Origin of the sequence: Saccharothrix lopnurensis, assembly GCF_042658445.1 — a bacterium.
Classification (GTDB): domain Bacteria; phylum Actinomycetota; class Actinomycetes; order Mycobacteriales; family Pseudonocardiaceae; genus Actinosynnema; species Actinosynnema lopnurensis.
In genome coordinates, this window is record NZ_JBHSQO010000005.1 from 115,344 (window position 1) to 171,377 (window position 56,034).

Here is a 56,034-nt window from a genome sequence, read left to right on the forward strand (position 1 = left end):
GGCCAGGGTGATCGGCTTGACCGAGTGCAGCGAACCGCGCTTCCCCCGGCCACGCGGTGTGCGCACCGCGTCGAAGATCAAGGCTTCGCTCATGCTCCCCACGGTAGGGTCCGAGCCGGGGCGGGCCCATGACCGCGGCAGGTGACTTATTAGCTCACCTCGTACTCCATGACCTCGCTGTCGCCGTTCCCGACGAACCCGAGCCGCTCGTACAGCCGGCGCGCCACCCGGTTGCCCCGGAACACGCGCAGCCGCACGCGCGCCCACCCGTGCTCCCGCGCCCACGCCAGCACCTCGCCGACCAGCACCGCGCCCACGCCCCGCCCCCGGAACTCCGGCTTCACCCACATCGAGTACAGGTACAACACGTCCGAGAGGTCTTCGTGGGGCACGCCGGCGACCAGCGCGACCGGCTCCGGTGCCTCCGCGATCACCTTCACCCCGCGCGCCGGGTCCAGGAACGCGCGCCACCACGCCTCGTCCACGCCCTGCTCGTGGGCCAGCGCCGCGCCGAAGGCCGCGGGGTCGCTGCGCAGCGCGGTGAGCCGGATGTCCCGCCACGTGGCCCAGTCCTCCGGCGTCAGCCGCCTCACCTTCACACCGTCCAGTCTGGCGCACCGGTCTGACAATCGCGCTCACGATTTCCGAAGGGAGTGGTCGGTCCCGGTCATGGCGGACCCGACCGGTCGGTGGCACCGTCGACACCATGCCGACTCGCCGTTCACCGTGGATGACCGAGGACCTGGACCAGCTGCGCGAGCTGGCCCGCGCGTTCTTCGCCAGGGAGGCCGTCCCGCACCAGGAGCGCTGGGCCGCGCAGAAGCAGGTCGACCGGGAGTTCTGGCACAAGGCCGGCGAGCTGGGCCTGATGTGCGCGTCGATCCCCGAGGAGTACGGCGGCGGTGGCGGCACCTTCGCGCACGAGGCGGTGCTGCTGGAGGAGCAGGCGCGGGCCGGCGACAGCTCGTGGGGCAACAGCGTGCACAGCGGGATCGTCGCGCACTACCTCCTCGCCTACGGCACCGAGGAGCAGAAGCACCGGTGGCTGCCGAAGCTCGCCTCCGGCGAGTACGTGGGCGCGATCGCCATGTCCGAGCCCGGCGGCGGGTCCGACCTCCAGAACATCCGGACGCGGGCGCTGCGGCGCGGCGACGAGTACGTGCTCACCGGCTCCAAGACGTTCATCACCAACGGCGCGCAGGCCGACCTGGTGGTGGTGGTCGCCAAGACCGACCCCTCCCAGGGCGCCACGGGCATCTCGCTGCTGGTCGTGGAGACCGCGTCCGCGCCCGGCTTCCGCCGGGGCCGCGTGCTCGACAAGGTGGGGCTCAAGGGGCAGGACACCGCCGAGCTGTTCTTCGACGACGTCCGGGTGCCCGCCGGGAACCTGCTGGGCACCGGCGAGGGCCAGGGGTTCATCCAGCTCATGCGGCAGCTGCCGCAGGAGCGGCTGATCATCGCGGTGGCCTCCGTCGCGGGCATCGAGGCGGCGGTGGACCTGACCCTGGCCTACGTCAAGGAGCGGACGGCGTTCGGGCGGGAGCTGATCAAGTTCCAGAACACCCGGTTCACGCTGGCCGAGTGCGCCACCGAGGCGCGCGTGACCAGGGCGTTCGTCGACGAGTGCGTGGTCGAGCACCTGGCCGGTCGGCTGGACGTGCCCACGGCGGCGATGGCCAAGTGGTGGTCGACCGAGCGCCTGTGCCGGGTGGTCGACGAGTGCGTCCAGCTCTTCGGCGGCTACGGCTACATGACGGAGTACCCCATCGCGCGCGCGTGGGCGGACGCGCGCGTGCAGAAGATCTACGGCGGGACGAACGAGATCATGAAGGAAATCATCGCGAGGTCCCTCTAGGTGGCCGGGCCGCTGGAGGGGCTGGAGGTCGTCGAGCTGGCCGGGCTGGCGCCCGCGCCGTTCGGCTGCATGGTGCTGGCGGACCTGGGCGCGTCCGTGACCAGGGTCGACCGCGTCGGCGGCGCCGCGGCGGTGCCCGGCGACGTGCTCGGGCGCGGGCGCCGGTCGATCGGCGTGGACCTGCGCCGCCCGGAGGGCGTCGACCTGGTGCTCCGGCTGGTCGCGCGGTCGGACGTGCTGGTCGAGGGCTTCCGGCCGGGGGTGGCGGAGAGGCTGGGCATCGGGCCCGCGCAGTGCCTGGCCCGCAACCCGCGCCTGGTCTACGGGCGGATGACCGGGTGGGGGCAGACCGGTCCGCTGGCCGACCGGGCGGGGCACGACATCAACTACATCGCGGTGGCCGGGGCGCTGGAGCCGATCGGCCGGGCGGGCGCGCCGCCGACCGTGCCGCTGAACGTGGTGGGCGACTTCGGCGGCGGCGGGCTGCTGCTGGCGCTCGGGCTGCTGGCCGCGGTGTACGAGCGGGACCGGTCCGGGCGGGGGCAGGTGGTGGACGCGGCGATGGTCGACGGTGCGGCGCTGCTGACCACGTTCCTGCACGGGATGTCGGCGGCGGGGGCGTGGCCGGGGGGCCGCGGCGAGAACCTGCTGGACGGCGGGGCGCCGTTCTACGACGTGTACGAGGCGGCCGACGGGAAGTACGTCAGCGTCGGGGCGCTGGAGGAGAAGTTCTACGTCGAACTGCTGGCGGTGCTCGGGCTGGCCGACGGGGACGTGCCGAGCAGGCACGACCCGGCGAACTGGCCGGCGCTGAGGGCCCGGATCGCGGCGGCGGTGGCCACCCGGACGCGGGACGAGTGGGCGGCGCTGGCGGAGGGGACGGACGCGTGCCTGGCGCCGGTGCTGGCCCCCGGCGAGGCGCCGGGGTACGGGCACAACGCGGAGCGCGGGGCGTTCGTGCGGGTCGGCGGGGTGGCGCAGCCCGCGCCCGCGCCGCGGTTCGACCGGACGCCGGCGGACGTGCCCGCGCCGCCGCCCGTGGTGGGTGAGCACACGGGGGTGGTGCTGGGGGAGCTGGGGTTGACGGCGGAGGAGGTGGCCGAGCTGCGGCGGGCCGGGGTGGTCGGCTGAGGTGCCGGGTGGTTCGGCGGCCGGGTGGTTCGGCGGAGCCCGGGGCCTTCGACGGCCTGCCGAGGTGCCGGGTGCTCGGCGCGCGGGTGGTCGACGGCCTGCCGAGGTGCCGAGGTGCCGGGTGGTTCGGCGGAGTGAGGGGCGTGCCGACCCGGGCGTCCCGGCTGAGCTGAGCCTTCGGTGGCCCTCGCCCGCTCGCCTCACACCACCTCGCGGTGGGGTTCGCCCCGTGGGGTGGCCCCGGTTACCGGGTCCCGTCCGCGTCGTTCCGGGTAATCCGGTCGTTCCGGTCGGTCCGGTGATCGTGAATGGGCGCAAAAAATCACCTGAAGAGGTGATGAAAATAGCGGCGGCCGCCATCGGCCTTTGTCACGCTCGGTGCGTGAGCCGCCGCAAACAGGTGAGGAGCACTACGGACGTGATGGTGTCGCTCAACTCCGGGGTTCGTGCCAGGGGGTGGGCGAGTGCCCGATACCTAGGTGATCGGCAGGACCGCTGGTCCCCTTGATCGTCCGTTCGGGTGACACCAGACGGGGTGAGGGTGCGGTTGTGTGGTCGCCGAGCCTGCCGGTCGGGGGATGCCGGTGGGTTGGAGGTTCGTCATCCGGGTGAATGGGGGACCATGTCGGGTGACGCGACGGGCACGGCACCTGCCGGCCCTGCCTTGTGAACGGACGGAGACCGATCAGTGAACGTCAAGAAGGTGCTGACGCTGGCGGCGGTCGCGCTGGTGCTGTTCCTCCTGATCACCCAGCCGAACGAGTCGGCCGAAGGTGTGCGCACCGGCCTCGGGTGGCTTGAGCAGGGCGCAGAGTCGATCATCACCTTCGTCCGCAGCCTCTTCGCCTAGCCCCCCGGCCGGTCCGCTCAATGCGGTGACGGTCGGTGACATCAGGGCCTCTTCGTTGGACCGTACGGGTGGAATGAGGGCTATAACGCGCTGGTAACAGGGTTTTTGACAAACCGGGGTCTAGCGGTTGTCGGTACCCGCTAATACGGTGCGCTGCATTGGCTGATCTTCGACCGACGAGGAGGCAGAATGGTCGAGGACTCCGGAGTCGACGAGCTGCTGAGGCAGTGGGCGGCTGAGCGCTCGGACGACGCCGAGATGCAGGAGGTGAACCGGATCAAGGACGCGTGGCTCGCGGAAGCCCCGCCCTCTCCGGGAATCCCCGTGCAGCGGGCGAGTGGTGGTCCCCGGGGCCTGGTGCGGGTCGAGTCCGCGGACCCCGCCTACGTGGCGGCGATGCGGAAGCGGGCGCCCGAGGTGCCCGAGGCCCTGCTCGCGGCCGCGGCCAGCTACTGGCAGCTGGTGGGCGACCTGTCCGAGGCGGAGCAGTGGTGGGACGCGGGCATCAGCCCGCTGGACCAGCGCGCTCTGGACTACCGGGCGGCCGGGCTCTCGCCCGCCGACCTCGGTCGTCGGCTCGGGCCGATGACGGTGCTCCAGCACCTGCGTCGGGGGAGTGCGGCGGCCTGGTGCGTGGCCAGGTTGCAGAGGCAACGCCGGGACGGCGTCGCCTAGTCCGATCGAAGAAGGGACGGGCTCCTGTGGTCAGGGAGCCCACGCCCGAGGGACGGGCTCCTGTGGGAGGAGCCCTCGCCCGAGAACCCGACCGGGATCCGCAACCGGATCCCCGGTCCGGAAAACCCGGCCCCGGCCCCACCGACCCGTGCGCGGGTGACTCCGGCAAGACCGGCAAACCCGACCGCCGACCCGGTCCGGCGGGCGAAGTACCCTGGAGGCGTGCCGGGCCTCATCACCCCCAAGCGAGTCGCCATCGCGCTGGTCTGCGTGGCCTCCCTGATCGTGTGCTGCGGTCTCGCCTACTGGCAGTGGGAGCGGTTCTCCCGGGCCGGCGGCACGTTCCAGAACCTCGGCTACGTCTTCCAGTGGCCCCTGTTCGGCCTCTTCCCCGCCTTCATGGTGTGGCGCATCCGCAAGCTGGACGCCCGGCGCAAGGCGGAGGCGGCCGGTTCGCCGACCGACGGCCGACCCGAGGAGCCGGTGGCGGAGCCGGTGGAGCGGGTCGTTACGGTTGGGCCCGTCAGGAGAGCGCGCGAAGACCAGGACGACGAGCTGGCGGCCTACAACCGGATGCTCGCCGAGTTGCACGCGCGGGACCAGCGGTGAGGCAGGGGTAGGGCGATGGACGGCGCGTTGACCAGGTTCCGGTTCATGGCTTACGTGGTCGGTGTCGGCCTGCTGCTGCTCGTGGCCGCCATGTTCGCCAAGTACGTGGGCGACTCCGAGACCATGATGCGGGTCGTCGGCCCGGTGCACGGCTTCCTCTACGCGGTCTACCTGGTGCTGACCGTCGACCTGGCGCTCAAGGCCCGCTGGTCGATCAAGGGCACGGCCCTGGTGCTGCTCGCCGGCACGATCCCGTTCGTGTCGTTCTACGCCGAGCGCAGGGTCGTGGAGGGCGTCCGGACCGGCAAGGCCCTGTGACCAGGGTTGACCGGACCCCCGGGCCCGCCTAGCGTCTGGCGGTACCAACTGAACACGGCCATCGACGTCGAGCGGGAGAGTCCCCGGGCAAGCCGGGGCGCCGAAGGAGCAACTCCTCCCCGGAATCTCTCAGGCACAGCTACCGCCGACGTAGGCAACTCTGGAAAGCAGGCGCCCCTGCGCGCCTCGCCCACGGTGCAAGCCGCCCCACGGCGGCGAAGCTCTCAGGCTCATGACAGAGGGGGAGGCTCACTCGACGAGGAGTCTCCGGTGGACCGTGCCATCCTTCACCCGTGCCCCGCCGACCCGACCGGTCGGCGCTACCGGCATGTCCGCACCCAGGGAGGACCCCGCCCGATGGAAAGCCGCCGCACGCCGCTGCACGCCGAGCACGAGGCGCTGGGCGCCATGTTCACCGACTTCGCGGGCTGGCGGATGCCGCTGCGCTACGACAGCGAGCTGGCCGAGCACCACGCCGTGCGCACGTCGGCGGGCCTGTTCGACCTGACCCACATGGGCGAGATCGTGCTCACCGGGCCCGGGGCGGGCGCCGCGCTGGACCACGCCCTGGTCGGGCACGCCTCCGCGATCGGCGTCGGCCGCGCCCGCTACACGATGATCTGCGAGGCCGACGGCGGCGTGGTCGACGACCTGATCGTCTACCGCCTGGGCGAGCAGGAGTACCTGGTCGTGGCCAACGCCTCCAACGCGGCCGTCGTGCACGGGGCGCTGGTCGAGCGCGCCGCGGGCTTCGACACCACCGTCGAGGACCGGTCCGCGGACTACGCCCTGCTGGCCGTGCAGGGCCCGAACTCCACCGCGATCCTCGCCGGCCTCACCCCCACCGACCTGTCGACGGTCAAGTACTACGCCTCCTACCGGACCGAGGTGGCGGGCCGGCCCGTGCTGCTCGCCCGCACCGGCTACACCGGCGAGGACGGCTTCGAGCTGTTCACCGCCCCCGACGACGCCGCACCCGTGTGGCGGGCGCTGCTGGAGGCGGGCGCGCCGCACGACCTGCGGCCCGCCGGCCTGGGCTGCCGCGACACCCTGCGCCTGGAGGCGGGGATGCCGCTCTACGGCAACGAGCTGGGCCGGGGCCGCACCCCGTTCCACGCGAACCTGGGCCGGGTGGTCAAGCTCGACAAGCCGGGCGACTTCGTCGGCCGCGAGGCGCTGGCCGCCGCCGCAGAGCGGGGCGCGGACACCGCCCTGGTCGGCCTGAAGACCACCTCGCGCCGCGCGCCGAGGCACGGGTACCCGGTGCTGGACGCGGCGGGCGACCCGGTCGGCGAGGTCACCAGCGGCGCCCTGTCGCCGACGCTGGGCTACTCGGTGGCGATGGCCTACGTGGCCGTCGACCACACCCGGCCGGGCACGCCGCTGTTCGTCGACGTCCGGGGCAGGCACGAGCCGGTGGAGGTCGTCGCCCTGCCGTTCTACAAGCGCACCAGCTGACAGGAGAAAGATCCACATGTCCGAGCACTTCACCACGTCCCTCGCGGAGTTCGACCCGGAGGTCGCGAACGCGGTGGCCGCCGAGCTGCACCGGCAGCAGAGCACGCTGGAGATGATCGCCTCCGAGAACTTCACGCCGGTGTCGGTGCTCCAGGCGCAGGGGTCGGTGCTGACCAACAAGTACGCCGAGGGCTACCCGGGCCGCCGCTACTACGGCGGCTGCGAGAACGTCGACGTCGTCGAGCGGCTGGCCATCGAGCGGGTCAAGGAGCTGTTCGGCGCGGGCTTCGCCAACGTGCAGCCGCACTCGGGCGCGCAGGCCAACGCGTGCGCGATGTTCGCCCTGCTCCAGCCCGGCGACACGATCCTGGGCCTGGACCTGGCGCACGGCGGCCACCTGACCCACGGCATGCGGATCAACTTCTCCGGCAAGCTCTACCACGTCGTGCCCTACCACGTGGCCGAGTCCGACGGCCGGGTCGACATGGCCGAGGTCGAGCGGCTGGCCCTGGAGCACCGGCCGAAGCTGATCGTGGCCGGCTGGTCGGCCTACCCGCGCCAGTTGGACTTCGCGGAGTTCCGCCGCATCGCCGACGAGGTCGGCGCCTACCTGATGGTGGACATGGCGCACTTCGCCGGCCTGGTGGCGGCGGGCCTGCACCCCAGCCCGGTGCCGCACGCGCACGTGGTGACCACCACCACGCACAAGACGCTGGGCGGCCCGCGCGGCGGCGTGATCCTGACCAACGAGGCCGACCTCGCCAAGAAGATCAACTCGGCGGTGTTCCCGGGCCAGCAGGGCGGCCCGCTGGAGCACGTGATCGCGGGCAAGGCGGTGGCGTTCAAGCACGCCGCGTCGCCGGAGTTCGTCGACCGCCAGCGCCGCACGGTCGAGGGCGCGAAGATCCTCGCCGAGCGCCTGTCGCGGCCCGACGCGGCCGCGGCCGGGGTGAAGGTGCTCACCGGCGGCACGGACGTGCACCTGGTGCTGGTCGACCTGGTGGCGTCCGAACTGGACGGCAAGCAGGCGGAGGACCGGCTGCACGAGGTCGGCATCACGGTCAACCGCAACGCGGTGCCGAACGACCCCCGCCCGCCGATGGTCACCTCCGGCCTGCGCATCGGCACGCCCGCCCTGGCCACGCGCGGTTTCGGCGCGGCGGACTTCACCGAGGTGGCCGACGTCGTCGCGGCCGCCCTCCAGCCGTCGCCGGACCTGGCGGAGCTGCGGGCGCGCGTGGACGTGCTGGCGGCCAAGCACCCGCTGTACCCGAACCTGTGAGGGCGGTCCGCGTCCCCTGACCCCGGCGCCCGCCACGCAACGCCCTGATCCCCCGGCCAACCCCAGCCGGGGGATCAGGGCGTTCCGCGGTGGACCTCACGCGGCCGGTGCGGTCACCCCCGGCGGCAGGCACTCGACGTTCCGCTTGCCGTTGGGCTGCACCACGAACCACGTGCCGCCGACGCCCTGGCCCTTCCACTGGCCCGGCGCCTCGTCCTTGGCGTAGGTGTAGAGCGGCCAGCCGTCCAGGGTGACCTGCTCGGAACCGTCGGCGCGCTCGACCGTCGACACCAGCTCCGGGTCGACGCCACGGAGCTGCGGCTCGTCGCCGTTGGTCAGCAGCGGCGGCCAGGTGACCGCGCACTGGCCCTCGCAGTTGGACTTCGCCGGGTCCGGCGTGTCCTTGTCGAACCGGTACAGCGTGCGGCCGTCGCCGTCCTGCACGACATCGCCCATGCGCGGCACGCTCTTGCCGACCAGGGTGATCCGCGGACCGGCGGGCGCGGCCTGGGCCTCCGGCGCCGACGCCGCCTCCTCGACCGGGGCGTCCTCGGCCGCGTCCTCCTCGGCTGCGTCCTCCTCGTCCGGGACGGCCTCCTCGCTGGTGGCGGGGGCCAGCGGCGCCTCGTACCCGTCCTGCGCCCCGGCGTCCACCAGTTCGGTCTGCGCCACGGTGGTGCCCCGCAGCACGGTGGTGTTGGACGTCCACACGACCAGCGCGAGCACGGCCACCAGGCCGGCCGCGACGGCGATGGCGACGCGGTTTCGTTGGATCACACTCAACTCCTCCTCGGTCCGTCGATCGCTCCAACGACGATTACGGCCCGGTCACGGCCCCGGTTCAGGTCGGGGCGGAATCCAGGGGTCGGGTGCCGGCCGGGACGACGCCGTTGACGCAACCAGACGGTTGCCATAGTGTCGCAACCGAACAGTTGCAACTGGAGGTTGTCGTGGGCTTTCCCGACCGCATCGAACGCACGCTCGAACTGGCCCACCCGCCGCGCGAGGTGTGGGCCGCGCTGACCACCGCCGAGGGGTTGAGCGGCTGGTTCGGCGAGGAGGCGACGGTCGACCTGCGCGAGGGCGGGGTGATCCGGATGTCGTGGGAGGGCGGCCCCCGGTGCGAGCTGCGCGTGGAGCGGGTCGAGGAGCCGTCGGTGTTCGCGTTCACCTGGCCGGTCTCCGGGCTGCCTGCGGACGACCCCCGTCGCACCTGCGTCGAGTTCCGGCTCGAACCGATCCCCGGCGGCACGCGGCTGCTCGTGGTCGAGGCCGGGTTCGCCCAGCTGGCGGAGGACGACCACGGCAAGGCGTACGACAGCCACGTGGAGGGCTGGACGAACGAGCTGGGCGAGCTGGTCGCCCACCTCGATGCGGCCTGACGCCGAGGCGATCGCCGAGCAGGTGTTCACCGCGCTGGCCGACCCGAGCCGGCGCGGGATCCTGGCCGAGCTGGCCGCCCGCGGACCCGCCACGGCCACGGACCTGGCGGCCCGCCTGCCCATCACCAGGCAGGCGATCGCCAAGCACCTGGCCCTGCTGACCGAGGCCGGCCTGGTGACGGCCGAGCCGGGGGAGCGGCGCCGGGTCCGCTACCGGCTGCGCTCGGCGCCCATGCGCGTGGCCCAGCAGTTCCTGGCCGCGCTGGCCCGCGACTGGGACGGACCGCTCGGCGCGCTGGAGGACCACCTCGACCGGTCCACCCGGACCGACCCGTGACCACCGACCCGAGAGCGAGCACAGGATGAGGACACCACCGATCGTCCCGCCGGCGGAGTGGGAGGCCGCGCGCCAGGCGCTCCTGGTGCGGGAGAAGGAACTCACCCGCGCCCGCGACGCGCTGGCCGCCGAGCGCCGGCGGATGCCGTGGCCGGCGGTCGAGCGGGACTACTCGTTCGACACGGCGCACGGCCCGCGGACCCTCCTCGACCTGTTCGAGGGCCGCCGCCAGCTGATCGTCTACCGCGCGTTCTTCGAGCCCGGCGTGTCCGGCTGGCCGGACCGCGCCTGTCCGGGCTGCTCGCTGGTCGCGGACCAGGTCGCCCACGTCGCCCACCTCAACGCCCGGGACACCACCCTCGTCTTCGCCTCCCGCGCGCCGCAGCCGGACATCGGGCGGCTGAAGGCGCGCATGGGCTGGACGATGCCCTGGCACACCACGACCGACGGGTTCGACGCCGACTTCGGCGTGGCTGAGTGGCACGGCACCAACGCGTTCATCCGCGAGGGCGACCGCGTGTTCCGCACCTACTTCGTCAACAACCGCGGCGACGAGCCGATGGGCGGCACCTGGAGCTACCTCGACCTGACCGCGCTCGGGCGGCAGGAGCGGTGGGAGGACTCGCCCGAGGGCTACCCGCAGGGCCCGCCCTACGAGTGGTGGAACCGGCACGACGAGTACGAGGCCCGCCCCGTCCGCCGCCGACACCGGGCCGGCCACCGAACCACCGGCCGGGTCGGCGACCTGTTGCGGCACCCGCTGAGCGGGGCCGCGGGGCACCCCCACCCCGCAGCGACCCCGCACCGGGCACCGGGGCGGCCGTCGCGTTCGGCGGTCGCCGCGCGGTCCAGGCCATAGGGTGGGCGGGTGGGCAACGAGATCTCCTTCCCGCGCCAACAAGCGCGCACCCAGCGGTTCACCCTCGGCGCACCGCGGACCTTCACCGTCTCACCCGACGGCGCGAAGGTGTACTTCCTGCGCACCGCCGCGGCCACCAGCCGGGCGAACGGGCTGTGGGCCTTCGACACCGCGTCGCGGACCGAGTCGCTGTTGGTCGACCCCGGCGTCCTGCTGACCGACCCCGAGGACCTGTCCCCGGAGGAGCGGGCGCGCCGCGAGCGCAGCCGCGAGCAGGCCGCGGGCCTCGTCGGCTACTCGACCGACGCGGACGCGCGCCTGGCCGCGTTCGCGCTGTCCGGCAGGCTGTTCGTGGTGGAACTGGCCACCGGCGAGGTCCGCGAGCTGCCGGTGGCCGATGCCGTCCTCGACCCCCGGCTGGACCCGACCGGCCGCCGGCTGGCCTACGTCGCCGACGGCGCGCTGCACGTGGTCGACCTGGGGACCGGCGAGGACCGGGCGCTGGCCGCGCCCGACGGCCCCGACGTGACCTGGGGCCTGGCCGAGTTCATCGCCGCCGAGGAGATGGACCGCCACCGGGGCTACTGGTTCGCCCCGGACGGCGAGCGCGTGCTCGCCGCGCGCGTGGACAACTCGCCGGTGCTGCGCTGGCACATCGCGGACCCGGCCAACCCCGCCACCCCGGCGGCCGAGATCGCCTACCCCGCGGCGGGCACGCCCAACGCCGTGGTCGAGGTCGCGGTCCTGGGTGACCGCCGGGTCGACGTGGCGTGGGACCGCGAGGCGTTCCCCTACCTCGTCACCGCGTCGTGGACCTCCCACGGCCGGCCGCTGCTCCAGGTCCAGTCCCGCGACCAGCGCCGCGTCCTGGTGCTCGCGGTGGACGTCGAGACCGGCGCCACCGAGGTGGTCGCGGACGACGCCGACCCGCGCTGGCTGGAGGTCGTGCCCGGCGTGCCGCGCTGGACGCCGGCCGGCGAGCTGGTGCGCGTGCTGCCCGTGGACGGCGCCAACCGCCTCGTGGTCGGGGACCGGGCGTGGACCCCGGACGGCCTCCAGGTGCGCGCGGTGCTCGACGTCGCCGAGGACGGCGTGCTGGTCACCGCCTCCGCGGACGACCCCACGCAGGTCCACGTGCACCTGGTCACCGCCGACGGCGCCACCCGGCTGTCCACTGAGGACGGCGTGCACGGCGCGGCCCGGGGCGGTGGGGTGCTGGTGCTCGTGTCGGCCGGGATGGACCACTTCGGCGCGCGGGTCACCGTGTCCACCGGCGGCGGGATCGGGAGCTCCGCCGAGACGCCCGTGCTGACCCCCGCGGTCCGGCTGCTCACGGTCGGCGAGCGCGACCTGCGCGCGGCCCTGCTGCTCCCGCGCGACCACGTGCCCGGCACGGGGCTGCCGGTCCTGCTCGACCCGTACGGCGGTCCGCACGCCCAGCGCGTCCTCGCCGCCCGCAACGCCTACCTCACCTCGCAGTGGCTGGCGGACCAGGGCTTCGCGGTGCTCGTCGTGGACGGTCGCGGCACGCCGGGGCGCGGGCCCGCCTGGGAGCGCGACATCGCGTTCGACCTCGCGGGCACCACGCTGGAGGACCAGGTGGACGCGCTGCGCGCGGTGGCCGCGATCGAGCCCGACCTCGACGTGACCCGGGTGGGCATCCGCGGCTGGTCCTACGGCGGCTACCTGGCGGCGCTGGCCGTGCTGCGCCGCCCGGACGTGTTCCACGCGGGCATCGCGGGCGCGCCGGTCACCGACTGGCGGCTCTACGACACCCACTACACCGAGCGCTACCTCGGCCACCCGGACGAGAGGCCGGAGGTGTACGACACCAACTCGCTCCTGGCCGACGCGCCGAAGCTGGAGCGCCCGCTGATGATCGTGCACGGCCTGGCCGACGACAACGTGGTGGCCGCGCACACGCTGCGGCTGTCCAGCGCGCTGCTCGCGGCGGGCCGGCCGCACACCGTGCTGCCGCTGTCGGGCGTGACCCACATGACCCCGCAGGAGCAGGTGGCCGAGAACCTGCTGCTGCTCCAGGTCGACTTCCTCAAGCGGGCCCTGGGCTGAGGACGCGGACGGGGGCCGTGCCACCGAGGTGGGACGGCCCCCGTCCGGTCGGGGCCTCAGGCCCGCGAGTGCCGCACCCGGTAGGGCGGGACCGAGTTGCCGCGCAGCGCGAGCTCGTCGATCGTCTCCGGCCGGTACCCGGACCCCGGCAGCCGCTCGACCATCAGCGCGGTCGGGTCGGCCACCTCGTCGGCCCGGCCGAACAGGTAGGCCCACTCGTGCTCGTCCGAGCCGTAGTACGCCACCGTGCCGAACACGTCGGTGAACCGCTGCCACATGCGGACCAGCGTGGCGTTGCGCCACATCGTCTGGCAGCCCGCCTGGGACACCACGACGCCGCCCGGCGTGAGCAGCGCCTTGCACATGCGCAGGAACTCCTCGCCGTACAGGCGGTTGTGCTGCGCCTCCTCCTCGCGCTCGTCCGGCAGGTCCACCAGGACCACGTCGTAGCGCTCGGAGGTGGTGCGGATGTACTCGTACCCGTCGATGTACCGGACGCGGACGGGGCCCTCGCCCTTCTCCGCCAGGGCGAGCTCGTCGAGCGAGTAGCCGTAGGGCAGGTGCTCGGCGCACAGCTTCACGGCCTGCTCGTCGATGTCGATGTGGTCGACCACCGACGCGCCGGCGTCCACGGCCATCCGGCACACCACGCCCTCGCTCGACCCGATGACCAGCACCCGGTCGACGCGGTCCGCGAGCAGCAGCGCGGGGACCATCAGCGCCTCGTGGTAGGTCAGCTGGCTGAACTCGGTGCTCTGCCGGTCGTCGTCGCAGAACAGCGACAACCCCTGGGCGGTGCGGGCGATCACCAGGTGCTGGAACGCCGTGCGCGTGTCGACCACGACCTCGTCGACGTCCCAGTGCCTGGTCATCCCGGCCGCGAGCGGTTCGCGGATCAAGGCTTCTCCTCACCGACGAGCGCGGGCACGCGGGTGCCCCGCTCGATCATGTCCGTCCGCGTGGACGCGGCACCCAGCGCCTCGGCCAGGAGCTGCACCGCGAGCGAGGGCTTGGCGCGCGTGCCGCACGTGAACACGTCCACGAACACCTTGCCGACCTCGGGGTAGGTGTGGATGGACGCGTGCGACTCCGACAACAGGGCCAGCACGGTGACCCCTTGCGGTTCGAACTGCTTGGAGACCACCTCCAGCACCGTGGCGTCCGCCTGGGTGAGCGCTTCGCCGAGCGCGTGCCGCAGGAACCGCTCGTCGTCCAGCAGTTCCGGGCTCACGCCCTCCAACTCGGCCAGCACGTGCTGTCCTGCGAACAAGCCGACCGGCTCGGGCCCGCACGGGAGTTCGGACATCAATCACTCCAAACATCTTCAGGAGTTGCGAGGACAACCTGGAGCGCGCTCATCGCACGCAATAGGTGACCAGCGGCGGGAAGCCGTTGAAGGCCACGGACGAGTAGCTGGCCGTGTAGGCCCCGGCGCCGAGCAGGTCGACGTGGTCGCCGGCCCGGAGGTCCAGCGGCAACTCGTAGCGGGTGTGCTGGTAGAGCACGTCGTCGGCGTCGCACGTGGGCCCGGCCAGCACGACCGGGCCGGCCGGCCCGGTGGGCAGCGGCACGCCGTCGCGGACGCACACCAGCGGGTAGGCGATCGCCTCGCCCTCGGTCTCGGTCAGCCCGCCGTAGCGGCCGACGTCCAGGAAGACCCAGCGCCGCTCGTCCGCGAAGGACTTGCGCGACACCAGCACGACCTCGGAGCGCAGGAGCCCGGACTCGGCCACGACCGCGCGGCCCGGCTCGATCATGACCTCGGGGGAGAAGTCGCCGAAGTGGCGCCTGATCGAGGCGGTGATGGCGCTCGCGTAGTCGGCCAGGGGCGGCGGCTGCTCCAGGTACCCGGCGGGCAGGCCGCCGCCGAGGTTCAGCGTGGTCAGCGGCAGCCCCTCGGCGCGCAGCTTCAGCACGACCCCGGCGGCGTCGGCGATCGCGCCGTCCCACCCGCCCGGGTCGAGCTGCTGCGACCCGGCGTGGAACGCGATCCCGAGTGGAACCAGCTCCAGTTCCCGGCTCAACCGCAGGAGATCCGCCGCCATCTCGGGCGCGCAGCCGAACTTCTTCCCGAACGGGTAGGTGGACCCCTTGCTGTCGACCAGGATGCGCAGCAGCACCGACGCGCCGGGCGCGTGCGCGGCGATCGCCCGCACGTCCTGCTCGCTGTCGGACACGAACAGCCGCACGCCGCGCTCGTGCGCGTAGGCGATGTCCCGGGCCTTCTTGATGGGGTTGCTGTAGGAGATCGAGGCCGGCGCGGCGCCGCGCGCCAGGCACAGGTCGATCTCCGCGGGCGAGGCCACGTCGAAGCACGACCCCTCGGCCGCCAGCAGCTCCACCACCTCGGGCGCCGGGTTGGCCTTCACCGCGTAGAAGATCCCGACCCGCGGCAGCGCGGCGCGGATCGCGGTGAACCGCTCGCGCACCGTCGGGAGGTCGATGACCAGGCAGGGGGTGTCCGGTGGATCTCGGTCCAGGAAACGACGAATACGAGCTGTTGCCTCGTGAAGCCGTTGATCGGCAAAGCTCTTCGTCATCTCGCTAGGGGTCCCCCTCCGCAGCCGTGGACTGGCACGGCCTGACCGTCTTCGGGCACGGCGGTCCACGGTACGCGCTGGAGGTGAAAAACGCGCTATCAGCCGGCGAAGTTGTGACGCAGCTCCACGACCGCGATCTCCGGCGGCGCGCCCACGCGGACCGGCGGGCCCCAGAAACCGGCCCCGTTCGAGGTGTAGACCTGGGTGCCGTCGACGGTCTCCAGACCACTGCGGACCGGCTGCTGGAGCCCGACCAGCAGGTGGAACGGGAACATCTGGCCGCCGTGCGTGTGCCCGGACAGCTGGAGGTCCACGCCGTGCTTGGCGGCCTCGCGCGCCTGCACCGGCTGGTGCGCCAGCAGCACCACCGGCCGGCTGGTGTCGCGCCCGTCCAGCGCCCGCGCGTAGTCCGGCGCGTCGTCGAAGGACTCGCCGTTGACGTCGTTGACGCCCGCGAGGTCGAACGCCGCGCCCGCGCGCTCGATCGCCAGCCGCTCGTTGCGCAGCGGGTTGACCCCGAGCCGCTCCAGCTCGGTCAGCCACGGCTGCGCGCCCGAGTAGTACTCGTGGTTGCCGGTGACGAAGAAGCTGCCGTGCGTGCTGGTCAGGTCGCGCAGCGGCGCCGCCGCCTCGCCCAGCCGCTCCACCGTGCCGTCGACCATGTCGCCCACGATCGCCACCAGGTCCACCTGCTGCTCGTTGATCATCCGCACCAGCCGCTCGGTGTGGGAGCGGCCCAGCAGCGGTCCCAGGTGGATGTCGCTGACCACGGCGATCCGGTAGCCCGACAGCCGGGGGTCGAGCTTGCCCAGCGCGATCGGCACCCGGTTGATCCTCGGGTCGCCCAGCGCCTGCGTCGCGCCGTAGCCGACCACGCCCGCGGCGGCGACCCCGCCGGCCACGGCGAGCGACCGGGCGATGAACAACCGCCGGCCCGGGTCGACCCCGGGCGCCTCGGGCACCGGGGCGGCCACCGCCTCGGGCGCGCCCCCGGAGACCTCCGCGCCGACGGTGACCGGCACCGGCTGCTGCCGGCGCGCCGCCCGCACCAGCAGCAGCCGGGGCACCTCCAGCACGGCCAGCAGCAGGACCAGGTAGTAGGCCCCGGCGAGCCAGAGGTAGCCGGGCCAGCCGATCACCGCGTCGAACGACGTGCCCAGTCGGGTGACGGACAGCGCGGCCATCATCAGCACGTAGAGCACCACGAGCACGACCGTGCCGATGCGGCGCGCACGTCCCGGCAGGGTCGTGTCCCGCACGACGCGCTTCCAGAGGTAGTAGTGCGCCGCACCCAGCACGACAGCGAGCAACAAGACGAACAAGCCGGTCCTCCCAGGGGTGATACGCCCAGTTTCCACGAATGCCGGACCGGGCGTGCAACCCCCTGAGGCCCCGGAGGCGTGTCTACCCCGTACCGCAGTGGGGAGGGACACATGAGTGACCGGGACACCGCGTTCGCGGAGTTCTTCGCGGCGCGGTCCGAGGCCATGCGCGGCACGGCGTACCTGCTGTGCGGCGACTGGCACCGGGCCGAGGATCTGGTGCAGGCCGCGTTCACCAAGCTCTACCTGGCCTGGCCGCGGATCGACCGGCACGGGGCACTCGACGCCTACGCCCGTCGGACGCTGGTCCGGACGTTCGTGTCGGAACTGCGCCGGGGGTGGTTCCGCCGGGAGCGGGTGGGCGGGCCGGCCGGCGAACCGGCCGAGGTCGCCCGGGGTTCGGCGGAGGACCGGCTGGTGCTGCTCGCGGCACTGGCGCGGGTGCCGCCGCGGCAGCGCGCCGTCCTCGTCCTGCGGTACTGGGAGGACCTGTCGGTGGGGGACACCGCCAGGGCGTTGGGCTGTTCCGAAGGAACGGTGAAGAGCCAGGCCGCGCGGGGGCTGCGGACGCTGCGCGGCCTGATCACCCCTCAGCAGGGAGAAAAGGTGCCATGAACGAGCACGAACTGAAGGACGCGATGCGCGAGGCGGTGGTGGCGAGCAGCCCGCCTCCGCCGATGGACGCCGGTACCGCACTCGACCGGGCCCGACGGGCCCACCGCCGTCGCAGGGCCACCCGGGGAGGGGCCGTCGCCGGCCTCGCCGTGGTGGGCATCGCGGTGGGCGCGGTGCTGGTGCCGGACCTGGTCGGTGGTCAGGGGGCCGGGGTGCCGCCGGCGTCGTCGCCCTCCGGGGGGCCGCCGTCGGTCACCCGCACCGGGCTGCCCTCGGCCCCCGTGCAGGTCACCACGGCCGGGCCCCCGAGCCGGCCGTCGGTGACCGACCGGTCCGCGGCCGACCCTTCGGGAACCCGCCCGTCGTGGCCCGACGGGCAGACCGACCGGACCGCGACCAGCGGACCCCGGGCCGACCGGGCCCGCGGGCTGCTCGACGACCTGGCGGCGGCGCTGCCCCCCGGGTTGCGGGCTGAGGACCGCACCCGCGTCGGCTACGCCGACCACGGCCCCATGACCCGCCACCAGGGGCAGTACGCCGACACGGTCGACGGCGCGCAGGTGTGGGAGTACACCGCGACCACCCCGGTCGTGCGGCCCGGTGAGCCGGGCGTGGCGGAGCTGTGGATCCAGGTGGAGACCAGGGGCAACAACCGGGTGCCGGGCGAGGCGTGCGAGGCGGCCACCCGGTACCCGTACCCGATCTCCGGCGGGACCTGCGAGGTCGTCGAGGTGGCCGGCCGGCGGGTCGGCGTGGTGACCGGGGCCGTGGCGGACCCCCTGCGCAACACCTACGAGTCGGCCGCCTTCCACCGCCACCCCGACGGTACGCTGGTGGTGCTCGGGGTGGCCCGGGAGTACGGCGAGTCCGGGCACCCCGGGATGGCGTCCGTGCCGCTGGACGCGCGGCAGCTGGCCGCGCTGGCGGTCGACCCGAGGTTCCACCTGGACTAGCGGTCAGCCCGGGGAGGTCGGTGCGCCCGGCCTCCCCGGGCCCGCCCTCCCGGGAGTTCCTGCAGGTACCGTGCTGCTCGTCATGCGGACCCTGCTCATCGACAACCACGACTCGTTCACGTTCAACCTCTTCCACCACCTGGCCGAGGTGAACGGGCGGGAGCCGGTCGTCATCACCAACGACGACCCGCGGTTCCGGCTGTCCTGGTTGTCCTCCTTCGACAACGTCGTGATCTCCCCCGGGCCCGGCCGGCCGCAGGAGCCCGGTGACTTCGGGCTGTGCCGGGCGGTCGTCGAGCACGCGGAGCTGCCGCTGCTCGGGGTGTGCCTCGGGCACCAGGGGCTGTGCCTGGCGCACGGGGCGTCGGTCGGGCTGGTGACGCCCCGGCACGGGGTGGTGGACGAGGTCCGGCACACCGGGGTGGACCTGTTCGCCGGGCTGCCGTCGCCGCTGGCGGTGGTGCGGTACCACTCGCTGGCGGTGTCCGACCTGCCGCCGTCCCTGGAGGCCGTCGCGTGGGCGCCCTCGGACGGGGTGCTGATGGGGGTGCGGCACCGGTCGCGGCCGGCCTGGGGGGTGCAGTTCCACCCGGAGTCGGTGTGCACCTCGCACGGGCGGCAGCTGCTGGCGAACTTCCGGGACCTGACGGAGGGGGCGGCCCCGGAGGGGGCGGTCGCGCCTCCGGTGCCGCTTGCGCCCGGGGTGCCGCTTGCGCCCGGGGTGCCGCTTGCGCCCGGGGTGCCGCTTGCGCGCGGGGTGCCGGCCGTGCCTGGGGTGCCGGCCGTGCCTCCGGCGCCTGCTGCTCCGGCACCCGCCCCCGCGCCCCTGCCCGCCTCCTCCCCGCGCCCACCCCGCGAGGTGCTGGTGCGGCGCGTGGAGGCCCACCCGCCGCCCGAGGACGTGTTCGCGGCCCTCTACGGGTCCTCCACCGACGCCTTCTGGCTCGACAGCAGCCTGGGGGGCCGGCGGGGTCGGTTCTCCGTGATGGGCGATGCCGGGGGCCCTCTCGCCCGCGTGGCGACCTACGACGTGTCCACCGGTCGGGTGACCGTTGACGGGGTGACGAACCCCGGGCCGTTCCTGGACTGGCTGGAGGCCGACCTGGCGGCGTGGCGGGTGGCGCCGCCCGACGTGCCGTTCGACTTCGCGCTCGGCTGGGTGGGCTACCTCGGCTACGAGCTGAAGGCGGAATGCGGCGGCGACGCGGCCCACCGTTCGGAGCAACCCGACGCCGCATTCGTGTTCGCCGACCGGGCGGTGGTTTTCGACCACGATTCCCGTCGCACCTACCTGTTGGCGCTGTCCGACGACGACGGCTGGCTGGACCGAACGGCGCAATTCCTCCACGGATTCACACCGGTGCCCGCCGAACCGCCGTCACCCGCCCGTGCGGGAACGGCGGCGGCGCGGCACGGCCGGGCCCAGTACCTGAAACTGGTGGCGGCCTGCCAGGAAGCCATCACGGCCGGCGAGAGCTACGAGGTGTGCTTGACCAACACCGTGACGTGGCGCGGCGAGGTCGACCCGTGGGAGGCGTACCGGTTCCTGCGCGCGGCGAGCCCGGCGCCGTTCGGCGCGCTGCTCCGTTTCGGTGTGCTCTCCGTGCTCAGCACTTCACCCGAGCGGTTCATCAGGGTCGACCGATGGGGTGTCGTGGAATCGGAGCCAATCAAGGGCACGCGACCGCGCGGCGCCACCGGGGCGGAGGACCGGGCTTTGCGCGAGTCCTTGGCGACCAGCCCGAAGGACCGGGCGGAGAACCTGATGATCGTGGACCTGGTCCGCAATGATCTGGGGCATAACGCGGAAGTCGGCAGCGTCGAGGTGCCCAGGATCTTCGAGGTGGAGAGCTACGCGACGGTGCACCAGCTCGTCAGCACCGTTCGGGCAAGGCTCCGTTCCGGCAGTTCCGCGGTGTCCGCCGTTAGGTCGGCGTTCCCCGGCGGGTCCATGACGGGGGCTCCCAAGATCCGGACAATGCAGATCGTCGATGGGCTGGAAGCCGGGCCCCGGGGGGTCTACTCGGGGGCGCTGGGTTACTTCTCACTGTCCGGAACGGCCGACTTCAGCATCGTCATCAGGACGCTGGTGGTGGACCGGGACAAGGTGAGTTTCGGGGTCGGCGGGGCGGTCATCGCGCTGTCCGACCCGGTGGCCGAATTCGAGGAGACGGCCGTCAAGGCGACCGCCCTGCTCAGGCTGCTGGGCGTGCCTTTCCCGGGTCGCGGTTGACCCGTTGACCAGCGGTTCCCCCTGCGGACGTCCGAGGGCGCCGCAGGGGAAAACCAGCCTCGCCGGTCAGGAGGCGTGCGCTTCCTGGAACTGGACGACCAGGCCCTGGGGAATGCGCCCGCGGTCGGAGATCTGGTGCCCCTGGGCGCGCGCCCAGTCCCGAATCGCCTGCGCCTGGGCCTTGTCACCAGCCTTTACCGTGCTCTTGCCGGTACCCTTGCGCTGCTTGCGGCCCCCCGCGCGGCGCGCCTTGGCGACGAAGTCGGCCAGGGAGTCGCGGAGCTTGTCCGCATTCTCCTTGGAGAGGTCGATGGAGTACTCCACACCGTCCAGCGCGAAGGTCACGGTCTCGGCGGCTTCGCTGCCGTCGAGGTCGTCGATGAGTTGGACGACGGTCTGCTGTGCCACTGTTCCTCCGTGTGTGCTCGCATAGCGCGTGCTGCCCTCGACTTGTGCAGCGCCACACGCTTCGAGACGACACCATAGTGCACGACCGGAATATTGCCTAACCTTTCGCGCTGAAATGTGGCTGATGCCCCCGGACGGGTCATTTCGCGAGCTAAACCACAGGTCGGAAATGTGAGCTGCCCGAACCCGCGCGCGTGGCCCGGGTCACACCCGGTCGAGTGGCCTATCCTGGGAGGAGATACCGCCCAGGGCAGGGAAGGCCGGGAGCGATGCACGGTTACACGGCGGACAAGGACGCGTACCTCAAGCGGCTCCGGCGGATCGAGGGGCAGGTCCGCGGGCTCCAGCGGATGATCGAGAACGACGACTACTGCATCGACGTGCTGACCCAGATCTCGGCCGCGACGAAGGCGTTGCAGGCGGTCTCCCTCGGGTTGCTGGACGAGCACCTCAAGCACTGCGTGGCGCAGGCCGTGGCCGAGGGCGGCGAGGTGGCCGACGAGAAGATCGCCGAGGCGTCCGCGGCGATCGGCCGCCTGGTCCGGTCCTGACGGTTCCCGCGCCCGGTCCCGGAGCGGTCCGGCGCCGACGCGCCGGGCGCGGGGTTGCCGGGGGACGGGCGAGGTCGATCCAGTAGAGTGCTCCCGCCGGCCCCCGTAGCCCAATCGGCAGAGGCAGCGGACTCAAAATCCGTCCAGTGTGCGTTCGAGTCGCACCGGGGGCACCACGGGATCGCCACCCGTCGAGGCAGCTCCTGACTCGTGGGCACCACGGCCGGCGGGACCGATCGGGGTGACCCGGCGGACGCCGCCGTTGCAGCGGATCTCCTGCCCCACGGCTCCGAACAGGGCGTGGGCCTGTTCTCCGGGCAGCCGGTCGACCTCGGTCTTCACCACGGGAGCGCGTCGAGCGGGTACGGCCGGGCTGCGCTGCTCAACCCCTGCCGGCCGCACTCCGGTCACCCGGTCCGCGTCGCGGACGAGGACCTCGGGTTCGCTACCTGGACAGGGGAGCGGCCACTACGTGGTGTAGCGGAAACGGGTCGTCGCACGATGTGATTAACGACCTACCGGAGCAGGCCGTCGGCGAGAGCGTGTCCCGCCTTGACGTCGGTGCGGTCGCGCACACGTCTAGCCGATCGGGAGAAACCGATGCCATTGGCGGAAATGGACCGTCTGGTCAGCGACCTGTTCTGCGGGACGGGTTCCGACTTCGGATCCTTTCGCGCCCCGGCGGGCAGTGCCGTGCGCGGCCGGGAACTCCTCCCCGACACCCTGTACCGCTACGACCTGGTCGACTCGGTCTCGGAGCGGGCGGTGACGGTCCAGATCTACGTCGGTGTCTCCAAGCTCGGCGAAGGGCTGTGGAAGCAGGAGTTGCGGGTGCTCCAGCGGGTGGCGTCGTTACGGCACCCGGCGTTGCCCTCGATCAAGCACGGCGGGCACGTCGAGGACGAGGTCGCCCTCCCGTACGGCTTCCGCGGCTGCGCTTTCGTCGTCACCGACGCGGGGATGGGCCAGCTCTTCGAGGGGGGCGACCAGGGCGGGTCGCGGGCCGGGCTGGTCGAGGTCATCGAGTACCTGCGGCAGAACCGCCGGGTGGCGATGGCGCAGTTCATGTCCCTGGCCGACGCCCTGGCGATCCTGCACGACATGCAGATCGTGCACCGCAACATCTGGCCGGGCATCCTCGACCGGATCGAGCTCGACGGCGAGGACCAGATGGTGTTCGGCCGGTTCGAGCTGAGCAGGCTCACGTCGAACCTGTTGCGCACCAGCATGCTCAACGCCCGGGAACGCGCCGAGAACGCCCGCACGCTGGTGCTGGCCCAGGGCGGCGGGGCCATCGCGTACTTCTCCCCGGAGCGGATCCGCTTCCTGCTGGAGGACGGCGCGCACATGGAGGACCACCGGTCCGACGTCTACAGCCTCGGCATGATGGTGTCGGAGTGGATGACCGGGCCCATCCCGGAGGACCTCCTGGCCGAGGTCGAGACGGCCGTGCACACCCGGCGCGACCTCGGCGGGACGCTGGACGCGGTGAAGCGGGTGAACCTGCACCTCGTGAACGCGGTGCGCGCCCTCCCCCCGGCGCTCGCGTCCTTGTTGAAGGACATGACGGCGTGGGACAAGCCGACCGGCAGGCTCAGCGCCTCCGACGTGGTCAACCGGATCAGCGACCACTACGAGCGCCTGACCTACGAGCACGACGAGGCCACGACCACCCCCTACCTGCTGGTCTTCATGCCGAGCAAGTGCCGTGAAACGATCTTCGCCTGGGAACTGGTCGACCAGGACCCCGCCTCCGACGACGGCAGGCTGGAAACGATCGAGTTCCTGCTCGACGACCTCAAGGGAGCCCGCATCCTGCACATGCCGGGCGGGGCCGCGGGTTTCATCCCCGGCGACGACAAGGAGACGCTCGCCGCCGCCGACCAGCTCCTGGTGGGCCGGTCGGTGGCGTGGTTCTGCCGACCGTACGAGAAGGAGCACGGCGGTTTCGGCAGGCGCGGCCTGCCCGACGAGCACGGGCTCCTGCTGGCCTACCCGGTCCAGCTCGAAACCGGCCGGGGACGGGCGTTGCGCGCCGCGGTGGACGGCGCGCGCAAACGTCGGTGGGTGTCCCAGCTGCGAGTGGTGGCCTCGGACATCGCCCGCACCGAGATCGACGCCGCCCTCGCCGGATCACCGTCGTGGCAACCCCTGCTCGACGCGGTCCGGGACGTGGTCCCCCAGTCCAAGGCCGAACGCCAGTACGCCCAGGCGTTCGACTGGCTCCTCCAGTTCCAGCGCACCGCGCTGGAGGGGCGCCGCTACCCCTACATCGTGGAGCGGTCCGACCAGGTCGACCGGGTGACGCTGCGGTTCGACGAGGAGCGGGACCGGCGCTGGCGGCACGGTTCGGCCCTGGCCACGGTGTTCGCGGGCACACCGAGCCTGCGGCCGAAGATGGGCGACTTCTTCGCGGGCAACGCCAACGAGGACGGGTCGACCCTGGTGTCGCTGCGCGCCGACGACAAGGGCGCCCCCGCGTGGGACGAGGCGTTCGCGGGCGAGTGCGTCGAGGGCACCGCCAACGACACGGTGATCATCGTGGCGGGCAGGCGGTCCAGGGCCGTCCCGGAGCGGGGGTGGATCAGCCCGGTGGACGACCTCGGCTCGTGGATGGCGTTGAACCGCGAGGAGCAGGCGCGCCACGAGCTGCTCAGGAACCGGGTGCTGGTCGAGCAGCTGGACCGGCCCAACGCGATCACGTCGGTCACCCTGACCAAGAACAGCACGAGTGCCCAGGTCGCCGAGGCGATGATGTCCACCGAGCCGCTGTTCGCGCTCCAGGGACCACCGGGAACCGGCAAGACCGAGGTGACGGCGGACGCGGTGGTGAGGTACCTGGCCGAGGAGCGCGGGGCGCGGGTGCTGATCTCGACGCAGTCGAACTTCGCCCTGGACAACATCGCCGAGCGGTTGCTGGGGAAGCTGAACCTGCTCGGCGGGGGGCGCTCGGGCTCCAGCCACGTCGTGCCGGTGCGGGCGACCGGGTTGCGCGGCGAGGACAAGGTCGACCCCAAGATCGCGCCCTTCCTCATCCACCGGTTGGCGGAGGGCACCCTGGAGGAGATCAAGGCGCACACCGCGAAGAAGCGGGTGGACTACCGCAGGGACCCGGTGGTCCTCAGCCTGCTCCAGGACTGGGACGACGTGGTGGACGCGTGCCTGCCCGAGCTGATCGACCGGCTGCAACGCGCGGCGAACCTGGTGTTCGCCACCTGCTCCTCGGCCACCCCGGCGACGCTGGCGAAATCGGCGTCGACGGACATCTTCGACTGGGTGATCATCGAGGAGGCGGCCAAGGCGTGGCCGACGGAGCTGGCGATCCCGCTGTCCAGGGGTTCGCGGTGGTCACTGGTCGGCGACCACCGGCAACTGCCCGCCCACCGCAGCCGGGAGATCCTGCGGTTCCTGGACAGCTGCGCGGCCTCCCCCGACGAGGACCTGCGGGTGCACGGCGAGCGGCGCCACGAGTACCTCCGCGTCTTCGGCATGTTCGGCAACCTGTTCTCCGACCGGGTCAAGCGCCCGGGGAACAAACCGAGGCACACGCTGCGCAAGCAGTACCGTATGCGCCCGGCCATCAACGAGATCGTCAGCCGCGTGTTCTACCCGGTCGACGACGTCGGACCGGACGGGCACGTCGACATCACCGTCGAAGGGCTGCTGTCCACCGGTCGGGACGACATCGGGCTCCTGCACACCCCGGCGGAGCTGGCGAACGCGGTGGTCTGGGTGGACACCGCGGACACTGCCGCGTGCTCCGACGAACCGGCCTGGCGCAACCCCGGCGAGGTGGAGGTCGTCAACGCCATCCTCGAACGGATGCGGCCCGAACCGCTGCCCGGCAAGGACGGGTACGGCGACCACCCGCTGGCGGTCATCACCCCGTACCGGCGCCAGCTCGACCTCCTGCGGGCGCACAGCGCGATCCGCCCCTTCGCCTCGACCATCCACGCGTTCCAGGGGCGGGAGGCCAACGTGGTCGTCGTCTCCCTGGTCCGGGACCAGCGGCGCGGCCGGAGCGACACCCCGTGGTCGAACATCGGGCACCTGCACGAGCGGGAGCTGATCAGCGTGCTGTTCTCCCGCGCGCGGGAGCACCTCGTCCTCGTCGGCTCACTGCGCCACTTCGAGCGCGACGGCGGTCCGATGTGGTCGGACGTCTGCGCGCTGGTCCGCCGGCAGGGCAGGGTCGTGTCCGCGAAGTCCACCGGGCTCGGGTCGTGACCACGACGCGGATCTGGATCCGCTACCAGCCGGTGCCCGTGCAGGTCCGTCTCGGCTACGGGACCGAGATGTCCAGGATCGAGAGCGCCGTCCTGCGCGCCGTGGTCGAGTTCTGGCAGGGGTCGGCCTCCGACGTCCCGCTGCGCGGTGTCGGCCTGAGCAAGCTGGTGGAGATCTTCGGGCTCGGCGAGCGGGTGACCCTGCACCTGCTGTTCGACCTGTGGACCCGCGAGTACATCACCCTCGACCTCTACCGGAACATCGCCGCCCCGACGCAGGTCGCCCTGGACGCGTTCTCGGGCGGCGGGGTGTCCGGGCTGGCGGGGGCGGAGTCCAAGCAGGAGGACAGCACCGTGTGGCTCGACCCGGTCAGCGGGCACCTGACCGGGCGGCAGGGCCACCGCCGGGCCACCGACCCGGACCTCATCGTGCCTTCCTACGTGCTCTTCGCGGCGAACGCGGACGAGATCCGCAGGGGGGACCTGCTCCGCGCGGTGAACGAGCGGATCGCCGAGCAGGTGGCCGAGGAGCGGGTCAAGAACAAGGAAGGGCGGCGCACCGGACGGCAGACGAAGGTCCAGGAGGTCCGGATGGCCTCCACCCACCAGCGGACCGAGGGCGGGTCCTCGATGCTGTTCCCCGTGGACGTCACCGTCCGGCGCGACCCGGTCAACCACGAGGTCCGGGTGGTGGTGGCGCACGACTCCCGACGCACCCTGGCCCAGTGCGAGAAGATCGGCGACCTCATCACCGAGTTCATCCGCCGCCGCCCGGAGCACAAGTTCTCCCGACGGCTGACCGGGCGGATCGAGACCCGGTTGGTCGATCCGCCGTCGCTGGAGCGGAGCATCGACTCCCTGGCCAACGCGGCGATCACGGCGAAGTCGGCGCCCGCGGGCACCCGTGACACCACCCACGAGCAGCTGGTGGACGCGGTGAAGACCATCAGGGCGCAGATAGCGGCGATGGTGTCCACCGAGGCCGAAGTCGAGCTGGTCGGGTCGATCCGGGACTACCGCTCGGCGGTCGGGCAGACGATCCGCGCAGCCGAGCGCCAAGTGGTCCTGGTGGCTCCCGCCGTCCGCTACGCCGGGCTGGTCGACCTCTCCGACGACCTGAAGGCCGCGGTGCAGAAGGGCGTCCAGATCATCCTCGTGTGGGGCAGGCGGTCCACCGACGCGATCGAGGCCAAGGCGAAGAACGTCATCATCGAGATCACCAACACCGCCACCGACGCCGGGTTCAACGCCTCGGCCGTGCTCGTCGTCGGCCAACCCGCCCTGATCAACGCCGGCTTCGTGCTGGCCGACAACCACACCGCCGTCGTGGGCGGCTACAACTGCCTCGACCGCGACCACGGCTCGGACACCCACCAGCTCGGCGCGGTGGTCCGCGCGACCGAGCCCGGCGGCTGCGAGGTCGCGTACTCCCTGCTGCGGTGGACCCGCAGGGCCATGCCGGACCGGCTCACCGCGTCGGCGGTGTTCTTCCAGGAACGCGACTTCCGCGTCGTCGACGACGACCTGCCCACGCCCGCGGAGGGCCTCGTCTGGTCCGACCTTCCCGAGCCCCTCCCCAGGGACACCGGGGCCTCCGACGCGTCGGTGCAGGCGTGGGCCGAGGCGTGGGAGGAGTGCGCCGCCGAAGCCGCGCGGCACGTGGCGCTGCGCAAGCTGCCGTCGGTCACGCTGGTGGAGGACGGGGCGCACCACCGCACGTTGTGGGACGGTGTGCGCGAGGCCAGGCGCCAACTGGTCGTGGCGGGCAGCCGCCTCACCACGACGGCGGTCACCGACCAGTTGATCGTCGAGCTGACCAACAGGGTCGCGGGCGGCACCAGGACCGACGTCGTCTACCAGTTCCTGCAGCGCGACGCGGACGCGACGAGGGCCGCCCTGGGCAGGGTGCGCGGCGCCAACCCCGGTGGGTTCGCCGTGCGCCAGGCCGACTCCGCCGCCAAAGCCCTGGTCACCGACGACACCGTGGTCATCGGCAGCTTCGACTACGTATCCCACGACGGCTTCTTCGGCGGGCACCCGGGACGCAGGCCCCCGGCCGAGGTGAGCGTCCGCGTCTCCGGCGGTGACGTCGCGGCGCGGGCGGCCGAGCTCCTGGGCGCCCGGGTGGTCCGCAAGCCGAAGAAGTCGACCACCACGCCGCATCCCCGCGCGCGCCGGTCCCACCGCCTGCTGGTCGCGCTGGAGAAGTGCACCAGCCGCAGCCAGCGGGCGGAGGTCGTCACCGAGGCGGTGAGCGGGGGAAGGGGCACCGCCCTGCTGGCCGCCCTGCGGGCCACCCAGGTCGAGGACGGGATCCTCGCCCTGGTGGCGGCCGCCACCCTGCGCGAGGGCATCGACACCGCCGATCCCGACCACCGGTGGTGGGCGGGCTGGCTGGTCGACCGGTTGTGGGAGCAGGAGCGGTTCGTCGAGGCGTGGGTGCTGCGCCAAGCCCTGCCCGACGGTGGGGTGCCGCTCGCCCTGGCCGCCGTCGCCGCGGCTGCGGGCACCACGCTCGTGGGGGCTGTCGTGGAGGCGAACGCCTTGGAGTGCGCGGACGGGGACAACAGGGTCGCCCTGATCGCGCTGATCGTGAGCCAGCTCGTCGCCTGGCCGGGCGGCGGCACCCCGTTGCCCGGCGACGTCGCGCACAACCTGCGCGGATCGTTGGAGGTCCTCGACTCGCTGGACCCGGAGGGCAAGTGGCACGAACTGGTCGAAGCGGTGCTCGCCATGGGGGCCAGGGTCGACGAGCCGGGGGTGGCGGCCGTCGTCCGGGAGCTGGTGACCGAAGCCAACCGGGACGCCTCCCTGGCCGAGAACTGGGACCGGGCCGAGGAGGCGCTCAACGCGCTGGGCAGCATGTCGTTCGGCTTCGAGGCCGGTCTCAAGACGCAGGCGCGCCTCCTGCACCCCGAAGGCATCTTCGGCAAGCTCCGGACGATTATCGACGCCCGGGATCTCGATCCGGCGGCGCAGTGGCTCAGCGCCCCGGACCTGGTTGACCTGCCCGGGTTCCTGGACCGGACGACGGCGGAGGTCAGCGTCGGCCAGAAGAACAACGTGATCCACAGCGGCAAGCGCAAGCAGTACCTCGACCGGCTCACCCAGGTCGTGACGGCCGTCGAGGACGTGGTGGCCTTCCAGCCCGAGCGGCACGGCCACCAGGGCGTGTTCCAGGTGGAGGCGGTCCGGTCGCTCGCCGACGCGGTGGTGCGGTTGTGGCCGGGCCTGCACATCGACCTGGAGAAGCGGACGAGCCCGGCACGGCACCTCATCGCCCACGCGATGAGCTCCATGGCGGAGATACGAGAGTGGGGTGCCCGTGACCAGCACGGTTGACGTGGTCGCCGAGTGGCCGCAGGCGTGGCGGCAGCCGGGTCTGCTGGCGCTGGCCTCGCGCGGTGAGGCCGACCGCGCCACGGCGGCCCGCGCGGTCCTGGACGGCATCCTCCACCCCGTGGTGGACGTGGCCGACGGCGTGCAGCGGTTGATCGAGCTCGGCGAGTTCGCCGCCGCGCGGGCGCTGATGGGGCGGTCGCCGTCGGTCCTCTCGGCCGAGCACGCGGGCGAACTCGGCGAACGCCTCGAGCGGGCCGTGGGCGCCGCCTCGAACCGGTTGGGCGAGCGGGCGCACCGGCTGCGGATCCGCGCCGCCGCCGTGGGGCAGGCGGTCGACCCGGCGTGGGCCGACCTGCTGGCGGACAGCGCGACCGCCGCCGAGCGGGAGCTGGACGAGTTCGAGAAGTTCGTCGACGCCGTCGCGGACGACCGCGTCACCGCGATCAGGGCGCGCTTCCCGGAGTTGGACCGCGAGCGGGTCCTCATCGCGGAGGCGTGCCTGCGCGGCGGCGAGTACGACGTCGCCGAGTCGGTCGTGACGCACTCCGACGAGTCGACCTGGCTGAGCCTGCCCGCGACGGTGCCCCACCTGGGCGGGTGGGCCTACGCGGACGAGCCCGCGGACTCCGTGCTCGGCTGGTACCTCCGGCAGGAGGAGTCCCCCGCGGATTTCGAGCAGTGCCTGCCGTTCAAGACCGACACGAAGGCGTGGAGCCTCATCCGGGCGTTGCACGACGTGCACGACGAGCTGACCGAGGAGTCCGCGCGGGAACTCGGCCGCGCGATCGACGACCTCGTCAACGACATACCGGTGAACCACCGCGCGAGGGCCGCGGGCTCCGGCTACGACGTCGAGCTGCGCGGCCTGGTGGACCCCCGGTTCTCCTGGCTGGCCCTGCCCAAGCGCCTGACCCTGCACATCGGCCCGACCCGTCCGGCGGTCGGAGGCACGAAGGTGTGGCTGCCCGTCGGGGGCACCGACCCCGAACCCGCTGCGGGACTGGCGGTCCTGGAGCCGTCCGTGCTCTTCCAACTCCTCGACCCGGCGGGCGCACACCTCCAGAGCACGCCCAACCGCCGGGTCGCCCTGCTGCGGCACGTGTGCGCCCAGCTCGCGTTCGACCAGGTGGTGGACATCGCCGGCGCCGACCTCGGCAGCGGGGCCGACACCCGCGCCACGCTGTTGTGGGTGCTCGACCTGCTCGGGCTCGTCATCTCGCCGGAAGTCCCCGACATGGTCGTCTACCTCTCGGCCGGGATGCCCGAGGCCATGGCCGCGATCATCCGCGAGCTGTGCCGCATCGTGGGCCCGGCTGAGGAACTCGCCCACGAGGACCTGGTGCGCCTGCGCGACGACACCGAAGCGGTGCGGGCTGTGACCGAGGCCGTGTTCGGTCCGGTCGCGGACCACCTGGACGCGTGCGTGGTCTACGGCGCCCTCCTGGGCCGTGCCGCGCGGCTGGGCGTCGCGTCGGTGACACCCGACCAGCTGGACGCCGAGCTCGATGAGTTGACGCTCCTGCTCATGGAGGCCCACGAGAAGTCCGGCGAACGGGACCGGGACTTCCCGATCGGGCGGATCGACCTCGCCGCGGCCGGGAACGTGCTCCGGGATGCCGGGCTCCTCGGGCCCGGGGCCGAGTACGAGCTGCCCGGACAGGGGCTGGTCGCGCTGCTCGGCAGGCCCGGTCTCACCGAGGCGACGACGGCGTGGCTGACCCGGTTCCACAAGGAGCGCGACGACCTGGAGGACAACACCCGGCTGATGCTGCGGTCGCGCACCTCCTGGCACTACGAGCACGCCAGGAAAGGCCACCTGTACGCCTTGGCGCAACTCACCGCGAGCCTGGGCGTCGGGGTGGACAACGCCGGGCTGCGCGAGCGGATCAGGGCGCAGCAGGCCCTCATAGACGAGTTCACCGCCATCGAGAAGGGCGACATCGACGCACTGCTGCACTCGTCGGTCTTCGACTTCGCCGGCCTGGCCCGGGAGATCGCGGACGGCCAGCGCAAGATCAGGGACTTGGACTTCGAGGTCGTCGAGCCGGACGGGACGACCTCGGTCACGGCGATCAAGGTGCTGGTGCACCTGACGTTGAGCGACCTCTACCTCAACGCGTTGCAGGCGATGGAGGCCGCGGAGTCCCGGACTCGCCGCATCCGGGTGACCCTGCGCTACGAGGACTCCGAGACCCAGCGGTACCTGCTGGCCGACATCGAGGACAGCGGCCCCGGCTACGGCCGGGCCGACCGCTCCCGGCTCGACGAGATCCGCAAGACCTACGGCATGTCCGGCGGCGAGGGGATGCGCCACGCCAAGGCCAACCTCGCCGCGTGCCGGGGCCGGTTGGAGCGGATGCCCGACAGCGCCGACCTCGGCGGGGCCTGCCTGCGGGTACGCCTCCCGCTGGCCGAGTGAGGGATCAGGTGCCGGTCAGGAGCCGGTTCACCACCTCGACGAGCGGCACCATGGTGGACTTCACGTCGTTGTGCTTGTGGATGACGGTGCGCACCCCCAGTCGGGCCTTGACCAGGTCGAAGTCCTCGAACGGCAGGTCCGCCGACATGAGCGCGGTCGGCATGTCCGGTCGGTGGGCGCGCAGTTCGAGCAGGACGACTTCGCCGCCCGCGTCGGCCCCCGGGGTGAGGTGGCGGTCGACGAGCGCGCAGCCGTAGTCGAGCGGGTGGTCGTCGCGGAGCACCTCCTGCCACCCGGACAGCGAGGTCACCACGTCGCAGTCGTAGGAACCGGACAGGGCCGCGGCGAGCGCGTGGCCGATCTGGTCGTCGACGATGAGGACGCGCTTGCGGGGCGCGCGTCGGGCGGTGGGGCGGTCCCGCCACCCGGCGGCCTCCTCCGGTGACAACTCGCAGAAACGGTGCCACTGCGCCAGTTCTTCGCGTCGCGCGGGCTCCATCGCGCGGATGTGGGCGACCAGTCGGTCCCGGTCCTTGATGACCTCGGACCACGCATTCCGGCGCAGCCGCGTCGAGGCCGTCCACGGGTTGTCCCGCCAGAGCGCGAGCAGGGAGTCGACGTGGTCGACCGGGGTGTCCGCCGCGAGCGCGGCCACGCCCCGCCCGAAGGCGGTCACGTCGACCTGGTCCTCCGGCACCTGGAGGACGTAGGCACCGCGACGACCGGGTTGCGGGATCGGCATGCTGTGGTACCTGCGCAACAGGAACACGTTCTTGGCCACCGGGTTGCGGTGTTCGCCGGGGAGGTCGGGCCACACCTGCCCCCGCAGCCATTCCCCGGACCGGCCGGGGGAGCCGGCCAGCACCAGCGCCATCAGCAACGCGCCCGGCACGCGGTTCAGGTCCACCCACCCGCCCCGGCTGTCCCGGACCTGCGGCGCGCCGAGTACCCGCACGGTCAACCGGTCTTCGCGGACGGGCAACGCGTCGGTCACGTCGACCATCGTAGTGGCGGCCCGGCCACCAGCGGTGATGTCACCGCGATGTCCGCGACGGCTGCTCGGGGTTCCCCGGGGGCGGCAGGGCATCGAAAAGTCATCGCGCGTGGTCTTCAGGGGGGAATCGACTTCGTCGTCCCATGACGGCATGAGAAGAGCGATCGCCCCCGCAGCGGGGACCGGAGCGACCGCCGCGGGCTTGATCACCGCGGCCGCGACCACGAACACGATGTGGCTGTACTGGCTCGCCGCCGCGGTGAGCGCGCTGCCCTGGGTGGGCACGCTCGCCTGGCGGGGCCTGTTCGCCGCCAAGTCCACCGCCGTCCGCCAGGACCTGCTCGACCTCGTGAAGATCGAGGAGGAGCGGTGAGCGCGACGCACGCACCTGCCGACCTGTCATCCGGTGGCGTCCCCCCGGGAGTGGACCGGCTCCGCGGTGGTCGGCCCCCGAGGGCCTCTAGGGTGATCCGCATGGGTGGATACACGGACGGGGAGAGCCGGACGCTGCGCACGGCCGTCTACGGCGCGATGGTGCTCGTCTCGGTCGCGGAGGAGGGCGCGCTCGACCAGGAGAGCCACGCCGGCATCCGGGCCATGGCGGTGCTGCCGCCGGGGGTGCGCGAGGCGGTGGACTCGGGTGCGCCCGAGTTGCCGGCGGGGTCGCCCGCCGACGTGGAGGACGGGGTGCTGGCCGCGTTGCGCGAGTCGGTGGCGCTGGTGGCCGGGCGGTCGGCGGTGGAGGCGGACGACTTCGCGGCGGCCGTGGTCGCCATGTGCGAGCGGGTCGCGTCGGCCGACGGGCACGTGGGTCGGGCGGAGAGCGCGGTGCTCGGTCGCGTGCGGGTCGCGCTCGGGCTCGGCTAGGACGTCGCGGTGGGCGGCCCCGGGGGTGGTCCCGGGGCCGTCGTCGTGTGGTGGGAGCGCGGTCCTGTCCCGCCGGCGTGACACCCCGATCGGTCCGGACCGCTGCGGCTCGGCCCGGTGGTTATTGCCGCAACCATTGGTTTTTCCCCGCGCCTGACACGGATGGGGGTATCCGTGCCGGCCCGGTCGCGCAGAGTTCGGTTGACGGCCCGAGAGCGCCGGTCCTAGCTTGGCCGAGGCCGGTCGAAATCGTGGGGATTCGCCGGTACGACGGCGCGGGCCGAGTCGCCCCGCTGTTCCCGCGGTGCCGACCCGGGGTTGATCCGTCTGCCGATCCTCGCCGGCCCGCACCGCGGCGGCGGGATCGGCATGCCGAGAGGGAGTGCGCGTGTGTGAGGCACGGGTGGAATTCCGGACTTTCTTCCTGGAAAACCGAAGGTGGCTGGTCCGACAAGCCTACGCGCTGTGCCACGACTCGTACGAAGCGGAAGACCTGGCGCAATCGGCGTTCGTCAAGGTCTACCAGAGGTGGTGCTCCTTCGAGCGCCATTCTGAGTTGCGGGGTTACCTGAAGAGCGTGTTGCACAGCGTTTTCATCGATTCGCGCCGGCGGGCCGCCGCCCGCCGTGAGTTGCTGGGGGACGCGATCCCGGAGGAGTTGGCCGGCGCGCCGGTGGAACCCGATCCGGTGGGTGCGCACGGTCCGGTGCTCCAGTCGCTCGGCCGCCTGCCCCGGCGGCAGCGGCAGGTGATCTTCCTGCGCTTCTGGTTGGACCTGGACACCGTGGAGACCTCCCGCGTGCTCGGCTGCACGCCGGGGTCCGTGACCAGCCAGACGAGCCGCGGGTTGGCCCGGCTGCGGGCGGTACTGACCGGCGATCCAGCTCTCGTTATCTGATCGTTACCCGAATTCCTCAGTGTCGGCAGGTTCCCACCACGTGTTGGTCAGTGATGTCGGAACTTTTCGGCAAATTCAAGGGGAGTCGCGGTGAAGAACAGCGTGAAGGTCATCCTGGTCGGCCTGTTCGCCATCCTGGGCGCTTTGTTGCCGAACGTCGGCGCGGGTGCCGCGACGGCCGCTCCCGCCGCGATCGCCGCGTCGGTCGCCGCCCAGGCGCAGGAGGAGATCCCGTGCGGTTATTTCGAGAACGCGGAAGCCGCTTACTACGGCCACTGCGGTGACACCACGGTCATGATCAAGGTCGACTACCACCACGGCCGGCCCTCGATGTACACCTGCGTCGGCCCGTGGACGCTCACCTACCTCGGTTCCGACGACGACGTCTCGAACGCTTTCTACGTCGGCCTGTGCTGATCCGCACCTTTTCCGAGTAAATCCGATCGAGAACTCACCGGGAGCAACTGTGAAGAACAGCCTGAAGGCCGCCGCGGTCGGTCTCTTCGCCCTCGCGGGCGCGCTGGCGCCGGGCGCCGCCAACGCCGCGCCGGCCGACACCACCCCCGCCGCCGCGGAGATGATCTGCGGTTACGCCGAGAACGCGGAGGCCGCCTACTACGGCCACTGCGGCGACACCTGGGTCCACATCAAGATCGACTACCACCACGGCTGGGCGTCGACCTACATGTGCGTGCCCCCGTGGTCGGAGACCCACCTCGGCTCCGACGACAACATCTCGAACGCCTTCTACATCGGCCTGTGCTGACGAGGTGATCGAACCCCGCGGCCCGCGCCGGACAGGCGCGCGCCGCGGTCGGCCGCGCGGGTCAGGCCACCCGCCACAGGGCGGGCACGTTCGGCGGCTCCCAGCCCGGCTGGGCGAGGTGCGCCTGGAGGCAGACGTACTCGACGCCGCCGTGGGTGACCCTCGCGCCGGGCGCGTAGTTGGTGCCCGCCGCCCACGTGCCGCCGCCCGGCTGGGACGGGGTGGTGGACGTGGTCGTGGTGGGGCCCGGCTGCTGCGGGACGTTCAGCACGAGGTCGAACACCGCTTCGCGCGCGCCGCCGACGCTGCGCACGGTCATCAGCAGGCGCGGGTCGAAGAGGGTGTCGGTGCTGTTGCGCGGCTCGCCCGGGAAGTACAGCTGCGTGGTCAGCACCGGGCGGCCGGGCGCCTGCACCTTCACGTGGAGGTGCCGCGTCCGGCCCGGGTACAGCCCCGGCACGATCGTGGACAGGGTGAAGGCGCCGCCGGCGTTGGTGAACTGGTGGCCGCGGAAGCGGAAGCCCGTGTTGTCGTACACCCCGTTGACGTCGGCCTGCCAGAAGTCCAGCAGCGCGTTGGCGATCGGTTGGCACGCCAGGCCGAACACGTACCCGGTCACGGTCAGCCGGGTGCCGGGCGTGCCGGTGTCGACCAGCGACGTGCGGCGCGGCGAGTTCGGCTTGAAGTACGGGCCCTCCATCTGCGGCGGCGTCGGGTCGTCGCCGTCGTCGCACAGGGGAGTGGGTTCCAGTAGGCCGCCGCTCCCGCCGACGTCCCGCGCCAGCGCGGGCACGCCCATCATCGCGACGGGCAGCGCGACTCCCGCCGCGAGCGCGGCGCGCAGCACCGCCTTGCGGCTGAACCTCCGGTCGTCGACCTCGCCGCCGAGTGGTTCCTCGGGCGCAGTGCGACCGCCGTCCGCGGATGCATCCATGACTGCTCCTCGTGAGGGAGTTGTTGGGGGTCCACGACGAAACTACGAGGACGCCTCGCCGGCGGACGATGGACGGAACCGGCCGGTCGTGGTGATCCTCGTGGGCGCTGTTGCCGCTGTTAACGGACGCCCGCGCCGCGCCGGAACCCGCCGGGGCTCACCCCGGTCTCGCGCCGGAAGAACCGGCAGAAGTAGGCGGGGTCGGTGAACCCGACCCGGGCCGCGACCTGCCGCACGGCCAGGTCCGTCTTCGCCAGCAACCGCTGCGCCTCGCGCGTGCGCGCCTCCCGGACCAGCTCGGACGGGGTGCGGCCGGTCGCCGCCTTCACCGCCTCGGTCAGGTGGCCCGGGGTCACGCCGATCCGCTCCGCGTAGGCGCGCACCGACCACGACGCGTGCTCGGCGCGACCGGCCAGCCGGGCGAACTCCCCGGCCACCGCACCGGCCCGCGCGGGCGCGGCGGCGGGGGTCGCGGGCAGCCGCGCGGCCCGCACCACCAGCACGTGCAGCAGCGCCCGCAGCACCGATCCCGCGCCCTCGGCGCCGCGCCGGTACTCCTCCTCCAGCTCGGCGAGCAGCCGCAGCATCCGGTGGTGGGTCGCCTCGTCCAGCGTCAGCCACGGCCGCTCGCCCAAGCGCCGCAGGAGCTCGCGGTCGGCGGGGTGGTCGAGCAGGAAGTCCTCGGTGAACAGCACGACGAACCCCTCCAGGTCCCGGGTGTCCGCCCAGTGGTGCACCTGACCGGGCGTGATCACGCACAGGTGCGGCGGGGCCAGCTCCCAGCGGGCCAGGTCGACCACGTGCGCGCCGGTGCCGCCGGTGACGTAGACGATCTCGTGGAAGGTGTGCCGGTGCGGGAACGCCGCCCGCGACATCGGGCCGATCGTGTCGAACGTGCCCACGGCGAACGGCAGCGCGTCGGGCGCCGGCACCTCCAGGCGGTGCACCGGCGGCACACCCTCGCGCGGGGCCTGGCAGGGCGTTCCCGGCAACACGGTGGTGCCGCGCATCCTCGACCGTCCTCTCGGATGAAGGTCCAGACCAATTCCGGTGCACCCACCCTGGCACGGGCGGCGTTCCCCGGGAACGCGCCGACCGGCTGGACCTGCCGGCCCTGCTCGGGGACGGGGCGGTGGTGGCCGAGGGGCGGTGGTGGCCGAGCCGAGCGGTGACCGGCTCGCCCGGGAGCACGTGCCGGCCGCGATCGCCACGAGGGAACCCCGACCGCGCCGGCCCCGGACCGCGTGGTGGCCGGGCCCGCGGGCGGCTGCCGCTCAGCCCCAGTGGGCGGGGTGCCGCAGCCCGGTCGGCAGCCGGGTCCCCCGGTCGCCCCTCGCGGCGTCCACCTGGGCCTGGGTGAGGTAGAACGCGCCGGTCAGGTCGGCCCCGGACAGGTCAGCCCCGCGCAGGTCGGCGCCGATGAAGTCCACCAGCCGCAGGTCGGCCCCGCGCAGGTCCGCGCCGATCAGGTAGGCGCCGCGCAGGCTGGTCGCGCGCATCCGCGCCCCGCGCAGGTCCTTGCCGATCAGGTCCGCGCCCCGGCGGTTGCGGCCCTTGCCGCGGACCAGCTCGCCGGCCCGCAGCAGCAGCTCGTTCGTCCGGCCCCAGTACGGGTCGACGTCCAGGGCCAGCAGCTCCGCGGGGGTACCGCCGGCCAGCCGCTCGACCTCCGCGCGCAGCGCCTCCACCCGGGCGTGCAGGGGACGGGCGGGCGCCAGCTCCAGGGTCGCGGTCAGGTACCACAGCAGCTCGTGCAGCCGGCGCACCACGGGGAACACGTCGAACACGCGGTCGTCGCGCCGGGCCTCGCCGCCGAACGTCACCTGCACGACCTGCTGGCCCGCGCCGAAGCAGTCGTAGACCGTGCAGCCGGTGAAGCCGCTGCTCCGCAGCTTCGCGTGGATGCCGCAGCGGGAGTCCGCGCCCAGGTTCGGGCACGGCGTGCGTGCGGGCTTGTCGATCGCGAAGTCCCGGGACCGGGCGAACGCGGGCACCACGCAGCACAGGCCGACGCAGCGCGAGCAGTCGGCGCGCAGCTCGGTCACGCGCTCAACTCGTCCAGGATCTGCTGCCCGTACTTGGCCAGCTTGTTCTCCCCGACGCCGTTGACGGTGCCCAGCTCGGACAGCGTGGTGGGCCCGGACGAGGCGATCTGCCGCAGCGTCGCGTCGTGGAAGATCACGTAGGCCGGGACGCCCTGCTCCTTCGCGGTCGCCGCCCGCCACGCGCGCAGCCGCTCGAACACCGGCGTGGCCTCGGCGGACAGCTCCACCTGCGGCGCGGCGGCCTTGCCCGTCCGGGCGGTCTTGACCTTGGCGGCGCGCTCGGCCTCGCGGCGCATCACGACCCCGCGGCCCTGGAACAGCACCTCGTCGCTGGCCGGGGTGGTGACCAGCGTCGAGTACTCGCCCTCCACCTCGAGCAGGCCCTGCGCGAGCAGCTGCCGGACCACGCCGCGCCAGCCGCTCTCGTTCAGCTCGGTGCCGATGCCGAACACCTTGAGCTGGTCGTGGTCGTGCTGGATGACCTTCGCGGTCTTGCGGCCGAGCAGGATGTCGATGGTCTGCCCGGCGCCGAACTTCTGCCGCCGCTCGTTGCGCAGCCGCACCACCGTGGACAGCACCTTCTGCGCGGCCACCGTGCCGTCCCACGTCTCCGGCGGGGTCAGGCACGTGTCGCAGTTGCCGCACGGCGAGCCGGGCTGGCCGAAGTAGTCCAGCAGCCGCACGCGCCGGCACTCGACCGTCTCGCACAGCGCGAGCATCGCGTCCAGGTGCGCCATCAGCCGGCGGCGGTGGGCCTGGTCGCCCTCGGAGTCGTCGATCATCTTGCGCTGCTGCACGACGTCCTGGAGGCCGTAGGCGAGCCACGCGGTGGACGGCAGCCCGTCCCGGCCCGCGCGCCCGGTCTCCTGGTAGTAGCCCTCCACTGACTTCGGCAGGTCGAGGTGGGCGACGAAGCGCACGTCCGGCTTGTCGATGCCCATGCCGAACGCGATGGTGGCGACCATCACCAGGCCGTCCTCGCGCAGGAAGCGGGACTGGTTGGCGGCGCGCGTGCCCGATTCGAGGCCGGCGTGGTAGGGCAGGGCCCGGATGCCGTTCTGGTTGAGGAACTCGGCGGTCTTGTCCACCGAGTTGCGGGACAGGCAGTAGACGATGCCCGCGTCGCCGACGTGCTCGGTGCGCAGCAGCTCCAGCAGCTGCTTCTTCGGCTCGTTCTTCGGCACGATGCGGTACTGGATGTTCGGGCGGTCGAAGCTGGCCACGAAGTGCTTGGCGTCGGTCAGGTCCAGCCGCTCGGCGATCTCCGCGCGGGTGGCCTCGGTGGCGGTCGCGGTGAGCGCGACCCGCGGCACGTCCGGCCACCGCTCGTGCAGGTGCGACAGGGCCAGGTACTCGGGGCGGAAGTCGTGGCCCCACTGGGAGACGCAGTGCGCCTCGTCGATGGCGAACAGCGCGATCCGGCCGCGGTCCAGCAGGCGGGCGGTCTGCTCCGTGCGCAGGCGTTCGGGCGCGAGGTAGAGCAGGTCGAGCTCGCCGGCCAGGAACTCGGCCTCGACCATGGCCCGCTCGTCGGGGAACTGGGTGGAGTTGAGGAAGCCCGCGCGCACGCCGAGGTCGCGCAGCGCGTCCACCTGGTCCTGCATGAGCGCGATCAGCGGCGAGATCACCACGCCGGTGCCCTCGCGCACCAGCGAGGGGACCTGGTAGCACAGCGACTTGCCGCCGCCGGTGGGCATGAGCACCAGAGCGTCGCCACCTGTGACGACGTGGTCGACGATCTCCTGCTGGTCCCCGCGGAAGGACTCGTAACCGAAGATCCTTCGCAGAACCTCTTGCGAAGCCATTGGCCGATCCTAGCCAGGACCACCGACAGGGCTGTGCCGGCGACCCCGGAAGACGTGCTCGCGGTGCCGGGCGAAGCAGCCGGCCGTGCCTTCGCGCCCCGCCCCGGTCACCCGTCCCTCGACGAACGGCAGGTGGGAGGCCGGCAGGTCGGCGGGCAGCGCCCGCCCGCACCGCGCGCACGGGGCGCCGGTCACGCCGTCGAGCGGCAGGTCCCGCAGCGCGAGCGGCTCGTGCTCCCCGGGCCCGACCCGGGGCCACTCGACGTCCACCCCGGCGCCCACCGCGCCGGAACCCCGGCCTCCGCGTTGCGTCTACGCTGCGTCGGTGCCCTACACCGACGTCGGCGTGGACCACGTGCTCCGGGCGATCGCGCTGTTCGACCGCATCGGTCGCGAGAAGTTCCTCGGGGACCACCGCTACGAGAAGGCCCGCGAATACGTGCTGGTGCACGACGGTCGCGAGTACGACTCCAAGGCGGTCGTCGGTGTCGCGCACGGGTTCATCGAGGGCCGGTCGCCGCTGCTCCCGAACCAGCTCAGCGGCGGGGCGAGCCACGCGGCGGGGCACCTGTGCGCCCTCGGCTTCGAGGTCCGGGGCATGGCGGCCGTCTCCGCCGAGGCGTTCCTCGGCGGTCTGCTGGCGGTCCACCGGGAGCACGTGGCCGGGGCGATCACCCTGCTGTGGGCGATCGGGCGCGCGGCCGACCGGGACGCGCCCCCGCTGCACCCCCGGGACGCGCTGCGCGCCGAGGTGGGCCGGCTGCTGGCCGACCACGGGCAGGCGGTCGACCCGGACCGGGTCGTCCGCGGCCTGGCTCGCCCCGGGCTGTGGGTGGCGGGGCGGGAGAGGGCGGGTTTCGCCGCGCCCCTGCACGGGAGGCTCCGGCGCGAGGTGCCGTTCCGCACCTGGACGGTCAACGCGGTGCGCTCCCGGCTGCTGGACGACTCGGTGGACCAGGAGGAGCTGCTGGCGGCCGTGGGGCTGGTCGAGCACGCCGCGGTGAGCGGGGCGACCCGCACGGCCGGCGCCGGCGAACGGCGTGGGCGCACCGGCTCGGTGATCGCGCGGAACCAGGCCAACGCGAAGCGGGTGAAGCGCCGGCACGACGACCGGTGCCAGTTCTGCGGCACCCGCCTGCGCACCGCCTTCGGCCACTACAGCGAGGCCGCCCACATCCGGGGCCTGGGCCTGCACGGCGGGCCGGACGAGCCGGCCAACATGCTGTGCCTGTGCGCGAACTGCCACGTCGAGTTCGACAACTTCGCCCTCTACGTGGACGAGGGCGGCGTGGTGCGCCGCGTCCGCGACCGGTCGGAGGTCGGGCCGTTGCGCCGGCACCCCGAGCACGACATCGACGAGGAACACCTCACCTACCACCGGGAACTCTGCGTGATCGGCCCGTCACCCGCGTAGTGCGGTCGCGTGGGGGCGGGGAGCCCGGGTACGTCAGGGGGCGCAGCCGGAACAGCCGCTCCTCGCCCGACGCGGTGACGCCGCGTCGGGCGGCAGGCTCGGCACCGTGAAACCCCGAGCGCGCAAGACCTGGCTGGCGCTGCACGTCATCTCGTCCGTCGGCTGGCTGGGCGTCACCCTGGCGAACCTGGTGCTCGCCTCGGCCGCCTTCGGCGCGCCCCACCTCTACCGGGCCATGGCGCTGCTGGGCGACCTCGTGGTGCTGCCGCTCGCGCTGACCGCCCTGGCCACGGGCGTCGTGCTGGGGCTGGGCACCAGGTGGGGCCTGCTGAAGCACCGGTGGGTGCTCGCCAAGTTCGCGTTGACCCTGGTCGCGGTCGCGGCCACGACGTTCTCCCTGCGGCCCGAGCTGCACGCCGCCGCGCGCGGGGTGGCCGGGGCGGGCACGAGCGTGCTGGCCGCGTCCTGCGTGTCGCTGGCGATCTACGTCTTCAGCACCGCCGTCTCGGTCTTCAAGCCCTGGGGGCGGACCCGCCGCCGGGCCTGAGGTCGGCCCGCCGGCGCGCCACGGTCGCCGCCAGCTCCACCGGGTCGCACCCGGCCAGGTGGTCGCGCACCGCGGCGTGCGGGAACCGGAACCCCTCGACCAGCAGCAGGCGATCGCGGGCGGCGCGCAGCAGCGCCTTGCGCCGCAGCGGGAACTCGTCCAGGGCGAGCGGGCGGGACAGCAGCTCGGCCACCGGGTCGAAGGGGCGGTTGGCCAACGGCGCCACGGCCAGCCCGACCAGCAGCCCGGTCGCCGGGCCGAGGGCCGCCAGGCGCACGTCGGCGCCGATCCCCGCGGCGAGCCCGGCGCCGGCCAGACCCGCCACCGGTAACCAGCGCAGACCCGCGGCGGCCGGCCGGCCCAGGCCCGCCCACACCGCGGTCAACCCGCCGACGAACACCCCGGCGACCGCGCCGACCAGCAGGCCCGCGCCCAGCCCGGCCACCAGCCCCGGGGACGGCCCGGTCAGCACCATCACCCCGGCCGGCCCCAGCGCGCACACCACCGCCCAGTACCGGTCGCGGGTCCCGGCGTACGCGATGACCAGCGCCGTCACCACGACCAGGCCGAACACGACCGCCGCCGGCCGGCGGGCGACCTGACCGCCCAGCCACGCGCCCGCCTCGGCCACCGCGCCGACCACCACCGCGCCGGCCGCGAACCCCACCGCCGCCCAGCGCTTGCCGCGGCCGGGCGACCCGTCCTCCGCGCCGCTCGCCGGGAAACCGCAGCGCGGCACCAGGATCGTGGCCACGGCGGCGAACGCGGCGGGCACCAGGCCCAGCCGCACGCCGACCACGGCGGCCAGCGCCACCGCCGCGCCCGCCAGCGCGCCCGCCGCGGCCCGCCGGAACAGCCGCCACACCGCCGCCTCGCCGACGAAGTCCAGCCACACCCCGCGCCGCGGCAACCGGGTGCGCGCGGCCAGGTCGTGCCGCCGCCGCGCGACCCGCGCCAGGAACCGCAGCGCGCGCACCACCCGCTCCGGGTCCCCGGGCCCGCGCGCGGCCGACTCGACCAGGTAGGTGTCGACGATCCCCCGGTACTCCGCCCGCCCCGCCCGGTACCCCAGCGCCAGCAGCCCGAACGCCAGCGGCGTGCGCACCTCGTCGGCCAGCTCGGGGTTCTTGAGCAACGCCTCGTGCAACCCGTCCAGCCGCGGCGCGCACGCCGCGACCAGGCCCAGCACGTCCTCGCGCCGCAGCGGCTCGACCCGCACCACCTCGCGGCGCGGCAGCCCCGCCCACGCGTCGCCGGGGTCGGTGGCGCACAGCACGAACGGCGTCGGCCCCAGCGCGGAGACCCGGTCCAGGCACTCGGCGCGGTCGGCCCCGGGCAGCTCGTCCAGGTCGTCGAGCAGCCACAGCAGCTCGCGCTCGCGCAGCCACCGCCGGGCGACCCGCGGCGCGATCCCGTAGCGGTCGGCCACCGCGCGCAGCAACCACTCGCCCAGGTCCTCGGTCCGCCGCCACCCGGCCAGGTCCACCACCACCGGCACCGGCCGCAGCGGGTCCTCCCGCGCCGCCGCCACCAGCCGCTCGGCCAGCTCCAGCAGCAGCGTCGTCCGGCCCGAGCCCGGCTCGCCCAACACCACCAGCGCGGTGCGGACGCGTCCCGGCAGGCGGGGCCCGACCCGGGGCGCGACCCCGAGCTTGAGCCGCACCTCCCCGGCCAGCGAGCCGTCGAGCCGCTCCCGGACGAACGCCTCCACGCGGTCCAGCGCGGCGGTCCGGTGCGCGGGGTGCGCGGGTCGCCGCCGCAGCAGCAGCGCCCGCAGCGGGTCCCACGCGGCGAGGCCGGCGGTGACCGCGGACAGCGCCGCGAGCGCGGGCCACAGCCACGCCGCGTACGGGCCGAGCACGTGCGGCGCGGAGCCGCCGGTGACCGTGTTGACCGCGACCGGCACCAGCACCAGGGCCGTCACGCCACCCGCGGTGATCAGGGCGGCCAGGCGGGACGCGCGCGCGAGCCGTCGGGTGTCCATGCCGTCCTCCCACCGGGTCGGGCACGACGGTAATGGCGTTCCGGGCGCGGTGGTAGCGGAGTTCCCGTGGTCAGGGGGTCACGGACCGTGCCCGGCTAGCCGGTCAGGAAGTCCACCAGCAGGCGGTTCACCGCGTCGGGCTGTTCGAGGTAGCCGTAGTGCCCGGCGTCGGCGACCTCCTCGTACCGCGCGCCGGGGATGGCGTCGGCCACCTCGCGCGCCAGGTGCGGCGGCAGCACGCGGTCGTCGGCGAAGCCCACCACCAGGCACGGCACCGGGATCCGCCGGTACGCGGCCAGCCGGTCGTCGTGCTCGTCGAGCTCCTGCTGCGCCCGGACGCCCCCGGACACGGCCGAGCCGCCGAACTCGAAGATGTCCAGCCAGTCGCGCACGGCCTCGCCGCGCAGGGTCGCGGGGGACAGGTTCAGCACCGCGTTCACCGCCGCGTAGTACCGGCCGGGCAGGGTGATGCCCTTGTCGTGCAGGGCGCGCTCGCCCCGCGACAGCGCCAGCTGCATCGGGTCGTTGCGCCCCGCCGTGCCCAGCAGGGCGGCCTTCGACACCAGCTCCGGGCGCGCCAGCGCCAGCTCCTGCACCACCCGGGCGCCCAGGGAGGTGCCGACCAGGTGCGCCCGCCCGCCCAGCGACTCGACCAGCGCGGCGGTGTCGCCCACCAGGTCCGCCATCTCCATGCCGCCCGCGCACTCGTCGGTCGGCGGGATGCCCCGGTTGTCGAAGGTCGCCACCCGGAACCCGGCCGCCACCAGGGCGGGCACCTGGTGCGCGTGCCACACACGCCCCGGGCTGCCGGTGCCCATCACCATCACGACGAGGTCGCCCTGGCCCCGCACCTGGTAGCTGAGGTTGATCCCGTTGAGCGCGACGACCGGCATGGCCCGCAGGCTACTGACCGGCCCCGCCCGGCCGCCACGAACCCGCCGCGCCCGGTCCCGCCGCCCGGTTAGGGTGGCGCGCATGAGGCGAGTGATCCTGTCGGGTTCCACCTTCGAGGAGCGGATCGGCTACGCGCGGGCCGTGGTGGACGGCGACTGGGTGCACGTCTCGGGCACCACCGGGTTCGACTACGCCACCATGACCATCGCCGACGACGTGGTGGCGCAGGCGGAGCAGTGCCTGGCCAACATCGGGTGGGCGCTGACCGAGGCGGGAGCCTCCTTCGCCGACGTGGTGCGGGTGACCTACTACCTGCCGGACGCGGCGGACTTCGAGGCGTGCTGGCCGGCGCTGCGCCGGGTGTTCGGCGAGGTCCGGCCGGCGGCGACGATGCTGGAGTGCGGCCTGTCCGACCCGCGGATGCGGATCGAGATCGAGGTGACCGCCCGCCTCGGCGGCTGACGCGGGCGGTCGGGGCCGGGGCTCAGCGCGGGCCGTGCGCGGGCCACTCGATCGCGGGGCAGCGGTCCATCACCACGTCGAGCCCCGCCGCGGTGGCGCGCTCGTAGGCGGCCTCGTCGACCACGTCGAGCTGGAACCACACCGCCTTCGCGCCGATCGCCACGGCCTGGTCGGCGAACTCGCCGGCGGCCTCGGACCGGCGGAACACGTCCACCACGTCGACCGGGAACGGGATGTCGGCCAGCGACGCGTAGCCGGGCTCGCCGTGCACGGTCTCGGCGGCCGGGTGCACGGGCACGACCCGCTTGCCGCACTGCTGGAGGAACCTGGCCACGCCGTAGGCGGCGCGGCTCGGCGCGTTGGACAGGCCGACGACGGCCCACGTGTCGCCGGACGCCAGGACCCGGCGGATCTTCTCGGGATCACCCCACGGTTCACTCATCCTTCCAGCCTAGTCCGGCCGACGTGAACTTAATTCGCGTTACTCTCGGCCCAGCCGCCGCGCAGCCTTCGAGAGGACGCCTTGATGCGCGCAACCCGAACAGCCCTCGCCGTCACGCTGCTCGCCCTCCTCGCGCCACCCGCCGGCCACGCCGCCGCCGCCGATCCCGTCGTCTACCTCCAGAGCGCGACGACCGGCCTCAACGCCGGCGTCTCGGGCACCTCGGTGCTCCAGCGCCGGCCCAGGGGCGACGAGGACCGCCAGCAGTGGACCTGGTCCGGCCGCACCCTGCGCGAGGGGGACCGCTGCCTCGGCCGCGCCGGCGACCAGGCCGTGACGCTGCCCTGCGACAGCCCCGACGCCCAGTGGGACGTGCTGCCCGACGGCGACCGGCACCGGCTGAAGGTGCCCGGGGCCGACCGGCACCTCGTCGCGAGCGGCACCGACCAGGTGCGGGTCGGCTCCGGCGCCGACCTCTGGTACCTCACACCGGTCTCGCCGGTCCTCACCCCCGCGCCGCCGGAGGGGCAGCGGCGGCTGGACCAGGTCACCTTCCTCACCGCCCACAACGCCTACGCCAACGGCGTGGACGGCGGCTTCGCCCCGCCCTTCGTCAACCTCGCGCCCAACCAGGCCCGGGGCATCACCCGGCAGCTCGCCGACGGCGTGCGCGGCTTCCAGCTCGACGTCCACCACACCCCCGACGGCGCGATCCTCTGCCACAACAGCTGCACGCTGGTCAGCCGGCCGGTGGCGCTGTGGGTGGACGTGCAGCGGGTGGTGGACTTCCTGCGCGCCAACCCGACCGAGTTCGTCACGGTCTTCCTGGAGGACTACGTCCCCGCCGACGTGCTGCGCGCCGAGCTGAACCGGGTCGACGGCCTCGCGGACGTGCTGTTCCGGCCCGACCAGGCGGGCGTGCGCGCCACCGGCTGGCCCACCCTGGACGCCCTGCGCGCGGCGAACGATCGGCTGCTGATCTTCACCGACCGCACCCGCGCGGCCGACGGGGCGCTGCCGCGCGACAGCTTCGGCGTGATGTACCAGCAGGAGTGGACGGTGGAGAACCACTGGTCGATGGGTCCGGGGGTGGGCGGCTCGGACTGGTCCTGCCACAGCCGCTGGGGCACGCCGCTCAACCGCACCGAGCCCGGCTTCCGGCCACTGTTCGTGATGAACCACTTCCGGGACGTGCCGTTCACCGGCACCGCCACCACCGACAACGGCAAGCTGGCCGACCGCGCCCGGCGCTTCTGCGAGCCCGCCGCCCGCAAGACGCCGACCTACCTGGCCGTGGACCACTACCACCTGGGCAACCCGGCGGCGGCGGTCCAGGTCCTGTCGGGGGCGCGGTTCTAGCCGCGCTCCTGATCGCCGGGGCGCGGCAGCCCGCAGCCGGGGGCGGTCAGGTCCACCCGACCGCCCCCGGTCAGGCAGGGCACCAGCGGGTGGGTCCGCTGCGCGTACCCGGCGCCCCGGCGGACGGTCACCTCGCCGTGCTCGTCCACCTCGCACGGGTTGTTCACCGTGCAGCGCTCACCGTTCTCGTTGCCGGTGTTGTTGATCGCCACCACCCGGCCGGTCACCGCGTCGACCACCGGGGAGCCGGACGTGCCGGCGGTGGTGTCGCAGCCCACCGCGTAGCGCAGGGAGCCGGCCCAGGTCCACCTGCCCTCGCGCAGCTCGTGCACGTACCCGTCCACCGCGCAGGAGTAGACCTCGCGCCAGTAGCCGGAGACCACGCGGATACCGGCGCCCGGCGCCGCCGGTTCCGGCGCCAGCTCCAGCGCGCTCGTGCCCATCGCCTCGACCTGGGCGTAGGTCGAGGTCAGCCGGTACAGCGCGACGTCGGTGCCCGACATGGTCGCGTAGGCCAGGCCCTGCGCCCGCACCGTGCCCAGGTCGCCCCGGCCGTCCCTGGCCAGCAGGGTGAAGGCGCGGTCGGACGCCTCCTCGACCACCACCTCGTCGGCGCCCATCATCCGCACGCAGTGCCCGTTGGTGAGCACCAGCGCCGGGTCCTCCGGCCGGTGCCCGGGTGGCCGGACCACGGAGCCGGAGCAGCCGCGCAACGACACGACGCCGGTGAAGTCGACCTCGGTGAAGTCGACTTTCGGGGCGGCGGTGACCGGGGTGGTGGACAGGGGCAGCACGAGTGCGGCGGCGAGCACCGCGACCAGGTGGCGCATGGCGGTGATCAAAACAGCCGCGGCCGGGCGGCGCAGGTTCCGTCACCCGCCCGTGCCTCACCCGGACGGGGGTGATCACTCGCCCTTGCGGCCGTCCGCCAGCTCGCGCAGCAGGTCGAGGTGGCCGACGTGCCGGGCGGTCTCCTGCACGAGGTGTGCGAGCACCCAGCGGACCGTGCGCCCGTTGCCCCGGAAGTCGGCGCGCGTGCGGTCGTCCGGCCCCAGGCCGCGCAGCGCCTCGGCGGAGCGCTCCCACTCGGCGCGGTACCCGGCGATCACCGACTCGACCGTGTCGTCCTCGCGCGGCAGCCACGACGCGTCCGCGTCCTCGCCCCACAGCGACGGCGCGTCGGACCCGCCCACCTCGATGGACAGCCACCACCGCTCCACGGCGGTCAGGTGGCGCAGCACGCCCAGCGGCGTCACCACCGGGGAGGTGGGGATCGGCGCGCGGGAGGCGTCCGCCGGGTCCAGCCCCTCGACCTTGGCGACCGCGGTCAACCGCAGGAAGGTCAGGAACTCGGTCAGCAGCCGCAGCTCGTCCCGCGCGGCGGGGGCGGGCCACGCGCGTTCGTTCGAACTCATGTTCGAACCTTACGGTACCGCCGGGGCGAGATCGCGCGCGCTCCCGTGACCCCGCCTTTGCTATCGTCGGCACCGGCGTGTGTGAGCAGACGTGAGGCTGGAGCCACCCCCCGGCAACCGGGTGGCGCGAATCCGCCGCGGGGTGGGGGCACCCCTGTTCACGAGCAGGGCGATCGAGCACCTCGACCGACGCGTGAACCGCGTCCTTGTCACGCCGGGCCGGGCGGCGGGAGCGAGGACTGCCGTGGCACGCACGTCGTTGACCGAACAGCTCGTGGACCTCCGCCGGACCTACACCGGCGAGAACACCTCCCAGGCCACCCCGGCCGTCAAGGCCGTGCTGCGCGGCCTGCCCGTCGACCGGCGCGACCTCGTGGTCGACGCCCTGCGCGGCCGGGCCGACGCGCGCGGCCCGTTCCTGCCCGACGCCGAGGGGCACGACCAGCGCACGCTGGAGTGCGTGCTGCTGCGCGTCGGCCTCGACGCGGCCTCCCACCTCCAGCTCCGGCCGCCCGCGAGCATGTTGCGCCCGGCCCACGCCTTCCGCGCCGTCGAGCCGCTGCCGCACCCGCGACTGCACCTCACCGGGCACGCCGTGGGCCCGCTGCTCTACGAGCTGCTGCCCCGCCGGGACGGGGACTGGGTCGCGGGCGTGCCCGGCCTGCGCGTCACGCGCCACCCGCGCTCGGTGGAGCTGCGGCTCGTCGGCCTCGACGCGGCCGCGCACCTCGCGGGCGTGGACGACCGCGCGTGGACCGAGGGGATGCGGTACGTGCGCAACCTGATGGCGGGCCGCGGCCTGCGCGGGGACTTCATCGACGGCCCGCTCACCACCGCCGAGCGGGACCACCTGGACGAGACGCCCCACCCGACCGGGGCGGGCAGCCTGGTGCTGCGCCGCTACCACGTGTTCGCGCGGGCGCCGTGGGTCCGGATCGCGGGCCGGGGCGGGCAGTTGTGGGTGGAGTGGCCGGAGGGCCTGGGCGTCGCGCGGGTGGCCGACCGCCTGCTGCACCCGGTGTTCGGCCTGCCCGAGGCGGTCGAGACGCCGGGCGCGCCGGGCGAGCTGGGCCTCTCCACCGGGTGGTACGACGTGTTCCTCCGGGAGGTCGAGCCGCCGGACCCGGCGAACGAGCCCGCGCTGGCCGCGATGGAGTGGCCGCGGGGCGTGACGGGCTGGTGGGAGCCGCCGCACGCGGTGCGGTGATCCCCCCGGGAGGTGCCACGACCGGTGGTCCACCGATCGTGCGACCTTGTTGACGGTGGTCGTTCCCGGACCGGCTCCCGGGGGCGACCACCGGCTGCGTTCGGCCGATCGGGGTGCGTCCGATGCGACGAAGTCGCGCTCGGTGGCCGTGATCACGGCCCGAGGTAGTCGGTGCGGGACCGCCCGCCGGTAGACTGCGCTTTCACCCGGCGCGTTCGCGCCGGCCCGCCGCCGAAGTGTCAGGAGGACCCCGGTGACCCAGCAGGCTGCCGAGGCCCAGCCCGAGGTCACGCCCCGACGCGTGCTCGTGGCCGAGGACGAAGCCCTCATCCGCCTCGACCTGGTCGAGATGCTCCGCGAGGAGGGCTACGAGGTCGCGGGCCAGGCCGCGGACGGTGACGAGGCGGTCACGCTCGCCACCGAGCTGCGCCCCGACCTCGTCATCATGGACGTGAAGATGCCGAAGGTCGACGGCATCGAGGCGGCCTCCGCGATCGCCGGCCAGCGCATCGCGCCGGTGGTCATCCTCACCGCCTTCAGCCAGCGCGAGCTGGTGGAGCGCGCCCGCGACGCCGGCGCGATGGCGTACCTGGTCAAGCCGTTCGCCAAGCGGGACCTGGTGCCCGCGATCGAGCTGGCCATGAGCCGGTTCGCCGAGCTCACCGCGCTGGAGAACGAGGTCGCCGGGCTCACCGAGCGGCTGGAGACCCGCAAGGTCGTCGAGCGCGCCAAGGGCCTGCTGATGACCAAGCAGGGCCTGAGCGAGCCCGAGGCGTTCCGCTGGGTGCAGCGCACCGCCATGGACCGGCGCACCACGATGAAGGCCGTCGCCGAAGCCGTCATCGAAAACTTCGGCTGAGTTCGGCCCTCCGCCCGCCCGGATACCACACCCGTTCCCCGTTCGGTTATCGGACGGGCATCGGGTTGATTGATTGGTTACAGCCCGCATTGACCCCGTGACCTGCGGCGATTTGAGCTGGATTTAAGATTGTTAACTGTGTGGCAATTCCGGTGACTACCGTCACGATGTGGACACAGAGCAGTAAGACCACCTGTTCACCGAACTCAACTGAAGCTACGTTCCTGCCCTAACCCAGCTCTCGTGTGAGGGCTCCGCCTACCGGCGGACTGGTTGGTGTCATGGGAGGTATTCCGGTGTCAGGAGCACGACTCGGCCGAGTTCTGGCGCTGGCGGCGGCATCGTCGCTGGTGCTCGCGGCGTGCGCGGGCGGCGGCGGGGGCGGCGGCGAAACGGGCGGGGACGCCTCGACGGTCAAGATCGGGTTCATGGGTGACCTCACCGGTGAGAACTCCGCGATCGTGATCCCGCCCTTCAACGGGGCGAAGATGGCCATCGCCGAGTACAACGCCAAGAACCCCGCGGTCAAGATCGAGCTGGAGGAGTACGACAGCCAGGGCAAGCCCGACCAGGCGACCTCGCTGATCACGCAGGCCATCGGCCAGGACAAGATCGTCGGCCTCATCGGCCCGGCGTTCTCCGGCGAGTCGAAGGCCATCGGCGCCCAGCTGGAGGAGAACAAGATCCCCAGCGTGTCGCCCTCCGCCACCAACCCGGGTCTGGCCGCCAACGGCTGGACCTACTGGCACCGCGTCGTGGCCAACGACGACGACCAGGGCCCCGGCATCGCGGAGTTCCTGGTCACGGCCAAGAGCCCGAAGAAGGCGTTCGTCCTGTCCGACGACCAGGAGTACTCGGTCGGCCTGGCGGACGCGGTCGCCAAGTCCTTCGAGGGCAAGGGCGTGACCGTCGAGCGCGACAAGTTCGCCAAGGACGCGTCCGACTACTCCTCGACCGTCACCAAGGTCGCCTCGTCGAACCCCGACGTGATCGTCTTCGGCGGCTACTACGCCCAGGCCGGCCGTCTGCTCAAGCAGCTGCGCGACGGCGGCGTGACCGCCACCTTCGCCTCCGGTGACGGCTCGCTGGACCAGCAGCTCGTCAGCGGCGCGGGCGCCCAGGCGGCCGAGGGCGCCGTCCTCGCCTGCCCGTGCAACATCCCGTCGCCGGACGTGACCGGCCCGCTGAAGACGTTCTTCGACAACTACAAGAAGTCCGCCAACGCGGACCCGGCGATCTACTCCACCGAGGGCTACGACTCGGCGACCGCCTTCATCAAGGCCGTCGAGGCGGGCAACACCACCTCGGACAAGATCAACGAGTTCCTGAAGACGGTCAGCTTCGAGGGCGTCTCCAAGCCGATCAAGTTCAAGGCCAACGGCGAGCCGGAGAACAACTCCATCTTCGTCTACCAGGTCAAGGACGGCATCCTGAAGCTGCTCGGCCCGGCCGAGTCGGCCAAGCTCGAAGGCTGATCCCCGAGACGGAATCAGGCAAAGCAAGCTGAGCTGGGGAGCGGGAGTGTCGTACCAACGACGGCTCCCGCTCCCCACCACTATGGCTAAGTTTCTTCCCCGCCCGTCTCGTGAGGCAAAGCTGTCATGGATGATTTTCTCAACCAGTTCCTACCCAGCACGGTGGGCGGACTGGTGTTCGGCTCCATCTACGCGCTGATCGCCCTCGGCTACACGATGGTCTACGGCGTGCTGCGCTTGATCAACTTCGCGCACTCCGAGATCTTCATGATCGGCACGTTCACGTCGCTCGTGGTGATCACGACCATCGCACCCGCGGCACCGCTGACCGGGTTCGCGCTGTTCGGCGTGATGGTGTTGATCATCGTGCTCTCGGCGGCCGTATCCGGTGGCGCCGCGGTCCTGCTGGAGCTGGTGGCCTACCGGCCGCTGCGCAAGAAGGGCGCCACCCGGCTGACCGCCCTGATCTCCGCGATCGGCGCGTCGCTGTTCCTCCAGGAGCTGTTCGCGCTCGTCATCATCCCCTGGTTGACCGGCAAGCCCGGCCGCAACCAGCAGTCCGTGGCCCGCATCGTCGACCGCGACACGGTGTTCACCGTGGGCAACGCGGCGGTGCGCCTCGACCACATCATCGTCGTGGTCGCCGCGGTCATCATGATGGTCGCGCTGGACCGCCTGGTGAACCGGACCAAGATCGGCCGCGGCATCCGGGCCACCGCCCAGGACCCCGAGTCCGCCGTGCTGATGGGTGTCAGCATCGACAACATCGTGCGCACCACGTTCATGCTCGGTGGCGCGATGGCGGGCGTCGCCGGCGCGCTGTACCTGATGGAGTTCGAGAACACCGACTACCGCATCGGCTTCGTGCTGGGCATCAAGGCGTTCACCGCCGCGGTGCTCGGCGGCATCGGCAACCTGCGCGGCGCGCTGCTCGGCGGCATCGCGCTCGGCCTCGTCGAGAACTGGGGCGCGATCTTCCTGGGCTCCGAGTGGAAGGACGTCATCGCCTTCACCATCCTGGTGGTCGTGCTGATGTTCCGCCCGACCGGCATCCTCGGGGAATCCCTGCAGAAGGCCCGCGCATGAAAGGCAACGGAGTGACTGGCAACGCGAAGCCGTCGAGGCGGGTGGGCGCCCTGGTCGACGGCGCCCGCGACTGGTGGGAGCACGCGAAGACCTGGCAGCGGTACCTGGTGTACCTCGGCGCGATCGCCCTGGCGCTGGTGCTGCCCGCGCCGTGGATCGGCTCGTTCATGTCGCCGGGCGCAGACTGGACCACGGTGCTGATCTACCCGATCGGCACCTACATCCTGCTGGCGATCGGCCTGAACGTCGTGGTCGGCCAGGCGGGTCTGCTCGACCTCGGGTTCGTGGCGTTCTTCGCCATCGGCGGGTACTCGGTCGCCTACTTCGGCACCCAGTACGGCTGGAACTACTGGGCCACCGTGGCGTTCGGCATCATCCTCGCGGCGGTGTCCGGCGTCATCCTCGGCGCGCCGACGCTGCGCCTGCGCGGTGACTACCTCGCCATCGTGACGCTCGGCTTCGGTGAGATCGTCCGCATCACGGCGAACAACACCGACGAGATCGGCGGCGCCCGCGGCATCACGAACATCCCGCACCCGACCGACATCCCGGGCGTCGTGGAGTTCAAGCTGCTGCCCGCGCCGTACTACTACCTGATGGTGATCGCGATCGTGCTGGTCATCATCTTCTCGGTGCGGCTCCAGAAGTCCCGCGTCGGCCGCGCCTGGGCCGCGATCCGCGAGGACGAGGACGCGGCCGAGCTGATGGGCGTGCCCACGTTCAAGTTCAAGCTGCTCGCGTTCGCCATCGGCGCCATGATCGGCGGCCTGGCGGGCGGCATCTACGCGGGCAAGGCGGTGTTCATCGAGCCGAACACCTTCCCGTTCATCCTGTCCGCGACGATCCTCGCCGCGGTCGTGCTCGGCGGTTCCGGCAACCTGCCCGGCGTGATGCTCGGCGCGTTCATCATCGCCTGGCTGCCCGAGCGGTTCCGCGAGTCCGAGTGGTTGACCAACCTGCTGGGCCGTGACCCGGCCGAGTACCGCATCCTGCTGTTCGGCGGCGTGCTGGTGCTCATGATGGGTCTTCGCCCGGAGGGCCTGCTGCCGTCGCGGCGGCGCAAGGCCGAGCTGCACGAGGGCACCGGCGGCATGGGCGCGATGGGCGCCGAGGTCGCGGGTCCGGACACCGAGGTCTCGACGGAGGCGGCCAAGTGAGCACTCCCGTCCTTCAGCTGGACAACGTCACCATGCGCTTCGGCGGCGTGGTCGCCCTCCGCGAGGCGCGGATCACCCTCGCCCAGGGCGAGATCTTCGCCCTCATCGGGCCGAACGGCGCGGGCAAGACCACGGTGTTCAACGTGGTCACCGGCGTCTACGCGCCGACCGAGGGCCAGGTGCTGTTCAACGGGCAGCAGATCGAGGGCCACAAGCGGTTCAAGATCACCAAGATGGGCATCGCCCGCACGTTCCAGAACATCCGGCTGTTCCACAACATGTCGGCCCTGGAGAACGTGATGGTGGGCGCGGACGCGCACCACAGGACCGGCGCCGTCGGCGCGACGCTGAACCTGCCGTGGCACCGCAAGGAGGAGAAGCGCGGACGCGAGCTGGCGCGGGAGCTGCTCGACTTCGTCGGCATCCCCGGGCGGACCCACGAGACCGCGAAGAACCTGCCCTACGGCGACCAGCGCAGGCTGGAGATCGCGCGGGCGCTGGCCACGGACCCGAAGCTCCTGCTGCTCGACGAGCCGGCCGCGGGCATGAACCCGGCGGAGAAGGAATCGCTCCAGGTCCTCATCCGCAAGATCCGCGACAGCGGCCGCACCGTGCTGCTGATCGAGCACGACATGAGCCTGGTCATGGGCGTCAGCGACCGCGTGGCGGTGCTCGACTTCGGCCAGCTGATCGCAGAAGGGCTGCCGCACGAGGTGCAGAACGACCCGAAGGTCATCGAGGCGTACCTGGGGGTGTCCGAAGATGCTTCTTGAGATCAAGGACATCCACGTCCACTACGGCAAGATCGCGGCGATCAAGGGCATCAGCCTGGAGGTCGCCGACGGTGAGATCGTCTCGCTCATCGGCGCCAACGGCGCGGGCAAGACGACCACGCTGAAGACGATCTCCGGCCTGCGCCCGCTGACCAGCGGCAAGGTGCTGTTCAACGGCGAGGACATCTCCCGGATGCCCGGCCACAAGCGGGTCCTGGCGGGCATCGGGCAGTCACCGGAGGGCCGGGGCGTGTTCCCCGGCATGACGGTGCAGGAGAACCTGCTCATGGGCGCCTACACCCGCAAGGACGACCTGAGCGCCGACCTGGCCGAGGTCTACGAGCTGTTCCCGCGGCTCGCCGAGCGCAAGAACCAGTTCGGCGGCACCATGTCCGGCGGCGAGCAGCAGATGATCGCCATCGGCCGGGCGCTGATGACCAAGCCGAAGGTGCTCCTGCTCGACGAGCCGTCGATGGGCCTCGCGCCCATGCTCATCGCGCAGATCTTCGAGATCGTCAAGGAGATCAACAACCGCGGCACGACCGTGCTCCTGGTCGAGCAGAACGCGCAGCAGGCGCTGAAGCTCTCCGACCGCGCGTACGTGCTGGAGACCGGCCGGGTGGTCAAGAGCGCACCGGGCCCGGAGCTGCTGGACGACCCCCAGGTGCGCGCGGCGTACCTGGGCGGCCACTAGTCCGGCGTCACCCGGTCGGGGAGGTCCCGCCGGCCCGGCTACGGCCGGGTCAGCGGGATCTCCGTGCCCGTCGCGTCCTTCAGGTCGGTCAGCGTCGGCCCGCCGTACACGCGCAGCGACCGCGGCTCCGCGTCGGCGGGGATGTCGTAGTACACGTCGTACTCCAGGCGCACGTTCGCGCCCAGGTCGACCACGTCCGGCTGCCGCTTCACGAGCATGGCCTGCTCGTCCGGCGTGTGCTCGCCACCGCGGTCGTCGATCAGCACGTGCCTGCGGGCGGCGAACGACACGCTGCTGCGCCCGTTGTTGACCACGCTCATCCGGACCCGCGCGAACCGCCCCCGGGCGTGGTGCTCGGCGTGGCTCCCGATCAGCGTGGGCACCCCGCTGGTCAACCCGAGCAGGGTGAACGCCGTGTCCCCGTCCGCCGTGGTGGGCACCCGCAGCACCCGCTCGTCGGGCCGCGCCGTCCCCACCGGCACCGGATAACCCTCCCGCCCAACAGACGTCGGCCCACCCCCG

Annotated in this window: 54 protein-coding genes, 1 tRNA gene, 1 pseudogene and 2 riboswitches (1 of these 58 cut by a window edge); of the genes and pseudogenes, 36 read left to right on the plus strand and 20 right to left on the minus strand. The window is 72.8% G+C overall.

Going from position 1 to position 56,034, the window contains the following annotated elements:
* Positions 1 to 93 carry the beginning of an acetyl-CoA C-acetyltransferase gene (locus ACFP3R_RS07160; protein WP_380633977.1) on the minus strand. It extends 1,110 nt beyond the left edge of the window, so the window shows 93 of its 1,203 coding nt (coding positions 1–93); its start codon is at positions 91 to 93; the stop codon falls past the left edge of the window.
* 56 nt (positions 94 to 149) lie between these two features.
* Positions 150 to 593: a GNAT family N-acetyltransferase gene (locus tag ACFP3R_RS07165; protein WP_380633979.1), complete on the minus strand. Its 444-nt coding sequence runs from the start codon at positions 591 to 593 to the stop codon at positions 150 to 152.
* 113 nt (positions 594 to 706) lie between these two features.
* On the opposite strand from ACFP3R_RS07165, the gene ACFP3R_RS07170 reads away from it, so the two are divergent.
* The 8 genes from ACFP3R_RS07170 to glyA all read left to right on the plus strand — a co-directional run bounded on the left by ACFP3R_RS07170 (position 707) and on the right by glyA (position 8,178).
* Positions 707 to 1,855 (plus strand): acyl-CoA dehydrogenase family protein, encoded by a 1,149-nt coding sequence (locus ACFP3R_RS07170; RefSeq protein WP_380633980.1) that lies wholly within the window; start codon positions 707 to 709, stop codon positions 1,853 to 1,855.
* Complete coding sequence (locus tag ACFP3R_RS07175; RefSeq protein WP_380633982.1) at positions 1,856 to 2,986, plus strand: CaiB/BaiF CoA transferase family protein; 1,131 nt, start codon at positions 1,856 to 1,858, stop codon at positions 2,984 to 2,986.
* Between the two features lie 688 nt (positions 2,987 to 3,674).
* Entirely contained in the window at positions 3,675 to 3,836 is a 162-nt protein-coding gene (locus ACFP3R_RS07180; RefSeq protein ID WP_380633983.1) for a hypothetical protein, read from the plus strand.
* A 189-nt stretch (positions 3,837 to 4,025) separates the two neighbouring features.
* Positions 4,026 to 4,511, plus strand: a complete 486-nt coding sequence (locus ACFP3R_RS07185) for a helix-turn-helix transcriptional regulator (RefSeq protein ID WP_380633984.1) — start codon at positions 4,026 to 4,028, stop codon at positions 4,509 to 4,511.
* 222 nt (positions 4,512 to 4,733) lie between these two features.
* A complete protein-coding gene (locus ACFP3R_RS07190; protein WP_380633986.1) occupies positions 4,734 to 5,120 on the plus strand; it encodes a hypothetical protein in 387 nt (128 codons plus the stop codon).
* Positions 5,121 to 5,135: 15 nt separating this feature from the next.
* Entirely contained in the window at positions 5,136 to 5,438 is a 303-nt protein-coding gene (locus tag ACFP3R_RS07195; protein WP_380633987.1) for a DUF3817 domain-containing protein, read from the plus strand.
* A gap of 62 nt (positions 5,439 to 5,500) precedes the next feature.
* Positions 5,501 to 5,592: riboswitch (glycine riboswitch) on the plus strand.
* A gap of 1 nt (position 5,593) precedes the next feature.
* Positions 5,594 to 5,684: riboswitch (glycine riboswitch) on the plus strand.
* A gap of 111 nt (positions 5,685 to 5,795) precedes the next feature.
* The gene (gene gcvT / locus ACFP3R_RS07200; RefSeq protein WP_380633989.1) at positions 5,796 to 6,896 is read left to right on the plus strand and encodes a glycine cleavage system aminomethyltransferase GcvT; all 1,101 of its coding nucleotides are present in this window, start codon (positions 5,796 to 5,798) and stop codon (positions 6,894 to 6,896) included.
* Positions 6,897 to 6,912: 16 nt separating this feature from the next.
* Positions 6,913 to 8,178 (plus strand): serine hydroxymethyltransferase, encoded by a 1,266-nt coding sequence (gene glyA, locus ACFP3R_RS07205; RefSeq protein WP_380633990.1) that lies wholly within the window; start codon positions 6,913 to 6,915, stop codon positions 8,176 to 8,178.
* Positions 8,179 to 8,274: 96 nt separating this feature from the next.
* Here glyA and ACFP3R_RS07210 read toward each other — a convergent pair whose 3' ends face one another.
* Positions 8,275 to 8,955 (minus strand): COG4315 family predicted lipoprotein, encoded by a 681-nt coding sequence (locus tag ACFP3R_RS07210; protein WP_380633992.1) that lies wholly within the window; start codon positions 8,953 to 8,955, stop codon positions 8,275 to 8,277.
* A 173-nt stretch (positions 8,956 to 9,128) separates the two neighbouring features.
* Between ACFP3R_RS07210 and ACFP3R_RS07215 the strand changes: the two genes are divergently transcribed.
* The 4 genes and pseudogenes from ACFP3R_RS07215 (at position 9,129) to ACFP3R_RS07230 (ending at position 12,826) form a co-directional block, all read left to right on the plus strand.
* Entirely contained in the window at positions 9,129 to 9,560 is a 432-nt protein-coding gene (locus ACFP3R_RS07215) for an SRPBCC domain-containing protein (RefSeq protein ID WP_380633993.1), read from the plus strand.
* Positions 9,550 to 9,897: an ArsR/SmtB family transcription factor gene (locus ACFP3R_RS07220; RefSeq protein ID WP_380633995.1), complete on the plus strand. Its 348-nt coding sequence runs from the start codon at positions 9,550 to 9,552 to the stop codon at positions 9,895 to 9,897. Before ACFP3R_RS07215 ends, ACFP3R_RS07220 begins: the two co-directional genes overlap by 11 nt.
* A gap of 25 nt (positions 9,898 to 9,922) precedes the next feature.
* Positions 9,923 to 10,588: pseudogene (locus tag ACFP3R_RS07225) on the plus strand (DUF899 domain-containing protein); the annotation flags it as partial.
* Positions 10,589 to 10,765: 177 nt separating this feature from the next.
* Complete coding sequence (locus ACFP3R_RS07230) at positions 10,766 to 12,826, plus strand: S9 family peptidase (RefSeq protein ID WP_380633997.1); 2,061 nt, start codon at positions 10,766 to 10,768, stop codon at positions 12,824 to 12,826.
* Between the two features lie 56 nt (positions 12,827 to 12,882).
* On the opposite strand, the gene ACFP3R_RS07235 is transcribed toward ACFP3R_RS07230, so the two are convergent.
* The 4 genes from ACFP3R_RS07235 to ACFP3R_RS07250 all read right to left on the minus strand — a co-directional run bounded on the left by ACFP3R_RS07235 (position 12,883) and on the right by ACFP3R_RS07250 (position 16,688).
* Positions 12,883 to 13,725 (minus strand): spermidine synthase, encoded by an 843-nt coding sequence (locus ACFP3R_RS07235; RefSeq protein WP_380633999.1) that lies wholly within the window; start codon positions 13,723 to 13,725, stop codon positions 12,883 to 12,885.
* On the minus strand, positions 13,722 to 14,132 hold the full coding sequence (gene speD, locus ACFP3R_RS07240) for an adenosylmethionine decarboxylase (protein WP_380634000.1): 411 nt from the start codon (positions 14,130 to 14,132) through the stop codon (positions 13,722 to 13,724). The genes ACFP3R_RS07235 and speD overlap by 4 nt, the downstream gene beginning before the upstream one ends.
* Positions 14,133 to 14,181: 49 nt before the next feature.
* Complete coding sequence (locus ACFP3R_RS07245) at positions 14,182 to 15,366, minus strand: type III PLP-dependent enzyme (RefSeq protein WP_380634001.1); 1,185 nt, start codon at positions 15,364 to 15,366, stop codon at positions 14,182 to 14,184.
* A 98-nt stretch (positions 15,367 to 15,464) separates the two neighbouring features.
* On the minus strand, positions 15,465 to 16,688 hold the full coding sequence (locus ACFP3R_RS07250) for a metallophosphoesterase (RefSeq protein WP_380634003.1): 1,224 nt from the start codon (positions 16,686 to 16,688) through the stop codon (positions 15,465 to 15,467).
* Positions 16,689 to 16,799: 111 nt separating this feature from the next.
* On the opposite strand from ACFP3R_RS07250, the gene ACFP3R_RS07255 reads away from it, so the two are divergent.
* The 3 genes from ACFP3R_RS07255 (at position 16,800) to pabB (ending at position 20,489) form a co-directional block, all read left to right on the plus strand.
* Positions 16,800 to 17,303: a SigE family RNA polymerase sigma factor gene (locus ACFP3R_RS07255; RefSeq protein ID WP_380634005.1), complete on the plus strand. Its 504-nt coding sequence runs from the start codon at positions 16,800 to 16,802 to the stop codon at positions 17,301 to 17,303.
* The gene (locus ACFP3R_RS07260; protein ID WP_380634006.1) at positions 17,300 to 18,256 is read left to right on the plus strand and encodes a hypothetical protein; all 957 of its coding nucleotides are present in this window, start codon (positions 17,300 to 17,302) and stop codon (positions 18,254 to 18,256) included. Before ACFP3R_RS07255 ends, ACFP3R_RS07260 begins: the two co-directional genes overlap by 4 nt.
* An 82-nt stretch (positions 18,257 to 18,338) precedes the next feature.
* Positions 18,339 to 20,489: an aminodeoxychorismate synthase component I gene (pabB, locus tag ACFP3R_RS07265; RefSeq protein ID WP_380634008.1), complete on the plus strand. Its 2,151-nt coding sequence runs from the start codon at positions 18,339 to 18,341 to the stop codon at positions 20,487 to 20,489.
* Between the two features lie 66 nt (positions 20,490 to 20,555).
* Here pabB and ACFP3R_RS07270 read toward each other — a convergent pair whose 3' ends face one another.
* Positions 20,556 to 20,897 (minus strand): histone-like nucleoid-structuring protein Lsr2, encoded by a 342-nt coding sequence (locus ACFP3R_RS07270; RefSeq protein WP_033430611.1) that lies wholly within the window; start codon positions 20,895 to 20,897, stop codon positions 20,556 to 20,558.
* A gap of 269 nt (positions 20,898 to 21,166) precedes the next feature.
* On the opposite strand from ACFP3R_RS07270, the gene ACFP3R_RS07275 reads away from it, so the two are divergent.
* From ACFP3R_RS07275 to ACFP3R_RS07295, 5 genes are all read left to right on the plus strand, one after another.
* Positions 21,167 to 21,448 (plus strand): metal-sensitive transcriptional regulator, encoded by a 282-nt coding sequence (locus tag ACFP3R_RS07275; RefSeq protein WP_380634010.1) that lies wholly within the window; start codon positions 21,167 to 21,169, stop codon positions 21,446 to 21,448.
* 99 nt (positions 21,449 to 21,547) lie between these two features.
* A tRNA-Leu gene (locus ACFP3R_RS07280) sits at positions 21,548 to 21,624 on the plus strand.
* 439 nt (positions 21,625 to 22,063) lie between these two features.
* Positions 22,064 to 25,675 carry an AAA domain-containing protein gene (locus tag ACFP3R_RS07285; protein ID WP_380634012.1) on the plus strand — a complete coding sequence of 1,204 codons (3,612 nt, stop codon included), beginning with the start codon at positions 22,064 to 22,066 and terminating at the stop codon, positions 25,673 to 25,675.
* Positions 25,672 to 29,016: a phospholipase D-like domain-containing protein gene (locus ACFP3R_RS07290; protein WP_380634014.1), complete on the plus strand. Its 3,345-nt coding sequence runs from the start codon at positions 25,672 to 25,674 to the stop codon at positions 29,014 to 29,016. The genes ACFP3R_RS07285 and ACFP3R_RS07290 overlap by 4 nt, the downstream gene beginning before the upstream one ends.
* Positions 29,000 to 31,435, plus strand: a complete 2,436-nt coding sequence (locus ACFP3R_RS07295; RefSeq protein WP_380634016.1) for an ATP-binding protein — start codon at positions 29,000 to 29,002, stop codon at positions 31,433 to 31,435. Before ACFP3R_RS07290 ends, ACFP3R_RS07295 begins: the two co-directional genes overlap by 17 nt.
* Before the next feature lie 4 nt (positions 31,436 to 31,439).
* On the opposite strand, the gene ACFP3R_RS07300 is transcribed toward ACFP3R_RS07295, so the two are convergent.
* A complete protein-coding gene (locus tag ACFP3R_RS07300) occupies positions 31,440 to 32,429 on the minus strand; it encodes a hypothetical protein (protein ID WP_380634017.1) in 990 nt (329 codons plus the stop codon).
* A gap of 151 nt (positions 32,430 to 32,580) precedes the next feature.
* Here ACFP3R_RS07300 and ACFP3R_RS07305 point away from each other — a divergent pair, with 151 nt between their 5' ends.
* From ACFP3R_RS07305 to ACFP3R_RS07325, 5 genes are all read left to right on the plus strand, one after another.
* A complete protein-coding gene (locus ACFP3R_RS07305) occupies positions 32,581 to 32,802 on the plus strand; it encodes a hypothetical protein (RefSeq protein ID WP_380634019.1) in 222 nt (73 codons plus the stop codon).
* 101 nt (positions 32,803 to 32,903) lie between these two features.
* Complete coding sequence (locus tag ACFP3R_RS07310; RefSeq protein WP_380634020.1) at positions 32,904 to 33,296, plus strand: hypothetical protein; 393 nt, start codon at positions 32,904 to 32,906, stop codon at positions 33,294 to 33,296.
* Positions 33,297 to 33,684: 388 nt separating this feature from the next.
* Entirely contained in the window at positions 33,685 to 34,194 is a 510-nt protein-coding gene (locus ACFP3R_RS07315; protein WP_380634021.1) for a SigE family RNA polymerase sigma factor, read from the plus strand.
* A gap of 90 nt (positions 34,195 to 34,284) precedes the next feature.
* Positions 34,285 to 34,611, plus strand: a complete 327-nt coding sequence (locus tag ACFP3R_RS07320) for a DUF6355 family natural product biosynthesis protein (RefSeq protein ID WP_380634023.1) — start codon at positions 34,285 to 34,287, stop codon at positions 34,609 to 34,611.
* A 49-nt stretch (positions 34,612 to 34,660) separates the two neighbouring features.
* Complete coding sequence (locus tag ACFP3R_RS07325; protein ID WP_380634024.1) at positions 34,661 to 34,960, plus strand: DUF6355 family natural product biosynthesis protein; 300 nt, start codon at positions 34,661 to 34,663, stop codon at positions 34,958 to 34,960.
* 61 nt (positions 34,961 to 35,021) lie between these two features.
* Here the strand turns inward: ACFP3R_RS07325 and ACFP3R_RS07330 are convergent, their stop codons facing one another.
* From ACFP3R_RS07330 to ACFP3R_RS07350, 5 genes are all read right to left on the minus strand, one after another.
* Positions 35,022 to 35,894, minus strand: a complete 873-nt coding sequence (locus ACFP3R_RS07330) for a dioxygenase family protein (protein ID WP_380634025.1) — start codon at positions 35,892 to 35,894, stop codon at positions 35,022 to 35,024.
* 119 nt (positions 35,895 to 36,013) lie between these two features.
* Complete coding sequence (locus ACFP3R_RS07335) at positions 36,014 to 36,904, minus strand: helix-turn-helix transcriptional regulator (RefSeq protein WP_380634027.1); 891 nt, start codon at positions 36,902 to 36,904, stop codon at positions 36,014 to 36,016.
* 264 nt (positions 36,905 to 37,168) lie between these two features.
* A complete protein-coding gene (locus ACFP3R_RS07340; RefSeq protein ID WP_380634028.1) occupies positions 37,169 to 37,939 on the minus strand; it encodes a pentapeptide repeat-containing protein in 771 nt (256 codons plus the stop codon).
* Positions 37,936 to 39,744, minus strand: coding sequence for a DNA helicase RecQ (gene recQ / locus ACFP3R_RS07345; RefSeq protein WP_380634030.1), 1,809 nt, complete (start codon positions 39,742 to 39,744; stop codon positions 37,936 to 37,938). Before recQ ends, ACFP3R_RS07340 begins: the two co-directional genes overlap by 4 nt.
* A 9-nt stretch (positions 39,745 to 39,753) precedes the next feature.
* On the minus strand, positions 39,754 to 40,026 hold the full coding sequence (locus ACFP3R_RS07350) for a hypothetical protein (protein ID WP_380634031.1): 273 nt from the start codon (positions 40,024 to 40,026) through the stop codon (positions 39,754 to 39,756).
* A gap of 43 nt (positions 40,027 to 40,069) precedes the next feature.
* Between ACFP3R_RS07350 and ACFP3R_RS07355 the strand changes: the two genes are divergently transcribed.
* Positions 40,070 to 41,158 carry an HNH endonuclease gene (locus ACFP3R_RS07355; protein ID WP_380634033.1) on the plus strand — a complete coding sequence of 363 codons (1,089 nt, stop codon included), beginning with the start codon at positions 40,070 to 40,072 and terminating at the stop codon, positions 41,156 to 41,158.
* A 106-nt stretch (positions 41,159 to 41,264) separates the two neighbouring features.
* A complete protein-coding gene (locus ACFP3R_RS07360) occupies positions 41,265 to 41,705 on the plus strand; it encodes a hypothetical protein (RefSeq protein WP_380634035.1) in 441 nt (146 codons plus the stop codon).
* On the opposite strand, the gene ACFP3R_RS07365 is transcribed toward ACFP3R_RS07360, so the two are convergent.
* Positions 41,671 to 43,689, minus strand: a complete 2,019-nt coding sequence (locus tag ACFP3R_RS07365) for a hypothetical protein (RefSeq protein ID WP_380634036.1) — start codon at positions 43,687 to 43,689, stop codon at positions 41,671 to 41,673. The two genes, ACFP3R_RS07360 and ACFP3R_RS07365, sit on opposite strands and share 35 nt — an antisense overlap.
* Before the next feature lie 95 nt (positions 43,690 to 43,784).
* The gene (locus ACFP3R_RS07370; protein WP_380634038.1) at positions 43,785 to 44,582 is read right to left on the minus strand and encodes an alpha/beta fold hydrolase; all 798 of its coding nucleotides are present in this window, start codon (positions 44,580 to 44,582) and stop codon (positions 43,785 to 43,787) included.
* A gap of 82 nt (positions 44,583 to 44,664) precedes the next feature.
* Here ACFP3R_RS07370 and ACFP3R_RS07375 point away from each other — a divergent pair, with 82 nt between their 5' ends.
* Positions 44,665 to 45,045, plus strand: a complete 381-nt coding sequence (locus tag ACFP3R_RS07375) for a RidA family protein (protein ID WP_380634039.1) — start codon at positions 44,665 to 44,667, stop codon at positions 45,043 to 45,045.
* 22 nt (positions 45,046 to 45,067) lie between these two features.
* Here the strand turns inward: ACFP3R_RS07375 and ACFP3R_RS07380 are convergent, their stop codons facing one another.
* Positions 45,068 to 45,487 (minus strand): CoA-binding protein, encoded by a 420-nt coding sequence (locus ACFP3R_RS07380; protein WP_380634041.1) that lies wholly within the window; start codon positions 45,485 to 45,487, stop codon positions 45,068 to 45,070.
* 84 nt (positions 45,488 to 45,571) lie between these two features.
* Between ACFP3R_RS07380 and ACFP3R_RS07385 the strand changes: the two genes are divergently transcribed.
* Positions 45,572 to 46,846 carry a phosphoinositide-specific phospholipase C-related protein gene (locus tag ACFP3R_RS07385; protein ID WP_380634042.1) on the plus strand — a complete coding sequence of 425 codons (1,275 nt, stop codon included), beginning with the start codon at positions 45,572 to 45,574 and terminating at the stop codon, positions 46,844 to 46,846.
* Here the strand turns inward: ACFP3R_RS07385 and ACFP3R_RS07390 are convergent.
* Both ACFP3R_RS07390 and ACFP3R_RS07395 read right to left on the minus strand, forming a co-directional pair.
* Positions 46,843 to 47,676 carry a S1 family peptidase gene (locus ACFP3R_RS07390; protein ID WP_380634043.1) on the minus strand — a complete coding sequence of 278 codons (834 nt, stop codon included), beginning with the start codon at positions 47,674 to 47,676 and terminating at the stop codon, positions 46,843 to 46,845. The two genes, ACFP3R_RS07385 and ACFP3R_RS07390, sit on opposite strands and share 4 nt — an antisense overlap.
* Positions 47,677 to 47,751: 75 nt before the next feature.
* Positions 47,752 to 48,261, minus strand: a complete 510-nt coding sequence (locus ACFP3R_RS07395) for a DinB family protein (RefSeq protein WP_380634044.1) — start codon at positions 48,259 to 48,261, stop codon at positions 47,752 to 47,754.
* A gap of 244 nt (positions 48,262 to 48,505) precedes the next feature.
* Between ACFP3R_RS07395 and ACFP3R_RS07400 the strand changes: the two genes are divergently transcribed.
* The 7 genes from ACFP3R_RS07400 to ACFP3R_RS07430 all read left to right on the plus strand — a co-directional run bounded on the left by ACFP3R_RS07400 (position 48,506) and on the right by ACFP3R_RS07430 (position 55,512).
* The gene (locus tag ACFP3R_RS07400; protein WP_380634046.1) at positions 48,506 to 49,468 is read left to right on the plus strand and encodes a hypothetical protein; all 963 of its coding nucleotides are present in this window, start codon (positions 48,506 to 48,508) and stop codon (positions 49,466 to 49,468) included.
* Positions 49,469 to 49,721: 253 nt separating this feature from the next.
* The gene (locus ACFP3R_RS07405) at positions 49,722 to 50,327 is read left to right on the plus strand and encodes an ANTAR domain-containing response regulator (RefSeq protein WP_380634048.1); all 606 of its coding nucleotides are present in this window, start codon (positions 49,722 to 49,724) and stop codon (positions 50,325 to 50,327) included.
* Positions 50,328 to 50,623: 296 nt separating this feature from the next.
* Entirely contained in the window at positions 50,624 to 51,802 is a 1,179-nt protein-coding gene (locus ACFP3R_RS07410) for a branched-chain amino acid ABC transporter substrate-binding protein (RefSeq protein ID WP_380634050.1), read from the plus strand.
* Positions 51,803 to 51,928: 126 nt separating this feature from the next.
* Positions 51,929 to 52,888, plus strand: a complete 960-nt coding sequence (locus ACFP3R_RS07415; protein ID WP_380634053.1) for a branched-chain amino acid ABC transporter permease — start codon at positions 51,929 to 51,931, stop codon at positions 52,886 to 52,888.
* Positions 52,885 to 54,045 carry a branched-chain amino acid ABC transporter permease gene (locus tag ACFP3R_RS07420; protein WP_380634056.1) on the plus strand — a complete coding sequence of 387 codons (1,161 nt, stop codon included), beginning with the start codon at positions 52,885 to 52,887 and terminating at the stop codon, positions 54,043 to 54,045. Before ACFP3R_RS07415 ends, ACFP3R_RS07420 begins: the two co-directional genes overlap by 4 nt.
* 32 nt (positions 54,046 to 54,077) lie before the next feature.
* Positions 54,078 to 54,818: an ABC transporter ATP-binding protein gene (locus ACFP3R_RS07425; protein WP_380634239.1), complete on the plus strand. Its 741-nt coding sequence runs from the start codon at positions 54,078 to 54,080 to the stop codon at positions 54,816 to 54,818.
* The gene (locus ACFP3R_RS07430; RefSeq protein WP_380634058.1) at positions 54,808 to 55,512 is read left to right on the plus strand and encodes an ABC transporter ATP-binding protein; all 705 of its coding nucleotides are present in this window, start codon (positions 54,808 to 54,810) and stop codon (positions 55,510 to 55,512) included. Before ACFP3R_RS07425 ends, ACFP3R_RS07430 begins: the two co-directional genes overlap by 11 nt.
* Before the next feature lie 38 nt (positions 55,513 to 55,550).
* Here the strand turns inward: ACFP3R_RS07430 and ACFP3R_RS07435 are convergent, their stop codons facing one another.
* Positions 55,551 to 55,994 carry a DUF4352 domain-containing protein gene (locus ACFP3R_RS07435; protein WP_380634061.1) on the minus strand — a complete coding sequence of 148 codons (444 nt, stop codon included), beginning with the start codon at positions 55,992 to 55,994 and terminating at the stop codon, positions 55,551 to 55,553.
* Between the last annotated feature and the right edge of the window lie 40 nt (positions 55,995 to 56,034).

Bases quoted from the DNA above. Each gene is read 5' to 3' on its own strand.
- ACFP3R_RS07275 (WP_380634010.1), top strand. From the start codon at position 21,167: ATGCACGGTTACACGGCGGACAAGGACGCGTACCTCAAGCGGCTCCGG.
- ACFP3R_RS07370 (WP_380634038.1), bottom strand. From the start codon at position 44,582: ATGCCGGTCGTCGCGCTCAACGGGATCAACCTCAGCTACCAGGTGCGG.
- ACFP3R_RS07385 (WP_380634042.1), top strand. From the start codon at position 45,572: ATGCGCGCAACCCGAACAGCCCTCGCCGTCACGCTGCTCGCCCTCCTC.
- ACFP3R_RS07415 (WP_380634053.1), top strand. From the start codon at position 51,929: ATGGATGATTTTCTCAACCAGTTCCTACCCAGCACGGTGGGCGGACTG.
- ACFP3R_RS07195 (WP_380633987.1), top strand. From the start codon at position 5,136: ATGGACGGCGCGTTGACCAGGTTCCGGTTCATGGCTTACGTGGTCGGT.
- ACFP3R_RS07285 (WP_380634012.1), top strand. From the start codon at position 22,064: ATGGACCGTCTGGTCAGCGACCTGTTCTGCGGGACGGGTTCCGACTTC.
- ACFP3R_RS07395 (WP_380634044.1), bottom strand. From the start codon at position 48,261: ATGAGTTCGAACGAACGCGCGTGGCCCGCCCCCGCCGCGCGGGACGAG.
- gcvT (WP_380633989.1), top strand. From the start codon at position 5,796: ATGGAAAGCCGCCGCACGCCGCTGCACGCCGAGCACGAGGCGCTGGGC.
- ACFP3R_RS07170 (WP_380633980.1), top strand. From the start codon at position 707: ATGCCGACTCGCCGTTCACCGTGGATGACCGAGGACCTGGACCAGCTG.
- ACFP3R_RS07380 (WP_380634041.1), bottom strand. From the start codon at position 45,487: ATGAGTGAACCGTGGGGTGATCCCGAGAAGATCCGCCGGGTCCTGGCG.
- ACFP3R_RS07420 (WP_380634056.1), top strand. From the start codon at position 52,885: ATGAAAGGCAACGGAGTGACTGGCAACGCGAAGCCGTCGAGGCGGGTG.
- ACFP3R_RS07430 (WP_380634058.1), top strand. From the start codon at position 54,808: ATGCTTCTTGAGATCAAGGACATCCACGTCCACTACGGCAAGATCGCG.
- speD (WP_380634000.1), bottom strand. From the start codon at position 14,132: ATGTCCGAACTCCCGTGCGGGCCCGAGCCGGTCGGCTTGTTCGCAGGA.
- ACFP3R_RS07425 (WP_380634239.1), top strand. From the start codon at position 54,078: ATGCGCTTCGGCGGCGTGGTCGCCCTCCGCGAGGCGCGGATCACCCTC.
- recQ (WP_380634030.1), bottom strand. From the start codon at position 39,744: ATGGCTTCGCAAGAGGTTCTGCGAAGGATCTTCGGTTACGAGTCCTTC.
- pabB (WP_380634008.1), top strand. From the start codon at position 18,339: ATGCGGACCCTGCTCATCGACAACCACGACTCGTTCACGTTCAACCTC.
- ACFP3R_RS07255 (WP_380634005.1), top strand. From the start codon at position 16,800: ATGAGTGACCGGGACACCGCGTTCGCGGAGTTCTTCGCGGCGCGGTCC.
- ACFP3R_RS07375 (WP_380634039.1), top strand. From the start codon at position 44,665: ATGAGGCGAGTGATCCTGTCGGGTTCCACCTTCGAGGAGCGGATCGGC.
- ACFP3R_RS07185 (WP_380633984.1), top strand. From the start codon at position 4,026: ATGGTCGAGGACTCCGGAGTCGACGAGCTGCTGAGGCAGTGGGCGGCT.
- ACFP3R_RS07245 (WP_380634001.1), bottom strand. From the start codon at position 15,366: ATGACGAAGAGCTTTGCCGATCAACGGCTTCACGAGGCAACAGCTCGT.
- ACFP3R_RS07390 (WP_380634043.1), bottom strand. From the start codon at position 47,676: ATGCGCCACCTGGTCGCGGTGCTCGCCGCCGCACTCGTGCTGCCCCTG.
- ACFP3R_RS07335 (WP_380634027.1), bottom strand. From the start codon at position 36,904: ATGCGCGGCACCACCGTGTTGCCGGGAACGCCCTGCCAGGCCCCGCGC.
- ACFP3R_RS07305 (WP_380634019.1), top strand. From the start codon at position 32,581: ATGAGAAGAGCGATCGCCCCCGCAGCGGGGACCGGAGCGACCGCCGCG.
- glyA (WP_380633990.1), top strand. From the start codon at position 6,913: ATGTCCGAGCACTTCACCACGTCCCTCGCGGAGTTCGACCCGGAGGTC.
- ACFP3R_RS07310 (WP_380634020.1), top strand. From the start codon at position 32,904: ATGGGTGGATACACGGACGGGGAGAGCCGGACGCTGCGCACGGCCGTC.
- ACFP3R_RS07365 (WP_380634036.1), bottom strand. From the start codon at position 43,689: ATGGACACCCGACGGCTCGCGCGCGCGTCCCGCCTGGCCGCCCTGATC.
- ACFP3R_RS07330 (WP_380634025.1), bottom strand. From the start codon at position 35,894: ATGGATGCATCCGCGGACGGCGGTCGCACTGCGCCCGAGGAACCACTC.
- ACFP3R_RS07260 (WP_380634006.1), top strand. From the start codon at position 17,300: ATGAACGAGCACGAACTGAAGGACGCGATGCGCGAGGCGGTGGTGGCG.
- ACFP3R_RS07220 (WP_380633995.1), top strand. From the start codon at position 9,550: ATGCGGCCTGACGCCGAGGCGATCGCCGAGCAGGTGTTCACCGCGCTG.